The organism is Pseudomonas sp. NY15463 (assembly GCF_048068415.1).
GTDB classification, from domain to species: Bacteria; Pseudomonadota; Gammaproteobacteria; order Pseudomonadales; family Pseudomonadaceae; genus Aquipseudomonas; species Aquipseudomonas mosselii_C.
This window is the reverse complement of the sequence record NZ_JBLUQD010000002.1, coordinates 623,420-679,053: the sequence shown is the minus strand read 5'-3', so window position 1 is coordinate 679,053 and position 55,634 is coordinate 623,420. Positions and strand designations below refer to the sequence as shown.

The window sequence follows — 55,634 nt, the reverse complement described above, 5'->3', positions numbered from 1 at the left end:
CGTCGTCGCGGGTCATGTTGCCCAGCAGCTTGCCCAAGGCGCGGTAGGCCTGGGGGTTATGCGCCATCAGCAGGTACTTGTAGCGTGAGTGGAAACGGATCAGAGCGCCGCGACTCAGTCCCTGGCGCAGCAGTTGTTGCCAGTCGGCATAGGCGTACACGCGGTTGATGAAGTTCTCCCGCAGCACCGGATCGTGCAGGCGGCCTTCTTCTTCGACCGGCAGGTCCGGGCGGGCCCGGCAAAATGCCTCGGCATACACGCCGCGTGCGCCTTGACGCGCTGGGTAGCCATTTTCCTGGTACACCTTGACCCGTTCGAGGCCGCAGGAGGGCGATTTCTGCATGAAGACATACCCACAGATGTCGCCGAGCTCGCCGGCCATCTGTTCGCCGTAAGCGCGTAGCGGGCCCGAAAAGTCGGTGCTGCCGTTATGCGTGCCGGTCACCGCAGGACGTTCAGGATCGCCCACCAGGCGAATCGGTTCACGCGGTATGCCGAGGCCTATGGCGACTTCGGGGCACACCGGCACCCAGTCGAAGTGCTCGCCCAGCAGCTCATGGCACAGGTCGGAGTGCTTGTGCCCGGCGTTGTATCGCACGTCCATGCCTGTGAGGCAGGCGCTAATGGCTAGGCGTGGCTTGTGGCCGGCAGTGGAAGCGTTCATCACGATCTCCGAAATTGACTTGTACAGCTAGCAACCAATGTACAAGTCAATTTCAGCACAAAAATAAACTTATACAAATAGTGATTTGTGTATAAGTTCTCTGCCACTACTCCAAGTGTTCCAGCAGACGCCTTGCTGCTTCCTGGCCGCTGAGCCAGGCACCCTCCACTCGGCCCGACAGGCACCAGTCACCACAGGCGTAAAGGCCCAGGTCGGCATCGGCCAGTGCACCCCACTCGTGATTGCCTGCGGGGCGCGCGTACAGCCAGCGATGGGCGAGTGCGAAAGCCGGCGGTGGAACGACGCAGCCGACCAGTTCGGCGAACTCGCCGCGCAATAGCTCGATTACCTCTTCCTTGGGCAGGTCCAGGTGCTGCTTGCTCCAGTTGGAAGTGGCGTGCAGCACCCAGGTGTCGAGCTGTTCATCGCGGCCTGGCTTGCTGCGGTTGCGGGCCAGCCAGTCGAGCGGGTTGTCCTGCACGAAACAGCCCTGCATTGGGGTTTCCAAAGGCGGCTCGAAGCCCAGGGCAATCGCCCAGGTAGGTTCCATCTGCACGCCCGCGGCTACAGCGGCTAGCTTGGGCGCGGCCGCCAGCAGCGGTGTGGCCTGAGGGGCTGGCACGGCGATCACCACCCGGCTGAACGGTCCATGGCTGCAACCTTCGGTGTCTTGCAAGTGCCAATACTGCTTGCCACGGAACACTTCGGCGATGCGGCAGCCGAAATTCACCGTGACGTCCTTGAGCAGACCACGGGTGATGGCGCTCATGCGGGGTACGCCCACCCAGCGGATTTGTTCATCAGGGGAGGGGCTCAGGGCACCGTCGCGGTAGTTGTACAGCTGCGGCTTCCATTGCGCCGTCCAGCCGGCGGCCACCCACTGCTGCACCTGCTCGACGAAGCGTCGATCACGCGCGGTGAAGTACTGAGCCCCAAGATCAAGGGCGCCGGCGTCGCTGCGCTTGCTGGCCATGCGTCCGCCACTGCCGTGGCCTTTGTCGAACAGGTGGACGGAGTGCCCGGCCTTTTGCAAGGCCTGGGCGGCTGACAGGCCGGCGATTCCGGCCCCGATGATGGCAATAGGTACTGTCATGATGGCCTCTTCGAACCTTGCTGTGTGCAGCTTACGCTGCCAGGCAAACCTGTACAATGCAGAAAAACTGTATAAGTATATGCTGCTCTGTGGTGCAGGGTCGCCTATGGTTTATCCGAGAGCGTTCGGTCAAAAAAGTGCCTTGATCTTAAAAATAGACCACGGCCGCCAACTGTGAGGACACAGCCATGCATATCTTGCTGACCGGCGGTACGGGACTGATCGGCCGCCACCTGTGCCAGTTGTGGCGCGGACAGGGCCATCGCCTGACTGTCTGGAGCCGTACCCCTGAGGCCGTGCCGGCGGTGTGTGGCACGGGTGTGCGCGGCATCGCGCGCTTGAATGAAATTGACCCGGACGATCCGGTGGATGCCGTAGTCAATCTGGCCGGTGCACCGATCGCTGATCGTCATTGGACCGCCGCGCGCCGGTCCCTCTTGTGGACCAGCCGAATCACCCTCACTGAGCAGTTGCTGGCCTGGATCGGGCACCGTGAGCAGCGTCCTGAGGTGCTGATTTCGGGCTCGGCCGTGGGCTGGTACGGTGATGGTGGCGAGCGCGAGTTGACCGAGGCCTCGCCGCCGGTGAAAGAGGATTTTGCCAGCCAGCTGTGCATCGCCTGGGAAGAAACCGCCAGTCGTGGCCAGACATTGGGTATACGCGTGGCGCTGGTGCGCACCGGCTTGGTGTTGGCGCATGACGGCGGCTTTTTGTCGCGCCTGCGCGTGCCCTTCAAGCTCGGGCTGGGCGGGCCGTTGGGCGATGGTCGGCAATGGATGCCGTGGGTGCATATCGACGATCAGATCGCCCTGATTGATTTTCTCTTGCAGCACAAGGATGCCAGCGGTCCCTATAATGCGTGCGCACCGGAGCCGGTACGCAACCGCAACTTCGCCAAGGCCTTGGGGCGTGCGCTGCATCGCCCGGCTGTGCTGCCAGTGCCGGCGCTTTTGCTCAAGGCCGGGCTGGGTGAGCTTTCGACGCTGCTGCTCGGTGGGCAGCGTGCCCGCCCTGTCCGTTTGCTGGCGGCGGGTTTCACATTCCGCTACAACGATCTGCAATCGGCGCTGGACGAGCTGTCTGGTCGCCTCTGAACATAGGACGCTGCATGACCGATCACGCTTTGCTGCTGGTCAACCTGGGCTCGCCGGCCTCCACGAAGGTGGCCGACGTGCGCCGCTACCTCAACCAGTTCCTCATGGACCCTTACGTGATCGACCTGCCTTGGCCGGTGCGGCGCTTGCTGGTGTCGCTGATCCTGATCAAGCGCCCTGAGCAGTCGGCGCATGCGTATGCCTCGATCTGGTGGGATGAGGGGTCGCCCCTGGTCGTGCTGACCCGTCGCTTGCAAGAGGCTATCAAGGCCCATTGGCCCCACGGCCCGGTTGAGATTGCCATGCGCTATGGCCAGCCGGCGTTGCCCGAGGTACTGGAGCGTCTGGCCACCCAAGGGGTGCGCCAAGTGACCCTCGCGCCCCTGTATCCGCAATTCGCCGACAGCACCGTGACCACTGTTGTGGAGCTGGCCCGGCAGACCATCGCGGCACGCAACCTGCCTCTGCAAACCCGCGTGTTGCAGCCGTTCTATGACCAGCCTGCGTACATCGATGCCTTGGTCGCCAGTGCGCGGCCGTACCTGGATCAAGGCTACGATCATGTGTTGCTGAGTTTCCACGGTTTGCCGGAGCGGCATCTCACCAAGCTCGACCCGACCGGATCGCATTGCTTTAAGAGCGCGAACTGCTGCGAAACCGCGTGCAGCCAAGTACGCAAGGTGTGCTATCGCGCGCAGTGCCTGGCCAGCGCCGAGGCCTTTGCCAAGGCCGCGGGCATTGCGCCTGGCAACTGGTCAGCCGCATTCCAGTCGCGTTTGGGCCGGGCGAAGTGGATCGAGCCTTACACCGAGACGCGCCTGGATGAATTGGCTGCAGCCGGTGTGAAGAAATTGCTCGTGCTGTGCCCGGCATTCGTCGCCGACTGTATCGAGACGCTAGAGGAGATCGGCATGCGTGGTCGCGAGCAGTTCGTCGAGGCTGGTGGCCAGGAACTGGTGCTGGTGCCGTGCTTGAATGATCACCCTGAGTGGGTGAGGGTGTTGGCGGGGATGTGCGAGCAGGCTTGATCGTTGGCTGGCCTGGCGCGGGCCTGCCCGCTGGCACCGGTATCACCCAGGCCGTGAGGGCGGTGAGTACCGGTGCTGGCGGGCGGACCCGCGAAGCGCTCAGGCTAGGGGCGAATCAAGGCAACTGATCGTCCAGCTTCTTGTTCTTCCAGCCATCGTTGCCTGGTAGCAGCAGGTTCAAGGCGATGGCCACCACCGCACACAGCGCGATGCCCTTCAGGCCCCAGTCGTCCGGGCCGTCGCCGCTGCCGATCAGTACGCCGCCGATGCCGAACACCAGGGTCACCGAGACGATTACCAGGTTGCGCGCTTCAGACAGGTCGATCTTGTGACGGATCATGGTGTTCATGCCCACTGCGGCGATGGAGCCGAACAGCAGGCACAGAATGCCACCCATCACCGGGACCGGGATGCTCTGCAGCAGCGCGCCGAACTTGCCAATGAACGCCAGGGTGATGGCGAACACCGCTGCCCAGGTCATGATCTTCGGGTTGTAGTTTTTGGTCAGCATCACCGCACCGGTCACTTCGGCGTAGGTGGTGTTGGGCGGGCCGCCGAACAGGCCGGCGGCAGTGGTGGCCAGGCCGTCGCCGAACAGCGTGCGGTGCAGACCGGGCTTTTTCAGGTAGTCGCGGCCGGTCACGCTACCCACGGCGATCACGCCGCCAATGTGCTCGATCGCCGGGGCCAAGGCCACCGGAACGATGAACAGGATGGCCTGCCAGTTGAACTCAGGCGCGGTGAACTTCGGCAGTTCGAGCCATGGCGCGGCGGCGATCTTGGCGGTGTCGACCACACCAAAGGCGAACGATAGGGCAAAGCCCACCAGTACGCCGGCGATGATTGGCACCAGGCGGAAAATACCCTTGCCGAACACCGCGACCACCAGCGTGGTCAGCAAGGCCGGCATCGAAATCAGCATGGCGGTCTTGTAAGGCAGCAGCACGCTGCCATCGCCAGCCTTGCCCATGGCCATGTTGGCGGCGATCGGTGCCATGGCCAGGCCGATTGAGATGATCACCGGGCCGATCACGACCGGCGGCAGCATACGGTCGATGAACCCTGTGCCCTTGATTTTCACCATCAGGCCCATGAAGGTATACACGAACCCGGCGGCCATTACCCCACCCATGGTCGCTGCCAGGCCGAACTGGCCCTTGGCGAGGATGATCGGGGTGATGAAGGCAAAGCTCGAGGCGAGGAACACCGGCACCTGACGCCCTGTGACCAGCTGGAACAGCAGGGTGCCGAGGCCGGCGGTGAACAACGCCACGTTTGGGTCGAGGCCGGTGATCAGTGGCATCAGCACCAGCGCGCCGAATGCCACGAAAAGCATCTGTGCGCCCGAGACGACCTGGCGCCAAAGCGGGTCGTTGAAGCCGTCCTGCATGATCAGGCGTCCTTCTGCTTGGTGCCGAAGATCTTGTCGCCCGCATCGCCCAGGCCTGGGACGATGTAGCCGTGCTCGTTCAGGCGTTGGTCGATCGATGCGGTGTAGATCTGCACGTCGGGGTGGGCTTTTTCCACCACGGCGATACCCTCGGGTGCGGCGACCAGCACCATGGCGCGGATTTCCTTGCAGCCGGCTTTTTTCAGCAGGTCGATGGTGGCGACCATCGAGCCACCGGTGGCCAGCATCGGGTCGATGATCAGGGCCAGGCGCTGGTTGATGTCGGGGGCGAGCTTTTCAAGGTAGGTGTGCGCTTCGAGGGTTTCCTCGTTGCGGGCAACGCCCACAGCGCTGACCTTGGCGCCCGGAATCAGGCTGAGCACGCCATCGAGCATGCCGATACCGGCGCGTAGGATCGGCACCACGGTGATCTTCTTGCCGGCGATTTTCTCGACTTGAACCTTGCCGCACCAACCATCGATCTCGTAGGTTTCCAGGGGCAGGTCCTGGGTAGCTTCATAGGTCAGCAGCGCGCCGACTTCCTGGGCGAGTTCGCGAAAATTCTTGGTGCTGATGTCGGCGCGGCGCATCAGGCCGAGCTTGTGGCGGATCAGCGGATGGCGGATCTCACGAGTGGGCATAGGGGGGCTCCGGAAGGCGGGCAAAAAAACCGCGCTAGATTAATCTATTCAGTCCAGCCTGTCGTGCAGTCATTGTGCACGTTAGTCCATAAAGGCTTGATCTGGGGCGAGCGGATGCGTACCTTTGCCCGCTTTTCCAAATTGCCCCCCCTGGAGAGCGCCATGTCCGCCGATCTTGAGCACATCCGTCAAGTGATGCACGAGGCTGATTGCCTGTACAACGAAGCCCAGGTCGAGGCGGCCATCGCCGAGGTCGGCAAGCAGATCAGCAAGGATCTGCACGACAAGAACCCGGTGGTCTTCTGCGTGATGAACGGCGGCCTTATCTTCGCCGGCAAGTTGCTGACCCACTTGCAGTTCCCGCTGGAGGCCTCGTACCTGCACGCAACGCGCTACCGCAATCAGACCAGCGGCGGTGAGTTGTTCTGGAAAGCCAAGCCGGAAGTCTCGTTCATCGACCGTGATGTCCTGATCGTCGACGACATCCTCGACGAAGGCCATACCCTCAGCGCCATCATCGAGTTCTGCAAGCACGCTGGTGCGCGCTCGGTGCACACTGCCGTGCTGATCGACAAGCAACACGACCGCAAGGCCAGCCCTGACCTGAAAGCCAACTACGCGGGCCTGCCTTGCGTGGACCGCTACATCTTCGGCTACGGCATGGACTACAAAGGCTACTGGCGCAACGCCAACGGCATCTTTGCTGTCAAAGGCCTGTGAGCATGCGCCAGCCCGCGTTTCTCGACCAGTCGTTGTTCGCCGGGCTGGCCGCTCAAGCGGCGGCCAATCCCCGAGGCCGCCAGCACCATAACTTCCATACGATGGACGAGCCCTGCCATCGCATGGCCGTCGGATTGCAGCCGGATACCTACATCCCGCCTCATCGCCACTTGAGCGAAGACAAGGCCGAGGTGTTGATCGTGCTCAAGGGCCGGCTGGGCCTGCTGATCTTCGATGCACAGGGCCGTGTGCTGGATACGCGGGTGCTGCAAGCCGGTGGCGATTGCCTGGGCGTCGATCTGGCGCCAGGTACTTACCATGGCCTGGTGGTGCTGGAGCCCGACAGCATTCTGTTCGAGTGCAAGGCCGGCCCCTATCGGCCGATTGGCGAGGGCGAACTTGCCCCTTGGGCGCCCCGCGAGGGCGAGCCGGGTGTTGCCCAGTACCAGGCCTGGATGCGCGCGCAGTTCGACTGACCGCGATCAGGTCGGTGCCGGCAAATCGGGCGTGCTAGAGTGCCTGCTCTTGCCAAGGAGCCTCACATGCGCGCACTCATTCCCCTGCTGCTGGCCGTGAGCCTGCCGCTGTCTGCTGCACCGCTGCACAGCCAGTTCCTGCCGCCCGATGACCTTTCCCTGCGTCAGCAAGCGCCAAGCGCGCAGCAGTTGTTGCAGGTCACCGACTATTCGGTGGTGGTCGGCACCCAGCGTCAGTCAGACCAACAACCGATCCCGATTACCTCGTCGTTGCAGATGCGCTTGAAAGGCAAGCCCATGAACAAGGGCGCGAGCATCGCCCAGGTGCTGCTGACGTTCGATGGCGAGGGCGGCAAGAGCCTGAAGAAGCCGGTGTACGACGACAAGACCCGCACCCTTACGCTCAATTACCCGATGGCCGACTACCGGGTGATCATGGACCTGCTGCGCAACGAGACGCTCTACGTGCAGTTCCTCAGCTACCCCAACGGGCATGTCTGGGCCGACCTGCACACCGGCACCGTACGTACGCGTTGAGGCGCGAGGGGCCGGGGGTTACACTGCCGGCCTTCGAAATTCCGTGATGGCTTAGTTGGAGTCGGCGATGCGTAAAGACAAGAAACAGGTTATTGGTGACGAAATCAGCGATGACTACATCAAGACCTTCCTGCAGTTCGAGCCGGCCGATGGCCTGACCTCGCCCGCGCACCACAAGTTGATCAAGGCTTATCGTGGCCTGCGCGTCGATGATTTCGCGCGTTTCGTGGGTTTCTTCGTCGAGGCGGGCCTGGACCTGGACGGCAAGGACGAACACGGCAAGACCTTCGTCGAAGTGATCGCCGACCAGCGCAACGCGCCGGAGTACATCGAGATCATCGATAACGCCCGCGGCTGATCCGCTTCGCCTGATTTGCTCCCTGTAGGAGCGGCCTTGCGCCGCGAAAGGGGCGCGCAGCGGCCCCCGGAAATCGGCATGCTGCACAATCGCCGGGGCTGCTCGCAGTGCTTTGCGGCCCGTCCTACAGGGGTGGGCCTTGCTCAGCTACAGGCACAAAAAAACGCCCCGAGGGGTAATGCCCGTCAGTTAAGCCAATGGGGCCGCTTTGCGGCCCCAACTACTGCAACACAGGCTTAACTGACTGGCATTACCCCAAGGGGCGTTTTTTCGTTGCTGCCGGGTCAGGCGTAGTGCTTGGCCGGGCTGCTTTCCACTAGCTCCAGTGCCACGTCGTTGTCGGCGCTGATCTTGTGGTACAGCGCAGCGTCCGTCGCCAAGACCTTCTCACGCGCAGGGAAGATCTCCTTGAGCTTGGCGGCCCAGGCGCCTTTGGCTTGCTCCGGGAAGCAGCGTTCGATCAGCTCGAGCATGATCGACACGGTCACCGAAGCGCCAGGCGATGCGCCCAGCAGTGCAGCCAGGCTACCGTCCTGGGCCGAAACCAGCTCGGTGCCGAACTGCAGGATGCCGCCTTTCTTCGGATCTTTCTTGATGATCTGCACGCGCTGGCCGGCCACTTCCAGGCGCCAGTCTTCGGCCTTGGCTTCAGGGTAGAAGCGACGCAGCGATTCCAGGCGTTGCTCCATCGACTGCATCACTTCGCTGACCAGGTACTTGGTCAGGTCCATGTTGTCGCGCGCGACCGCCAGCATCGGGCCGATGTTGCCCATGCGCACCGACAGTGGCAGGTCGAGGAACGAGCCGTGTTTGAGGAACTTGGTGGTAAAGCCTGCGTAGGGTCCGAACAGCAGCGATTTCTTGCCATCGACCACGCGGGTGTCCAGGTGCGGCACCGACATGGGCGGTGCACCGACGGCCGCCTGGCTGTAGACCTTGGCCTGGTGCTGCTTGACGATTTCCGGGTTGTCGCAGCGCAGCCACTGGCCACTGACCGGGAAGCCGCCGAAGCCTTTGCTTTCTGGAATGCCAGAGGCTTGCAGTAGCGGCAGTGCCGCGCCGCCGGCACCGAGGAAGACGAAGCGGGCGTCCACTTCGCGGCTGCTGCCGCTGTTGATGTCCTTGATGCTCACGGTCCAGCCGCTGCCGTTACGGCGCAGGCCGACGACCTTCTTGCTGTACTTGACCTGGGCGTCCGGGCTGCTGCCCAGTTGCTTGAGCAGCTTGTTGGTCAGCGCGCCGAAGTTGACGTCGGTCCCCTTGAGCACGCGGGTGGCGGCGATGCGCTGGTCGGCCGGGCGGCCTGGCATCATCAGCGGCATCCACTCGTTCATCAGTGCCTTGTCGTCGGTGTACTCCATCTGCGCGAAGGCATGGTGCTGCTTGAGCAGCTCGAAGCGCTTCTTGAGGAAGTCGATACCTTTATCACCTTCGACGTAGCTCAGGTGCGGGACTGGGTTGATAAACGCACGTGGCGAGCCGAAGCTGCCTTTCTTGCTCAGGTAGGCCCAGAACTGGCGCGAAACCTCGAACTGGGTGTTGATGTGCACGGCCTTCTTGATGTCGATGCTGCCATCGGCGGCCTGCGGGGTGTAATTCAGCTCGCACAGGCCGGCATGGCCGGTACCGGCGTTGTTCCAAGGGTTGGAACTCTCCGCGGCCCCGGAGTCCATGGCCTCGATGACCTCAAGCTTCAAGGTCGGGTCGAGCTCCTTGAGCAGTACGGCCAGGGTGGCACTCATGATGCCCGCGCCTACCAGTACTACATCAACCGATTCGTTCTGCGCCATTTAACGCGTCTCCACAATCTACAGCACCTAATTGACAGCATAGGATCTCCGGGGTTGCCAGGATCGCCATGTCCGACTCTTCGCAGTTCTTTCAACTTCCGCGGATACCGCCAATCAGTCTCGGGTGTTCAGCTATTGAACGCCGTTTGCCGCCGGTGCGGCAATTCGACTTATGGTCAAGTGATCCGTCGTGCGTCATGGACCGGCCTCAGGCTCCTATCCAGCTGGAGCGCTTTTGCCGTCTGTTCAGGGCTGTTAGGGACACATCTGCCGCTTTTGCACATGCCAGACTGTTCATTTGCTCGCCACACTCTTGTGAAGTAGTGAAAAACCGTTTTTTCACGCTCTTTTGGAGACGTGAACCTCAAAAGTGGACTGCGCGATGGCAACCCGCAGGTTCATGCGAGGTGAAGGCCGGGAACAGCAGGCACGACAGCCAATGCAAGACCTGAGTGGAAGGCTCTCTGTGGGCGAAGCGTCGAGGGTGCCGGGGTCAATCGGCGAATGCGGGGCCCGATCAGGAGACGTCCTTATAATCGGGGGAAGATTATAACGAGGTCGCGGGCAGAAATGTCGTTCTTCTTGGTTTTTATTGCAGCGTTTGTCAGGCCGGCAGGATGCGTTGCTGCCAACGGCGCCTTGCGCGAGGGCAAACCCGAGCGTTGGCCGGCAGAGGTTGACCGAGCCAGCCCAGGTAGGCTTCGCTGACCTGGACCCAGCCAGCCCCGGCCGGTGGCTGGTTGCATTGCTTGAAGCCCAGGCAGATACCGTTGCCGTCAAGGCGGGCGTAGATGGCGGGGCGAGGGCGTTGCAGCAGCAGGTTCCAGAGCGAGGTCATGGCGGGGTGTCCTGTTCGGATCGGGCTGAGGCAAGAGTAAGCGCCAGGCCATGAAACCATTGTGACAACGGGCGGCGGCAAGCTTTGAGCGGCAAGCGGCAATTGATAGCAGAGCGCAGGTTGGGCGGCTTTTTCTTGTAGCTTGCCGCTTACAGCTTACCGCTGGGTATACTGTGGACCTTTGCCGCTTTTTCTGGAGAAACGCGCATGTTGCAACGTCTGTTGTTCGGTTTGTTCGCGGTGGCCAGCCTGAGCCTGGCCGGTTGTGCTCACAGCCCGCAACAACTCAGCCCGCAGCCCAAGCTCACCCAGCAACTGGCGCCGGTCGGTCATGGCCAGCCGGTGGTGGTCAAGGTGGTCGATGGCCGGGCTTCGCAGTCGCTGGGCACCCGCGGTGGCATGTACCCTGAAACCAGCACCATCACGGTCAATGGCAACGATGTCGTGCCCAAGCTGCAGGCCCAGGCCGAGGCGGCGGTGCGCTTGCTTGGCTTCACCCCGACGCCGAGCGCCTACAACGCTCCGCAACTGACCGTGACCCTGGCAGAACTCAAGTACCAGTCGCCCAAGGACAAGATGTACGTGACCGAGGCCACGATTGGCGCCACCTTCCGGGCCGATGTGTCCAACGCCAACCGCCGCTATAGCGGTCGCTACGGCGCGTCCCTGGACCAGCGCTTCGGCATGGCGCCTAATCAGGAAACCAACACCAAGCTGGTCAGCGACGTGCTGAGCGACGCCCTGACTCGCCTGTTCAAGGACCCGACCATCGGTCAGGTACTGGGCGAGTAAGCACTCAGCTGCAATGCAAGAGCCCGCTGCCTGGGTACCAGGCAGCGGGCTTTTTTGTGAACGTCTCGCAGGGCTGGCGCACGTCTTGGGTTCACGCGGCCTGGACGTGGAAATCCAGCAGGCTGATACCGGTCTGCGTGTCGACTTCGGGCAGGTCGTCGTGGCTGTGCCCGCCAAGGGCGCAGTACACCAGCCACTGGCGGTCCTGGACATTGATGGCGAAACCGTCGATCAGCGCCTGCTGTTCGTCGCTCTGGGCCACGAGGTAGAGGCGGTCCTGGTTTTCGGCGTGCAGCATGACAAGCTCCGGTTCGGTTGAAGGCCGACAGGGTGGCCTGTCTTGATGACGGGCGTGTGACAGATGAAATCGAGTGACACTTGGTCGGCAAAGCGCGGGGCTGAGCGCTTGGCTTAGGTAGAATGCCAGGCTTTGCTGAAGCGTAACCGAGGTCGTGTCGATGTCGTTGCAAGTGCTCATGGGCTTTTTGATCGCCCATCCCGCCAAGCTGATCAACCTGCTGGCCCTGCTGATCACCTGCCCGGGCGGGCTCTTGCTGCAAAGCGCCCGGCGCAGAGCTGCCATGGCTCGCGAGCGCTTGGCAGCGGATGAGGGCATGCTCGAGGCCTTCGACCTGCGGGTGCCTCGCTACTATTACATCCTCGGTTTTTCGTGCCTGGCGATGGCGCTGCTGCTGTCCTGGTTCAGTACCTGGATCTGAACGAACAGGGGCCGCTTTGCGGCCCCGACTGATCAGGCGACCGGCGCCTGCTGCTTGACCTGGTACTGGTTGCGTACCGGCGTCGCATACTGCTGCACCAGATACGGTCGATACTCCGCCGGGCAGGCGTCCAGGCGGCGCTGCCATTCTTCCCGGGCTTTTTGCAGCTCTTCGGACGGGAACACTTTCTCGGCGCTCGGCACCTCCAGTGCCTCGTCCTGCTCGGCCCACATCGCGTAAGCCAGATAGTGCACCGGGAACAGTCGGTAGCCGCCGAGAATCTGCCGGTCTATCGCCTGCGCCAGTTGCTTGGTGTCCTCGTGGTACTCGGTCACCGCTGGGGCGAAGTTGATGTGCACCCGGCCTTTGTAACCGGTGATGCCCTGGGCGATGCTGTTGTCGTCCTCGCCAGGTACCTTGGTGTAGCTGCCGGTGGTGGCGCGTATATAAAGCTCGCGGGCCTTGGCTTGGTCGCACGGGTCGTATTCGTAGCTGATCGACACCGGAATCAGGTTCAAACCCTGGATCACCGCACCGAACGGCTCGTCCTTGCGGCTCATGTGGAACATCTTGAGGATCGCCGAGTCGGTACGATCGTCTCCGTCCTTCGCGCGGCCCTCGGCCTGGGCGATCCAGATCGAGGCGCCGTCGTTGCGGATCGAATGATTGATGTAGGCCGACAGCAATTGGTAAGCGGCCAGTTTCTCGCGTCGGCCACTGATCGAGCGGTGCACGATGAAGCTCTTGTTCAGGCGCATCATGTCGCTGACGAACGGCTTTTGCAGCAGGTTGTCGCCAATGGCGATGCGCGGGGTGGGCAGGCCTGCGTGGTACACCGCATAGTTGACGAAGGCCGGGTCCATCACGATGTCGCGGTGGTTGGCCAGGAACAGGTAGGCAGTGCCCGCCTTGAGCTGCTCGACGCCGGTATAGGTGACGCCGTCGGTGGCGCGGTCGATGGTGCGATCGACGTAGTACTCGACCTTGTCCTGCAGGGTGGAGACGCAGGTGACGCCGGCGAACTCCTGGCGCAGGCGCCGGGCGATCAGCGGCTTGAGTAGCCAGCCGAACGCACCTGCCGCACGCGGGAAGCGGAAGTGGGTGAGGATATCGAGGAATGCCGGGTCGCTGAGCAGGCGTGCCAGAACGGCAGGCACTTCAGCGTCGTCGTACGGTCGGATGGCATCGAATTCGCCCATCATGCTCTCTTGTTGGAAACGGCTAGGGTAATAGGTAGGGACGGGGTCCGAAAAATGGCTCGGACACACTCGGGCCCTGTAATCAGACCGGCAATTATACGCACAAGTCACTGCGGAGGCCGCGATGCTGGAAACTGACTTCTACGACTGCCCGTATTGCGGTGAGCCTGTGGAGACTACCGTCGACATCTCCGGCGGGGACCAGGACTATATCGAAGACTGCCAGGTCTGTTGCCGGCCTGTCGTGATCAGGCTGCAGGTGCATGATGACGAATGGATGATTGAAGTGCGCCGCGAGGATGACGCCTGATGCAGCGAATCTACGAGCCGGAAAGCCTGCTGGAGGCGCAAATGCTGGTAGGCATGCTGGTCAGCGAGGGGATCGAAGTGCATCTGGTGGGCCGCGACCTGATGGGCGGCGTCGGGGAACTGCCGATGCAGGGACTGTTGGGGCTGGCGGTGCCTGACGAGCAAGCCGGTTACGCACGGCAGCTGATCGATGCGTACAATGCTGCCCAGCCCCTTGTCGGCGACGAACCGGACAGTTATCCGGGAACCCTGATCTGCTAGGTTTTGATTTCGCCCATGTGTGGACGCTACGCCCTTTTCCGCTGGTCCCAGGCCTTTGCTGGCTTGCCCGGCTTTCCCGCTGGCCAGCCAGCGCAATGGAACATCGCGCCCGGCGCCTCGGTGCTGATCCTGCGTCAGCTCGACGGCTTGCAGCAACTGGCCAGTGCACGCTGGGGGCTGACCCCCGCCTGGCTGACCGACCTCTCCCGCACACCCGCCCAGGCCCGCGCCGAAACCTTGGCCGAACAGCCGATGTTTCGTGAGGCCTTGCGCCATCGGCGTTGCCTGATGCCGGCCAACGGTTTCTACGAGTGGCGCGGCACGGTGCGCAAGCGGCCGTATTGGGTCACGCCGGGGGAGGGCGCTTCGCTGTTCTTTGCCGCCGTGTGGGAGGCGTATCCGGTGCAGGAGCATGTGTGGCTGAGCTGCGCGGTGGTCACCCAGGCGGCGATGAACCAGCGCCGCCCCCTGATACTGGATGAGGCCGAACAGGCCATTTGGCTAGACCCCGACACGCCCCTGGCGCGCCTGCACGAGCTGCTGGCCAAGCCGCCGGCGAGCTTGCGCGAACGGGCGCTGGCGCTGTTCGTCAACGATCCGAAGCTTGACGGGCCGGAGTGCCTGACGCCGGCCTGAGGCTGAGAGTTAGAGGCATGACGCTGAGCGCGTGTCGGAAAATGCCCTCGGGGCTCTGGCGGCGCCTGGCCTCAGCGCCTAGGATACGCGGCACGTAAATAGGGAGTGTTTTATGCGTAAGTCATTCGTTGTCAGCCTGCTGACTGCAAGCGTCCTACTCGCCGGCTGCCAGGCGGTCAATACCACCAGTGGTGGTGCCGTCGGCGTACAGCGCCAGCAGTACATGTTCAGCATGCTCTCGACCGATGAGGTCAACCAGATGTATGCCCAGTCGTACCAGCAGACGTTGAGCGAAGCGTCCAACAAGGGTGTGCTGGACAAGTCCAGTGCCGATGCCAAGCGCGTGCAAGCCATCGCTGACCGACTGATTGCCCAGGCTCCGCAGTTCCGGCCGGATGCCGCGCAGTGGAAGTGGGAAGTCAACGTGATCAAGAGCGACGAGCTTAACGCCAATTGCGGTCCTGGCGGCAAGATCATCGTCTACACCGGTCTGATCGATCAGCTCAAACTGACCGACGCTGAAATTGCTGCCGTGGTAGGCCACGAAATTGCCCATGCCTTGCGCGAGCACAGCCGCGAGGCGATGTCCAAGGCCTATGGCGTGGAAATGGCGCGCCAGGGGGCGGGGGCATTGTTCGGTTTGGGCCAGGACAGCATGGCGATGGCCGACACTGTGGTGAATTACGCGATGACATTGCCCAACAGCCGTGCCAACGAGAACGAAGCCGACCTGATCGGGCTTGAGCTTTCGGCCCGCGCCGGTTATGACCCGAACGCCGCGATCACCCTTTGGAACAAGATGAGCAAGGCGTCCGAAGGTGCACCGCCCGAGTTCATGAGTACCCACCCGGCTTCCAGCAGCCGCATTGCATCGCTGCAGGCAGCCATTCCCAAGGTGATGCCGCTGTATCAGGCGTCTAAGAAGTAAGCTTCAAGCTTCAAGCTTCAAGCTTCAAGCTGCAAGACGAAGCGAATCTGCTTTTTCTTGCAGCTTGAGGCAAGTCACTTGCAGCTCGCAGCCTTCAGCCGACCCAGCCACTGGTCTTCATGGCCGAGTACACGGCCACCACGGCCAGTACGAAGAACGCCGCAGCCGCCAGGCGACGGATCAAGGTCAGCGGCAGTTTCTCGGCAGCGAAGTTGCCTGCCAGCACCACCGGCACGTTGGCGATCAGCATGCCCAGGGTGGTGCCGATGATGACCATGATCAGGTGCGGGTACTGTGCAGCAAGCATCACCGTGGCGACCTGAGTTTTGTCACCAATCTCGGCTAGGAAGAACGCGATCAGCGTGGTCAGGAAAGGCCCGAAACGGCGCGCATTGCTGGTTTCGTCATCGTCCATCTTGTCTGGCACCAGGGTCCACAGTGCGGTGGCGGTGAAACTTGCGGCCAGGATCCAGTGCAGCACCGATTCGCTGAAGAAACCGCTGACCCAGGCGCCTACGGCACCTGCGGCGGCATGGTTGGCCAAGGTCGCGGCAACGATACCGGCGATGATCGGCCAGGGCTTTCTAAAGCGGGCTGCGAGAATGAGGGCAAGCAGTTGCGTCTTGTCGCCGATTTCAGCGAGGGCAACGATAGCGGTGGGGACGAGCAGCGATTCCAGCATCAGGATTCCTACGGGGGCGGGTCGACACGGCTATGACACGAACAGCCTCCCCGCCCCGGGTAAGGTGTGCGTGTCATAGGTCTTGTCAAACCCTGGATCCATCTACGTGGATCGTGGGTCGCACGCGCCATGGCCTGTGGGCCAAGTATGTTGACGCGTACCGGGCGAGCAGGACGCTCGCGGGAGACTACTCCCCTAGGACGGAGCGGATTCTGCCTACGCCCAGCGCATTAGGCAAGCGCTGTTTTTCAAGTGCGGGTGGCGCGATAGATTCGGAAACCGTGCGCGTCGGCGCGCACCTCGCAGTTGCCCAAGGCGCCCTCGATCAGCGGTTGGTAGCGCAGGAAACTGTTTGCGACAAGGCGTATTTCGCCCCCTTTTCGCAGATGTTGCCCCGATTTTTTCAGCAGATTTTCCGATGCCTGATAGTTGGTGTGCACCCCGGTGTGAAACGGCGGGTTGCTCAGGATCAGGTCCAGATCGGTCGGCGCTGCGTCGATACCGTCACCGCTGATCACCTCGCCTTCCAGGCCATTGGCTGCCAAGGTCATGCGGCTGGCCGCCACGGCGAAGGCGTCAACATCCAGCAGCGTGACCCGGCTCTGTGGATAACGGCGCTTGACCGTCGCCCCCAGCACCCCAGCGCCACACCCGAAGTCCAGCACATGGCCGTTCGGCAGCGCGTCGAGGTGTTCCAGCAGCAGTGCGCTGCCCTTATCCAGGCGCCCATGGCTGAACACACCGGGCAGGCTGATCACGTGCAGCGGGCCATCGGCGAGCGTCAGCTCGAAACGTTCAGCCAGGCTTTGTAGCGGTTTGGCCTCCGGCGCATTGTCCACCGTTACCTGCCACAGCTGGCAATGCCGCGCGCTGTCCAGCTTGCGCGGCTTGCCGAAGGCTTGCAGTTGTTTGGCGGCGCCCTCGATTCCGCCGCGTTTTTCGCCGACCAGGTACAGGCTACGGCCGGCCAGGCGCGAGGCCAGGGCGTTGAGCAGGTAGGCGGTCAGCTCGCGGGACTTGGGCAAGAACAGTACGGCGCTGTCGAAGGCCACATCGGGGACTTCGACGCCGTGGTGAACACGCGCTGTGAAACGGCTCTGCAACAGCGCTTGATCGCCGGCGTGCCAAGTCCAGCCCTGGGCTTGGGGCAGCTCGCCGAGCAAGCTGTCGGCGGCGAGGCCGGCGATCAGCAGCGAACCCTGGAACAGGTCCGCCTGGCGGAGCAACACTTCACTGCGCGGGTCCATGGACGACGCCTCCTGAAAAAGTGGCGCAGTGTAGCAGAGCCGCCCGTTGATCAGCCGACCACTCGCCGCGCGTCGCCGCAGAAGAAGGCCTGGGCGTTCTCGGCGAGTTGGCCGACGATGCGCTGGCGTGCTTCCACCGCCCCCCATGCGCTGTGCGGGGTGATGATCAGGCGTGGGATATCCGCTGCCAGCAACGGGTTGCCGTTGACCGGCGGCTCGACGCTCAGCACATCGGTAGCCGCACCACCCAGATGACCACGGCGCAGCGCATCGGCCAGGGCCTGCTCGTCGATCAGCCCGCCACGTGCGGTATTGACGACCAAGGCGTTGGGCTTGAGCAGCGCCAGTTCGCGGGCGCCAAGCATGTGCCGGGTTTGTGCGTTGAGGGGGCAGTGCAGGGTCAGCGCATCGACCTGCGGCAGCAACTCCTCCAGCGGCAAGCGGTCGGCACGCGGCGGCCGCCCCGGAATCTGCCCGCTGAGCACGCGCATGCCGAACGCCTCGGCAAGGCGCGCCACGGCCCCACCGAGTTCGCCATGGCCGAGCAGGCCCAAGGTCTTGCCTTGCAGTTCGACGATGGGGAAGTCCAACAGGCAGAACTGGCTGGCCTTGGCCCATTGACCGGCAGCCACGGCCTGGTTGTAGTCGCACAGGCGCGTGGCCAGTGCCAGCAGCAAGGCGATGGTGTGCTGGGCCACCGACGGCGTGCCGTAGCCCTGGCAATTGCACACGGTAATGCCCTGGGCGCGGGCGGCGGCCAGGTCGACATTGTTGGTGCCGGTGGCGGCCACCAGGATCAGCTTGAGCTGGGGGTTGGCGGCGAGGGTCGGCTGGTCGAGCATGACCTTGTTGCTGATCACCACGCTGGCGCCTTGCAGGCGTTCGGCGACCTGCTCGGGGGCAGTGGCGGCGAACAGTTCGAGGGCATCGAACTGCTGCTTGAGTGGCGACAGGTCGAGGTCCCCAAGGTCGAGGGAGTGGTGGTCGAGAAACACGGCGCGACGCAAGCTGGGCATGGTGCCCTCCAATGGCATGGCGGAACGAAAGTGGGGTGGCATTCGCTTCAAGCGGTTACGCGAGTGTCCGTTCCACAGGCGCCGCTCGTCAACGCCAGGGCCGCCAGTCATACCTTGGCGCGGCAAATCATTCCTTCGGCTGATTTGACCGGTGCGTCACCGATCTACAGTAACTGTCTGAAATGTCCGGCCTGTTTTCGAGAAAAGGGATATCTATGTTGCAGACGCGCATCATCAAGCCAGCCGAAGGCGCCTACCAATACCCGCTGCTGATCAAGCGCCTGCTGATGTCGGGCAGCCGCTATGAGAAAACCCGCGAGATCGTCTATCGCGACCAGGTCAGGCTGACATATCCACAGCTGGTCGAGCGTATCGCACGGCTGGCCAACGTACTGACCGCCGCCGGGGTAAAGGCCGGTGACACCGTGGCGGTGATGGACTGGGACAGCCATCGCTACCTGGAGTGCATGTTCGCCATCCCCATGATCGGGGCAGTGGTGCATACCATCAACGTGCGCCTCTCGCCCGAGCAGATCCTCTACACCATGAACCACGCCGAAGACCGCTTGGTGCTGGTCAACAGCGATTTTGTCGGTCTTTATCAGAGCATCGCCGGGCAGTTGACCACCGTCGACAAGACGCTGCTGCTGACTGACGCTGCGCAAAAGTCGGCCGATTTGCCCGATCTGGTGGGCGAATACGAGCAACTGCTGGCCGCCGCGAGCCCGCACTACGACTTCCCCGACTTCGACGAGCATTCCGTGGCCACCACCTTTTACACCACCGGCACCACCGGTAACCCCAAGGGTGTGTATTTCACCCATCGGCAATTGGTGCTGCACACCCTCGCCGAAACCTCGGTGACCGGGAGTATCGACAGCGTGCGCCTGCTGGGCAGCGATGATGTGTACATGCCCATCACGCCGATGTTCCACGTGCACGCCTGGGGTATCCCGTATGCCGCCACCATGTTGGGTATGAAGCAGGTCTATCCGGGGCGCTACGAGCCCGACATGCTGGTCAAGTTGTGGCGTGAAGAGCAGGTCACGTTCTCTCACTGCGTCCCCACCATCCTGCAAATGCTGCTCCACTGCCCTGCCTCGCAGGGACAGGATTTCGGCGGCTGGAAGATCATCATCGGTGGCAGTGCGCTCAACCGCGCCCTCTACGAAGCCGCCCTGGCACGTGGCATCCAGCTCACTGCGGCGTATGGCATGTCCGAAACCTGCCCGCTGATCAGCGCGGCGCACCTGAACGACGAACTGCAGGCCGGCAGCGAGGATGAGCGCGTCACGTATCGAATCAAGGCCGGCGTGCCGGTGCCGCTGGTGGAGGCCGCCATCGTCGATGGCAACGGCCAGTTCCTGCCGGCCGATGGTGAGACTCAGGGTGAGCTGGTGCTGCGCGCACCCTGGTTGACCATGGGCTACTTCAAGGAAGCCGAAAAGAGCGAGGAGCTGTGGCAGGGCGGCTGGCTGCATACCGGTGACGTCGCGACGCTCGACGGCATGGGCTTCATCGACATCCGCGATCGCATCAAGGATGTGATCAAGACCGGTGGCGAGTGGATCTCGTCGCTGGACCTCGAGGACCTGATCAGCCGCCACTCGGCGGTGCGCGAGGTGGCGGTGGTGGGGGTGCCTGACCCGCAGTGGGGCGAGCGCCCGTTTGCCCTGGTGGTGGTGCGCGAGGGGCACGCCCTCGATGCGCGCGTGTTGAAGGAGCACCTCAAACCGTTTGTCGAGCAGGGGCATATCAATAAATGGGCGATTCCCAGCCAGATTGCCGTTGTTACTGAAATTCCCAAGACCAGTGTCGGCAAACTCGATAAAAAGCGCATTCGCGTGGATATCAGCGATTGGCAGGCGAGCAACAGCGCATTTCTCTCGACCCTGTGATGCGGGTAAGGTCTGGGCCTATTCGGGCCCGGACCTTACGCTAGAGCGGCTGGCGCCTTGTCAAACGAGAAAAATGGTCCATGCTTGTGAGCGGTCAGCGCACAGGCGGGTCGCTGCGGTCACCTCGGAACACAAATCACACTTTAGAGGGATCATGCACCTGAGACCGCTGGCTATAGTCGGGTCAGGGGAATTTCAGGAATGGGGAAGGCGACACGCAACTCGCGTGGCGCCAAGCGCAGGAGCCGGTGTCACCGGGCGCTCGGGCCGTTTCTGAAGGGACTCACTGCCATAACAATAAAGTACATGGAGTAGCGTCGATGACATCTGCAAACCCGTTCTGGCGTCGGGCAAGACTGCCCTTGGCCGTCAGCCTCGCTTCCACGCTCGCAAGTCCTGCTTTCGCTGTCAGCTTCAATATCGGTGAAATCGAAGGCCAGTTCGACTCGTCGCTCTCCATTGGCGCCAGTTGGTCGACCGCCAGCCCCAACAAGAACCTCATTGGGGTCAACAACGGTGGCAAGGGCTTGTCGCAGACCTCCGACGACGGTCACCTGAACTTCAAGAAAGGTGAGACGTTCTCGAAGATCTTCAAAGGCATCCACGATCTCGAACTCAAGTACGGCGATACCGGCGTATTCGTGCGCGGCAAGTACTGGTATGACTTCGAACTCAAGGACGAACATCGTGAGTTCAAGGACATCAGCGACTCCAACCGCAAGGAAGGGGCCAAATCGTCGGGCGGGGAAATCCTCGACGCCTTCATCTATCACAACTATTCCATCGGTGACATGCCGGGCTCTGTGCGCTTCGGCAAGCAGGTGGTCAGTTGGGGGGAGAGTACCTTCATCGGCGGCGGCATCAACTCGATCAACCCGATCGACGTGTCCGCCTTCCGCCGTCCGGGCTCGGAGGTGAAGGAAGGCCTGATTCCGGTCAACATGTTCTACATCTCCCAGAGTCTGACCGATAACCTGTCGGCAGAAGCGTTCTACCAGATCGAATGGGACCAGACCGTCGTCGACAACTGCGGCACGTTCTTCTCGCAGCCAGACATCATCGCCGATGGTTGCACCAACAACCTGCGGGTACTGAACAGTGGCCGTGTGCTCGGTCAGTTGCCGGCCGGTGCCCAGGCCGCCTTGGCTGCCAGCGGCGTCGACTACAACGATGAAGGTGTGCTGGTGCGTCGCTCTGCCGATCGTGATGCGCGCGATGGCGGTCAGTTCGGTGTGGCGTTCCGCTACATGTTCGAACCGCTGGACACCGAGTTCGGTGCCTACTTCATGAACTACCACAGCCGGGCGCCGATCTTCAGTGCCACCGGCGCGCCACAGGCGCTGTTCGACATCGCCAACGGCGGCGGTTTCGGGCAATTGGCACCACTGGTCATCGCGGGTAATTCGAAGTACTTCGTCGAGTATCCAGAAGACATTCGCCTGTACGGCCTGAGCTTCTCCACCACCTTGCCCACGGGGACGGCCTGGAGCGGTGAACTCAGCTACCGTCCGAATGCGCCCGTACAACTGAACAGTACCGATATTCTCTTCGCTGGCGTCAAGCCGCTGGGCGGCCCGGTGTTCGGTAATGCTTCGCTGCTCGATGGCGTTCCAGGCCAGGACCTGCACGGGTATCGCCGTAAGGAAATCACCCAGTTCCAAACGACCTTCACCCACTTCTTCGATCAAGTGATGGGGGCCAGCAGGCTTACCGTCGTTGGCGAGGTCGGTGTGACGCATGTCGGAGGGCTGGAAAGCACCAGCAAGGTCCGCTACGGGCGTGACCCGGTCTACGGCCCGGGCGAGTTGCCCAATGGCACGTGCGTCGCACTCAACGGCAGCACCATCGGCGGCTCCGGCCTGGGCAGTTCGACGGCCAACCTGTCGCGCAACTGCAACAGCGACGGCTTCACCACCAGCACCTCCTGGGGCTACCGCGCTCGCGCCATCTGGGAGTACCCGGACTTCTTCGCAGGGGTCAACCTCAAGCCTAGCGTTGCCTGGTCCCACGACGTCGAGGGCTACTCGCCGGGCCCTGGCGGTAACTTCGAGGAGGGCCGCAAGGCCGTCAGCCTGGGTCTGGATGCCGAGTACCAGAACACCTACACGGCCAGCCTGTCCTACACCAACTTCTTCGATGGCAAGTACACCACCGTGGATGACCGCGATTTCATCGCCCTCAGCTTCGGCATGAACTTCTAATTCAGGACGACACAGAATGAATATGACCAAAGGTCTGCTGAAAGCCGGTGTACTGGGCCTGTCCCTGCTGGCGACCAGCGTCATGGCTGCGGTTTCTGCCGATGAAGCGGCCAAGTTGGGCAGCACGCTTACGCCGATGGGCGCCGAAAAAGCCGGCAACGCCGACGGCTCCATCGGTGCCTGGGAGCCGCTTTCCAAGTCGGCGGGTAGCGTCGATGCCAAGGGCTTCCTGTCCGACCCTTACGGCAGCGACAAACCGCTGTTCACCATCACCGCGCAGAACGCCGACCAGTACAAGGACAAGCTTTCGCCAGGCCAACTGGCGATGCTCAAGCGCTACCCGGATAGCTTCAAGATCCCGGTGTACAAGACCCACCGTGGCGCCACGGTCCCGGATGAGGTGTTTGCCGCCATCAAGGAAAACGCCACCAAGACCACCCTGGTCGAAGGCGGCAACGGCCTGAACAACTTCCGCACCGCCGTGCCGTTCCCGATTCCCAAGGACGGCCTGGAGGTGATCTGGAACCACATCACCCGCTACCGCGGTGGTAGCGTCACACGCCTGGTGACCCAGGCCACGCCGCAGCAGAACGGCTCCTACAGCCTGGTGTATTTCCAGGATCAGTTCGTCTTCCGTGACCGGATGAAGGACTACGACCCGGCCAACCCCGGCAACATCCTGTTCTACTTCAAGCAGGAAGTGACTGCACCGGCACGTCTGGCCGGTACTGTACTGCTGGTGCACGAGACCCTCGACCAGGTCAAGGAGCCGCGCAAGGCATGGATCTACAACGCCGGCCAGCGCCGCGTACGCCAGGCACCACAGGTGTCCTACGACGGTCCGGGTACTGCCGCCGACGGCCTGCGTACCTCCGACAACCTGGATATGTACAACGGTGCACCGGATCGTTACGACTGGAAACTCGAAGGCAAGAAGGAGATGTACATCGCCTCCAACGCCTTCAAGCTGGACGACCCGAAGCTCAAGTACTCCGACATCATCAAGGCTGGCCACATCAACCAGGATCTGGCCCGCTACGAGCTGCGTCGGGTGTGGCATGTGGTCGCGACCCTCAAACCAGGCCAGCGGCATATCTACGCCAAGCGTGACTTCTACATCGACGAAGACACCTGGCAAGCCGCGGTGATTGACCAGTACGACGGTCGCAATCAGCTGTGGCGCGTGTCCGAGGCCCATGCCCAGCCTTACTACAACGTACAGGTGCCGTGGTACACCCTCGAAGCCATCTACGACTTGCAGTCGGGTCGCTACCTGGCCTTGGGTATGAAGAACGAAGAGAAGAGCGCCTATAACTTCGGCTTCAGCGCCAGCAAGGCCGACTTCCAGCCAGCAGCGCTGCGCCAGGCGGGGGTGCGTTGACCTGACGCCTTGCGGCTCCTTGTAAACTCCCAGAACGCCCCGGCTTGCCGGGGCGTTTCTGTTTGCGCAGGCCGCTACCGGCCAGGGTTGGTTTATAGCGCATCATCGGCGCGGCTGATGCTGGCCGGCGTTGTTTCTTTTTGTCGTAGTCTTTTTGCGCAAATCGAGCCCATCGCCTTCAAATGGGTCGCGTTTGCGGCTAGTCTCGCAAAGATCCGTATTGCCGAAGTCTTTCCAATAGAACGAGCCGGCCATGACAGACCTGTCCCGTATGCATGGAGTCGCCAGCCAGGCCCTGGGCCTGTTGGACGGTCGTTTTTTCCGGCCACCGTTGCCAGAAGCCCATGTGCCCAGGCCGCGCTTGTGCCAGCGTCTCAACGGTGGGTTGGCCGGGCGGCTGTTACTGGTCAATGCGCCAGCGGGCTTCGGCAAGAGTTCACTGGCGATCGAGTTCTGTCAGGCGCTGCCCAGCCACTGGCGCAGCCTCTGGTTGGGATTGAGCCAGCGGGATGCCGATCCCGGGCGTTTTCTCGAGCGCCTGCTGGAGGGTTTGCAGCAATTCTGCCCGGCGTTGGGTGGCCAAGCATTGGGGCTGTTGAAGATGCGCCAGCGCCACCAACCGTTCGCCTTCGAGGAATGGCTCGACAGCCTGCTGGATGAGTTGGCGCAGTACCTGCACGCCGATACGCCGCTGCTGCTGGTGCTCGACGACTATCACCTGGCTCAAGGCCCGGTACTCGATCGCTGCTTGCAGTTCTTCCTCAATCACCTGCCCGCCGGGCTGGTCCTGTTGGTCACCAGTCGGCAGCGCCCGGACTGGCACTTGGCACGTCTGCGCCTGTCGCGCCAACTGGTCGAACTCAACGAGCAGGATTTGCGCTTGACCCCCGACGAGTCGCTGGCGGTAATTGGCCGCCAACCCACGGGCCTGCGCGGGCAGGCGTTGGACAATTTGATCCAGCGTAGCGACGGCTGGGTCGCGGGCTTGCGCTTCTGGCAACTGGCAGCCAGCGAGGCGGGCGATGACGGCGCCTTGCCCCAGGCCTTGCATGGCGGTGAAGGGCTGATCCGCGATTACTTGCTCGAAGAGGTGATCGAGATACTGCCAGCGCCGGTGCAGGCGTTCCTCTTCGACACCGCCTGCCAGGAGCGTTTCTGCGCCGAGCTGTGCGACGCCTTGCGCGAGCGTCATGATAGTGCCGATGTCCTGCGTTACTTGCAGGCCCATCAGGTCTTTCTGGTGCCGCTCGATGAGCATGGCCGTTGGTTCCGCTATCACCACTTGTTCTCTGACCTTTTGCGCAGTCGTCAGGCTAGCGAGCCATTGAATGACCTGCATCTGCGGGCCTGCCACTGGTTCGAGGGGCAGGGGCTGCTCGATGAGGCCGTGGAGCAGGCACTGCGAGCTGGCCACTTGGACGTAGCCGCCGACCTGGTGCAAAGCCTGTCCGAGGAGCAACTGCTGGCCGAACAGAACGTCGGCATGCTGTTACGCTGGAAAATGGACTTGCCCGACAGCTTGCTGATCAGCACGCCGCGGCTGATCGTGCTGTACAGCTGGGCGCTGGGGCTTGCTTGCCAGTTGGATGCGGCCGAAGAGCTTGCCGCCTACCTGAGCCGTTTCCTGCCGGCGCCGTCGGCCACCGCGCAGCGTTCGATGCTTGCCCAATGGTTGGCCTTGAGCGGGATCATCGCGCGTGGCCGTGGCGATCGTCAGCGCACCCTCGCGTACTGTGGCGAAGCCTTGCAGAGCTTGCCCGACAAGCGCTACGGGCAGCGTCTGGTGTGCCTGTCGACCTTGTCCAACCTGGCCATCGCCGATGGTGACTTCTGGCGAGCCCGGGGTTGGAATCGCGAAGCCCTGGAGCTGGCCCAGCGGGTCGGCAACCCGTTGTTTGAAGCCTTGGCCCACTATGATCGGGCTCGGGTGCTGCATGCGCGTGGCGAGGTGCTCAGGGCGCTCGATGAGGTTCGCCATGGCATGCAGCGGTTGCAAGGCCTGTCCGGGCAGCGGCTGTATGCCGTACGTGCCCGCTTGACGTTGTATGAAGGCTACCTGTTGGCCACCCGGTTGCAGCCGGCTCAGGCACGCGCTCGGCTGCGTGCCGGCCTGAGCGAGGCACGCGCCTGTCGCGATATCAGCGTGTTGATCGGCCATTGCGTGATCGCGTCGCTGGATGGACGTGAAGGGCGTTACGCCGAGGCGTTCTCGGAACTGGCCGAGGCCGAGCGGCTGATGCACATCTGGGATGTGCCGCCGATTTTCTACCTGGCCATGATCACCCTGGTGAAATGCGAGCTGTGGCTGGCCCAGGGGCGTACCGACCTCGCCGAATCCTGGCTGCTGCGCCTGGGCCAGACCTACGGTGGTGAGCAGCCGGCCGCAGCCCCCGAGTTCCACCCACTGTTGCCGCTGCACATCGAGTTGCAACAAGCCCTGCTCGAGCAGGTGCTTGAGCGCCCGAGCGACGCCGAGGCGCGGCTACAGGCTTTGATCGCCAGGGGGCGCGCCAGTGGCGGCATGATGCTGGTGGTCTGTGCGCTGTGCCAGTGCGTGGGGCTGCTCCTGGCGCAGAGACGTGAAGTCGAAGCCAGCAAGCTGTTCGCGCAAGCGCTTGAGGCGGCTCAGGGCGGAGGGTTGCAGGCTTTCCAGCGACTGATAGAAGAGCATCCGGCGTGGCTGCGTGAGCAACTCGCCAGCCGTATGCCATGCTCGATCCACGCCCAAGTGCTGGCCCGTCTGCCGGAGGTGCCCGACACCCTCGCAGGCCCCAGCGAACACTTGAGCGGGCGCGAGCTTGCAGTATTGGAGCTGATCGCCCAGGGATGCTCGAACCAGCAGATCAGCGAGCGCTTGTTCATCTCCCTGCACACCGTCAAGACTCACGCCAGCCATATCAACAGCAAGCTTGGCGTCGAGCGTCGCACACAGGCCGTGGCGCGGGCCAAGGCCTTGGGGTTGCTAGCCTAACGGTAGCGACCTGGCGCATTGCCCGTTAAGATGGCGGCCATAGGCCATCATTTGCGTTGCCTCTTGGGCTCATCTTTCCCGTAGCGTTGCCGATACCCCTTTCGGTGGCGTACGTCGCCATGCGCCATCTCTCCTTTTTCCACGACAGGTTGTCCTGATGCTGCAGTACGGGCAAAAAAGCTTTCTGATCGTCGACGACTTCACCGATTTCCGAACGTCGACCCGCTCCATGCTGCGCGAACTGGGCGTTCGCGACGTCGATACCGCTGACAGCGGTGAGCAGGCGTTGCGCATGTGTGGGCAGAAACGCTACGACTTCATCCTGCAGGATTTCCACCTCGGCGATGGCAAGAAGAATGGCCAGCAAGTGCTCGAAGACCTGCTCCTCGACAAGCTGATCAGCCATGAGTGCGTGTTCATCATGGTCACCGCCGAGAGCAGCCAGTCCATCGTCCTCAGCGCCATCGAGCATGAGCCCGATGCGTATCTGACCAAGCCCTTCAACCGTGTGGGCCTGGCCCAACGCCTGGAAAAACTGGAGCAGCGCAAGACGCTGCTCAAGCCGATCCTGCAAGCCCTCGACCGTGGCCAGCCGGCTCAGGTGCTGGCCGCATGCGCCGAGCTGTGCAAGAAGGACCCGCGCTTTGCGCCGTTGTGCCTGCGTTATCGGGCCGACGCCCTGCGCGATTTGAATCGCTTCGACGAGCTTGAGAAGTTTCTCAAGAGCATCCTCGCCAGCCGCCCGCAGCCATGGGTGTACGCGGCGCTCGGCAGCCTGCTGCACAAGCGCGGTCAGCATGCACAGGCCCAAGGCGTCTACGAGCAGGCGCTGAAGGCTTTCCCGATCATGCCCAGCCTGTACGACGGCATGGCCGAAGTGCTGGTGGCCCAAGGCGAGAGCCGCCGTGCCCAGCACATGCTTGAAGAAGCGGTGCGTCTTTCGCCGTTGGCGGTGCGACGGCAGGCGGCGCTGGGCAAGCTGGCGCTGGAGAACGCGGATTTCGAGACCGCTTCGAAGGCCTATCGGCACTCGGTCAACCAAGGGCAGAGTTCGCGCTACAAGGATGCCGAGAGCAACCTGGGCCTGGCCCAGGCCCTGATGAACAAGAACGCAGGTTTTGGTCTGGACGCGCGCACCCGCGTGGAGATCAATACTGTGCTCAGCGAAGTGGCCAAGGAGCACGTCGAGGACCAGGGTCTGCAAGTGCGCGCGCGCCTGATGAAGGCCGCCAGCCTGCAGCAGGCGGGCGATGCGGACACCGCCGCCAAGCTCACCGAACAGGCCATGCAGCGCCTGGAGAAGATGGATCAGTTCTTCTCGGTGGATGCGGCGCTAACCGTCGCCAAGCAATTGCAGCAACTGGGCCAGGAAGGGGCGGGCACCTCGATTCTCAAAGGGTGCGTGGAGACCTACGGCGACGACCCGAAGGTGATGCAAAGCGTCTCCAAACTGACCGATGACCCTACGGTACTTGGCGCGGTGACCGAAGCCGTCGATCTCAACCGCCAGGGCGTGCGCGCTTACCAGGGTGGGCAGCTCGCCGAAGCGTTGGGCATGTTCCGCAAGGCCCTGTCGTTACAGCCGAAGAACATCAGTATTGCCTTGAATACCGCGCAGGCCCTGTTGCGCATTGGTGGCGAGAATCCACCGCCCGAGTTGATGCAGGAGTGCCGCAGTTGCCTGACCTGTGTGGCTGGCATCCCGAGCAGCGACAGTCGTTTCGATCGCTACCGCAAGCTGCACGTGCGAGTATTCGGCGCATGAACCAGGACAATCAGGGGCTGGATTTTTCCACGGTGATCGCCTCCACCGTGCACGACTTGAAGAATTCCTTGTCGGCGCTGATCCAGGCCCACAACCAGTGGCTGGCACGCCTGCCCGAGGCGTTGCAGGGTGGCCCCGAGCAAGGGGTCATGGAGCATGAATTCAGCCACCTCAATGGCATGCTGGTGCAGCTGCTGGGGCTGTACAAACTGGGTGTCAACCAGTTGCCGGTGTGCCCTGACTACCACGAGCTGGACGACTTCATCGAGTCCCAGCTCGCCGCTCACCAGGAAGTGCTGCGCCACCGCGACATTCTCGCCACTTGGCGCATCGACACCGATAACCCGTTGGGTTTCTTCGACCGCGAGCTGGTCGCCTCGGTGGTAGCCAATGTGCTCAGCAACGCCATCCGCTACGCCGGTCACGCGTTGCTGATCAGCATCGAGGAGCAGGGCGAGCAATTGGTCATCTGCGTGAACGACGACGGCGCGGGTTATCCACAGCGTATGCTCGAGCGCCAGAGCGACTATGTGCAGGGCATCGATCAGCAGAGCGGCAGCACCGGGCTGGGGTTGTACTTCGCGGCGCGTATTGCCGCCTTGCACGAGCGCAACGGCGTGCAAGGGCGGATCGAGATCGCCAATGGTGGGCCGTTGGGTGGCGGGTTGTTCCGGCTGTATTTGCCCTGAATTCGCTGGCGCGCATCCGCCCAGGATGTCGCCCGGTGTTTCTTTCGTTACCCTGCTCCCCAAGCATGCCTGGAGACGTCCTTGGAGTCTCTTTGGCCGGACACTTTTTGATTGAGGGGCAGGGCTCATGGAAAACCCATCGGTATCGCTGATCCGCGAAACTTTTCCCGTCGGCCCGTTGCAGTGCAACTGCACGCTGATCGGCGACCCGCTGAGCAAGAAAGCCATCGTCGTCGACCCGGGCGGCGACGAGCAGAAGATCCTCGACCGCCTGCAACACCACGGGCTGACCTTGGTCAGCATCATTCACACCCACGCGCATTTCGATCACTTCCTCGCCTCCGGTCGGCTCAAGGCGTTGACGGGGGCCACGTTGCACCTGCACAAGGCCGACCAACCGCTGTGGGACAACCTCGAAATGCAGTGCCAGGCGTTCGGCGTGCCTTATACGCCTGTGCCCTCGCCGGACCGTTGGCTGGCCGACGACGAAGAATTGGCCTGCGGCTGCGGCGTGGCGTTGCACACCCCGGGGCACACGCCTGGCTCGATGAGTTTCTGGTTCGCCGAGCACAAGCTGCTGATCGCCGGCGACACGCTGTTCCGGCGTGGTATCGGACGTACTGATTTGTGGGGTGGCGATCAGCGGTCTATCGTTCGTTCCATCAAGGAGCGACTGTACCGCTTGGATGAACAGGCCGTCGTGGTGACCGGTCATGGCCCGGATACCCGCCTCGGCGAAGAGATGCGTGAGAACCCTTTCGTACGGGCCTGAAGTTTCATGGAATTTTTTCGCCTCGCCAGGATCCAAGGCCGGCACAGATCCGTACGTGATCCGCTGCACTTATGAATTCAGTAGGAGCTTGTCCATGATGCGTCGTCTGATTATCGTCGCTACCGCCGCCGCCGTTTTGTCCGGTTGTGCAGGCCAGAATCCTTATGATGGCCAGAGCCAGGGCGATGCGCAGGGCTCCACGGGCATGAGCAAGACCGCCAAGTACGGTGGCTTGGGCGCGCTGGCCGGTGCAATCGCCGGCGCTGCCATCGACCACAACAACCGTGGCAAGGGCGCGCTGATCGGTGCAGCGGCCGTGGGCGCCGCCGCAGCCGGTTACGGCTACTACGCCGACAAGCAAGAAGCCGAGCTGCGCGCGAAAATGGCCAACACCGGTGTCGAGGTGCAGCGCCAGGGCGATCAGATCAAGCTGATCATGCCGGGCAACATCACCTTCGCCACCGACTCGGCGAACATCTCCCCGAGTTTCTATGCGCCGCTGAACAACCTGGCCGGTTCGTTCAAGCAGTTCAACCAGAACACCATTGAAGTGGTCGGCTTCACCGACAGCACCGGCAGCCGCCAGCACAACATGGACCTGTCCCAGCGCCGTGCCCAGGCTGTCAGCACCTACCTGACCTCGCAAGGTGTCGACCCTTCGCGGGTGAGTGTGCGTGGCATGGGCCCGGACCAGCCGGTCGCTAGCAACGACGACGCCAATGGCCGTGCGCAGAACCGCCGCGTAGAGGTCAACCTCAAGCCTATTCCAGGCCAGCAGTACGACCAGCAGGGCACTGTGCAGCAGTACCCATAAGCTATCGGGCCTGCGCCGCTCGCGGGGCAATCGCGCGCCCTACGCCTTTGGTGGCGTTGGACGTGGGGTTGCCCCGCGTTGCGTTTCAGCGCACGTGGCTGGCCTGAATCGCCGTCAGTGCGATGGTGTGCACGATGTCGTCGACCTGCGCCCCACGGGGCAGGTCGTTCACCGGCTTGCGCAACCCTTGCAGCATCGGCCCGAGGCTTACGCAGTCGGCGCTGCGCTGCACGGCCTTGTGGGTGGTGTTGCCGGTGTTCAGGTCGGGGAATACGAACACCGTCGCGCGCCCAGCCACGGGGCTCGAAGGTGCGAGCTGGCGGGCGATGTCCGGGTTGGCAGCGGCATCGTACTGCAGCGGGCCGTCGATCAGCAGGCTGCGTTCGGCCTGTTGGGCCAGGCGTGTGGCGGCGCGCACTTTTTCCACTTCTTCGTCACTGGCAGCCGAGTCGCTGGAGTAGCTGAGCATTGCCACCCTTGGCGCGATACCGAACGAATCGGCTGACTCGGCGCTCTGACGAGCGATTTCGGCCAGTTCCTCGGCGCTGGGGTGCGGATTCATCACGCAGTCGCCATAGACCAGCACCTGGTCGGGGAACAGCATGAAGAACACCGACGACACCAGGCTGCTGCCCGGCGCGGTCTTGATCAGTTGCAACGCCGGACGAATGGTATTCGCGGTGGAGTGCACAAGGCCCGACACCAGCCCGTCCACTTCGCCCAGGGCAAGCATCATGGTGCCGATCACCACGGGGTCTTCCAGTTGCTGCTCGGCCATCGGGGCGTTGAGGTTCTTGCTCTTACGCAGTTCCACCATCGGCTCGACATAGCGTCCACGAATTAGCTCGGGGTCGAGCACTTCGAGGTCCGCTGGCAGGTTGATGCCTTGGGCGCGCGCAACGGCGGCGACGTCCTCGGGCTTGGCCAGCAACACGCAGCGGGCGATGCCGCGTGCTTGGCACAGCGCGGCGGCCTGCACCAGCAGTGGTTCGGCGCCTTCTGGCAGGACGATGCGCTTGTTGGCTTGCTGGGCGCGCTGGATCAGTTGATAGCGGAACACCGCAGGCGACAGGCGCAGCTCACGCGGGGTGCCGCAGCGCTGGTGCAGCCAGGCAGCGTCCAGGTGAGTGGCGACGAAGTCGGTGATGAATTCGGCGCGCTCGCGGTCGTCTACCGGGATCTCGCGGTTCAGTGAGTTGAGCTGGTTGGCGGTGTCATACGAGCCAGTGCTCACCGACAGGATCGGCAGCCCGGCTTGCAACGCGCCACGGCACAGTTCGAGGATGCGTGGGTCGGGCTTGCTGTCGCTGGTCAGCAGCAGGCCGGCGAGCGGCACGCCATTGATCGCCGCCAGGCTGACCGCAAGAATGATGTCGTCGCGGTCGCCTGGGGTCACCACCAAGGTGCCGGAGGTGAGCAGTGGCACGGTATTGGCCACGGTACGCGCGCAGATGATGATCTTGTTCATGCGCCGTTGCTCATAGTCGCCGGCGTTGAGCACTTGGGCACCGAGCAGTTCAGCCACATCGCGGGTGCGTGGTGCGTTCAGCTCCGCTTGCCAGGGAATACAGCCGAGCAAGCGGAAATCGTTGCCGCGCAGCAGCGGCGAATGCTCGCGCAGGCGCGTGGCGAAGTCGGCCATGCTCTCGTCGGTGCGTACCTTGTTGAGAATCACACCGAGCACTTTCGGGTCGCGTGGGCCACCGTACAGTTGGGCTTGCAGTTCGACCCGCCCGGACAGTTCGCTGAGCACTTCGTTTTCGGGCGCCGACACCAGGATCACCTCGGCATCCAGGCTCTTGGCCAGGTGCAGGTTGACCCGCGCGGCGTAGCTGGCGTGGCGGGTGGGCACCATGCCCTCGACCACGACCACATCCTTGCCGACGCAGGCTTGCTGGTACAGGCGGATGATCTCTTCGAGCAACTCGTCCAATTGGCCGTCGCCGAGCATGCGCTCGACATGGCCCAGGCTCAGCGGCGTGGGGGGCTTGATACCGTGGGTGCGCGCGACCAGCTCGCTGGAGCGCTCAGGCCCGGTGTCGCCGGGGTGCGGTTGGGCGATTGGCTTGAAGAACCCGACCTTCAATCCTGCGCGCTCCAGGGTGCGCACCAGGCCAAGGCTGATGGAGGTCAGGCCGACCCCGAAGTCGGTCGGGGCAATGAAAAATGTCTGCATGCGTGCTTCTCGAAATAAGCGGTGCAAAAGAATCAACGGCCAAGGGTATCGCTAACCGCCCCTTGGGCGCACCAGCCGCAGTTGAAGGCTTGGCCAATGCGCTGCTGGCGCTGCTCGGCGTCGAGCACCCAGGGACGGGCTTGCCAGGGGGGCTGATGGCGCAGGTGCTGGGTGTGCCCGCAGGACAGTGCGACCACCCAATGGCCGTCTTCGTCCTGGCTGAAGCCTGTGATCAGACTGACGGGCGCCCCTTCGTCCATGGTCGGTTCGCAATCGGGCGGTGCCTTGGTTACACTTCCCCGTTCTACATTCTTTTGCAAAAGGTCTTGCCCCCATGCTGATCGCCGCCAACAAGGCTGTCTCCATCGACTATACCCTGACCAACGACGCTGGTGAGGTCATCGACAGCTCCTCCGGCGGTGCGCCGCTGGTCTACCTGCACGGTGCTGCCAACATCATTCCGGGCCTGGAAAAGGCCCTCGAAGGCAAGCAGGCCGGTGATGAGCTGGACGTTGCCATCGAGCCGGAAGAAGCCTACGGCGAATACCTGGCCGAGCTGGTCAGCACCCTGAACCGTAGCCTGTTCGAGGGCGTCGACCAACTGGAAGTCGGCATGCAGTTCCACGCCTCGGCGCCGGATGGCCAGATGCAGATCGTCACTATCCGCGACATCGATGGCGACGACATCACCGTCGACGGCAACCACCCACTGGCCGGTCAGCGCCTGAACTTCAAAGTGAAGGTGGTCAACGTGCGTGATGCCAGCGACGAAGAAGTCGCTCACCGCCACATCCACGGTGAAGGTGGCCACCACCACTGATTTTCTGCGCTACGCTCAGAGAGTCGCCAGGCGCTCGGGCAAGCCGTACTTGCCCTCCTAGGGAGGGTGAACGGTTTGGCCGCGCGCCTTTTTAGTGGGCGTGATTCGCCCCAGCGACCATTGGGAACCTGAGAGGGGATTCATCATGAGTGCATTTCACGACCTGACATTGAAGGCGCTGAACGGCGAGGACCTGCCCCTCGCACCGTTCAAGGGCCAGGTAGTGCTGGTGGTCAATGTCGCCTCCAAGTGTGGCCTGACGCCGCAATACGCCTCGCTGGAAAAACTTCACCAGCAGTTCAAGGGCAAAGGGTTCAATGTGCTGGGCCTGCCGTGCAACCAGTTCGCTGGACAAGAACCCGGCAGTGAAAAGGACATCCAGGAGTTCTGCCGCCTCACCTACGGGGTGAGCTTCCCGCTGGGCGCCAAGCTTGAAGTCAACGGCCCGCACCGGCATTCCCTGTACCGCCTGCTGGCGGGCGAGGGCGCGGAGTTTCCTGGCGACATCAGCTGGAATTTCGAGAAGTTCCTGGTGGGCAAGGATGGGCGCGTACTGGCCCGCTTCGCCCCACGTACCGCGCCGGACGATCCAAGCGTGGTGCAGGCGATCGAGAAAGCCTTGGCCTGATTGGTGTGCCAGTGAGGGCGCGGGCGTGTCCCGCGCTCATCCGCGATACCGGACAATCACCCCAATCAATGATGCTGTGCCCACCTTCCTGCGCCGCCTAAGCTCTGGCGATTCCTCAGCCATGCCGGGAGCGCCGCATGTCCAGCAACCCCCTGTTCCAGCCTTTCACCCTCGGCTCGCTCGAGCTGCCGACCCGCGTGGTAATGGCGCCGATGACCCGCACCTTCTGCCCTGGCGGCGTGCCCCACGACGGCGTGGTCGAGTACTACCGTCGCCGCGCTGAGGCCGGGGTTGGCCTGATCGTCACCGAGGGCACCACGGTCGCGCACCGCGCTGCCAACGGTTACCCGAATGTGCCGCGTTTTCATGGCGACGATGCCTTGGCGGGGTGGAAGCGTGTGGTGGATGCGGTGCATGCAGAAGGTGGGCGCATCGTGCCGCAGCTGTGGCATGTGGGTAGCGTGCGTCGCCTGGGCACCGAGCCGGACGGCGATGTGCCGGCCTACGGCCCGAGCGGCAAGCAGAAGGACGGCAAGGTGCTGGTGCACGAGATGACCCAGGATGACATTGACGAGGTCATTGCCGCCTTCGCCCAGGCGGCCCGCGACGCCCAGGCCATTGGCATGGACGGTGTGGAAATCCATGGCGCCCACGGCTACCTGATCGACCAGTTCTTCTGGGACGCCAGCAACCGTCGTACCGATGGCTACGGTGGCGATCTGGCTGGTCGCTCGCGATTTGCCATCGAGTTGATTCGCGCAGTACGCGCCGCAGTGGGGCCGGACTTCCCGATCATCTTGCGCTTCTCGCAGTGGAAGCAGCAGGACTACACCGCGCGCCTGGTGCACACCCCAGAGGCACTGGGCGCGTTCCTGGCGCCGTTGTCCGAGGCGGGTGTGGATATCTTCCACTGTTCCACACGTCGCTTCTGGGAGCCTGAGTTCGACGGCAGCGACCTCAACCTGGCCGGCTGGACCCGTAAGCTCACCGGCAAGCCGACCATCACCGTGGGCAGCGTGGGGTTGGATGGGGAGTTCCTGCAGTTCATGGTCGACACCGACAAGGTGGCCAAGCCGGCCAGCCTGGAAGGCCTGCTGCGCCGCCTTGAAGACCAGGAGTTCGACCTGGTGGCGGTGGGCCGCGCCTTGCTGGTCGATGCCCAGTGGGCGCAGAAGGTTCGCGATGGGCGGGAGGCCGATGTGCTGCCGTTCAGCCGTCAGGCGCTGGCGAGCCTGGCTTGATCGGCAGCCCGGTAGACGCGATCTGGCCTGTCGAGGCGACTGCGCCGCGACAGGCGCTGTACAGATACCCCTCGAACTGCTCGACGATCGCTGGCCAGCCTTGGCGGCTGGCGTGCTGACGGGCGTTCAGGCGTACCCGGCGCAAGGTTTCGCGCTCTTCGAGCAGCCAGCATGCGGCGTCGATGAACGCGGCTTGGTCGCCCGGCATCGCCAGGGCACCGCTGTGACCATGGCAGATGTGCTGGGCGGCGGCGGCCTCATCGTAGGCAACCACCGCCAGCCCCGAGGCCAAGGCTTCGAGCACCACGTTGCCGAACGTCTCGGTGAGGCTGGGGAACAGGAACAGGTCGGCGCTGGCATAGTGCTCGGCTAGCGCCTCGCCACGCTGCGCGCCGCAGAACAGCGCGTCGGGCAACTGCTGTTGAAGGCGTGCGCTGAGTGGGCCATCGCCGACCAGGATCAGGCGTAGGCGTCGCTGTGGATAACTGCGCTGCAAGGCCTCCAGGCACGGGCGCAGCAGCGCCAGGTTCTTTTCCGCCGCCAGGCGCCCGACGTAGAGTACGCCGATGTCGTCTGCGCCCAGCCCCCATTGCGCGCGCAAGGCGTCGTTGCGCCGGGCCGGGTTGAACAGGTAGGCGTCGACGCCTCGTGCCATCAGCCCAAGCCGCTCGAACCCACGACGTTCCAGCTCCAGGCGCTGGCTGGCGCTGGGAACCAGGGTGATCGCGGTCCGTCGATGGAACCAGCGCAGGTAGTGGGTGAGCATGCGTGCCAGCAGGCCCAGGCCGTACTGCCCGGAGTATTGCGGGAAGTTGGTGTGGAAACCACTGACCACTGCAATTCCCAGGCGTCGCGCGGCGCGCAGGGCACTCAGGCCCAGCGGCCCTTCGGTGGCGATGTACAGCACATCTGGACGCTGCCTGCGCCAGCGGCGCAGCAGTTTGTGCATCGACACTTCACCCCATTGCAGCCCGGGGTAGCCCGGTAGCGGCCAGCCCCGGCACAACAGCAGATCGGCAGGCGCGACCGAGTGTGCGTCGGCGAGTTGGCGCGGGCGGATCAGTTCTACCTGATGGCCACGCAGGCGCAGGCCATCGCAGAGGCGCCCAAGGGTATTGGCCACGCCATTGATCTCGGGTGGGAAGGTTTCGCTGACCAGGGTGATGTGCAGGGGCGGTGTGTTCATGGAAAAAAGTCTCCGCTGCCCCAATTGCGGTCATGTGACGGTTGTGTGACGGCTAGATGACGCCTGGTTTCCGGCGTTTTCAGCCGGCTGAATATTTCCTTGTCGGTTGCTCAAGAACCCCGCCCTGTTGGCCGATGCAGAAGCATTCGAATTTGGGTATGCGCTCTGGGACCGTTGATGTTCAACAGCAAATTGAAGCAAGAAGTTCAGCAACTGCGTGAGGAGCTACTGTCCGTCGAGCAGGTCAAGAACAGCCTCGACAGCGAAATGCTGGTGTTGCAGCTAGACCCACAGGGGCGCATCGAGTCGGTCAATTCCAACTTCGAGGCCGAAATGGGTTACCGCGCCGAGCAATTGATCGGCCGCAACATCGAAGAGATCGTCCCGGCCCATGTGAAAAAGCTCGATTTTTACCAGCGCATGAAGACCGCCATCGCTCGTGGCGAACATCTCAATGGCGCCTTCCGCTTGCTCCGCGGCAATGGTGAAGAGGCCTGGCTGCGTTCGATCCTGCAACCGGTCAAGGACAGCAGCGGGCGCATTCGGCATTTTTCGTTGCACTCCAGCGACCTGACCCGCACCATCGAAGCTTCCCGCGAGCATGAAAGCCTGATCAAGGCGCTGATGCGTTCTACTGCGGTGATCGAGTTCGATCTTGAGGGCCAGGTCCTTACCGCCAACGATCGTTTCCTGCAGAGCATGGGCTACAGCCTGGAGCAGGTGCGTGGCAAGCATCATCGGATGTTCTGCGAGCCGCAAACGTCGGCTTCGGCCGAGTACAAGACATTCTGGGAAAAGCTGCGCCGTGGCGAGTACATTGCCGACCGCTTCAAGCGCATTGACGCCCATGGCCGTACGGTGTGGCTGGAAGCTTCGTACAACCCGATCATCGACGCCCACGATGTACTCTACAAAGTGGTCAAGTTCGCCACTGTCATCACCGATCAGGTCAACCAGGAACAGGCCGTGGCCCAGGCGGCGGATATCGCCTACACCACGTCGATCGAAACCGACGGCTGCGCGCGCAAGGCTACCGATGTGGTGACCCAGACCGTGGAAGTGATGCGCGGCCTGGAGGGGTCGATGCAGCAGGCCGCCGAGGGTATCCAGGCGCTGGATACGCAGTCGAAGGTGATTGGCGCGATCATCAAGACCATCAGCGACATCGCCGGCCAGACCAACCTGCTGGCGCTCAACGCCGCCATCGAGGCCGCGCGCGCCGGCGAGCAAGGCCGTGGCTTTGCCGTGGTGGCCGACGAGGTACGCCAACTGGCCTCACGCACCAGCAGCGCCACTGAGGAAATCGCCAAGGTGGTGCAACAAAACGAGCAGCTCGCCCAGGCAGCGGTGGACATCATCGACACCAGCAAGCGCCAGGCCGAGCAAGGCCTGGCCTTGGCCGCCGATACCGGCGGGGTGATCGTGGAGATCCAGGAAGGGGCGAAGAAGGTCGTGGATGCGGTGGGGCAGTTTTCCAGCCAGTTGTCTGCCTGAGTGTTCCGGCAGGTGCGAGCGGCCCTTTACTTGGGCCACTCCCACCGCCTGTGGCGCTCAGCCTGATCAGTTGCGCTCACGCACCCAGAACAACGTCGCCCCGGCCACTGCCGCGGGCATCATCAGCACGTTGACCAGCGGTATCATCAGCGCCAGGTAGGTGATCCCGCCAAAGCCCATCGATTGCCAGCGCTTGCTGCGCAGCCAGGCGAGCATGTCCTGCCAGCTCATCTTGTTGTTGTCGGCCGGGTAGTCGATGTACTGGATGGCCATCATCCAGATACCGAACACCAGCCACAGCGGCGCGGCGATCACGTTGACCACCGGAATAAACGACAAGATGAACAGGCCGATGGCGCGGGGCAGGAAGTAGCCGAGTTTGCGCATCTCGCGGCTGAACGTGCGCGGCACCATGGCTACCAGCTCACTCCAGCTGAACGGCGGGAAGGTGTCCTGGCCGCGTACCACGACCTCGACCTTTTCCGCCAGGAAGCCGTTGAACGGCGCGGCGATCACGTTTGCCAGCAGGGTGAAGCTGAAGAACACCATCAGCAGCACCAGGGCGACGAACAGCGGCCAGAGGATGTAGCTCAGGAAGCTCAGCCAGTCGGGCAAGGTGGGCATCAGGTGGTCGACCCACATGCTAAATTGATGGCCGGCGAACCAGATCAGACCGCCGAACAGCAGCAGGTTGACCGCCAGGGGCAGCAGCACGAACAGGCGCAGACCTGGGCTGAGCACCAGTTTCAGGCCTTCGCGCAGGTACTGTGGGCCGGAAAGGACGGGGGTTTGCATCGGCATGCTCCGCAGAAGGAAAACGCGCTGACCATACCGAGTTTGCCGTTTCGACGAAAGGTGAACAGGGTTGGGGAAACGGGGTGTAACAAAGCGTTTAGGATTTTGCTATCGGCGTGTTCTGCACATAGAGACTGTCTATAAGGTGGATTGTCGAAGGATATTTCCTTAATCTCTGCGGCCTCGCTACAGTGCGCTCACTTTCTCGTTTCAGGGCCGACGCGTTGTAGCCTTCCCCAAGTGCTGCGTAGGCCCTTTTTAATTCCAGCTGGCGCAACCGCCACCTTGACGGTGCGGCCCGCTCGACAGGAGTTCGTCATGTCCGAAGTACGTCATTCGCGTGTCATCATTCTCGGTTCCGGCCCTGCCGGCTACAGCGCTGCGGTGTATGCTGCGCGCGCCAACCTCAAGCCGCTGCTAATCACCGGCATGCAGGCAGGCGGCCAGTTGACCACCACCACCGAAGTCGACAACTGGCCGGGCGATCCCCACGGCCTGACCGGCCCGGCCCTGATGCAGCGCATGCAGGAACACGCCGAGCGTTTCGAGACCGAGATCGTCTTCGACCACATCAACGCTGTCGATCTGGCCAACAAGCCGTTCACCCTGCGCGGTGACAGCGGCACCTACACCTGTGATGCCCTGATCGTCGCCACCGGTGCCAGCGCCCGTTACCTGGGCCTGCCGTCGGAAGAAACCTTCATGGGCAAGGGCGTTTCGGCCTGCGCGACCTGCGACGGTTTCTTCTACCGCAACAAGCCAGTGGCCGTGGTCGGTGGTGGCAACACCGCCGTTGAAGAGGCGCTGTACCTGGCCAATATCGCCAGCAAGGTGACCCTGGTGCACCGCCGCGATACGTTCCGCGCCGAGAAGATCCTGATCGACAAGCTGCACGCCCGCGTGGCTGAAGGCAAGATCGAGCTGAAGCTCAACGCCACCCTGGACGAAGTGCTGGGTGACAACATGGGCGTGACCGGTGCGCGCCTGAAGAACAACGACGGCAGCAGCGACGAAATCAAGGTCGACGGCGTGTTCATCGCCATTGGCCACACCCCGAACACCTCGCTGTTCGAAGGCCAGTTGACCCTCAAGGACGGCTACCTGGTGGTCAATGGCGGCCGTGAAGGCAACGCCACCGCCACCAACGTCGAAGGCGTGTTCGCCGCAGGCGACGTGGCCGACCACGTGTATCGCCAGGCGATCACCTCGGCCGGTGCTGGCTGCATGGCCGCACTGGACGTCGAGCGTTACCTGGACGGCCTGGCCAACGCCTCGTTCTGACCGAGCCATCGTGGGCCCGCCGCCCAATTCGCGCGGGCCTCACGATAAAACCGGCCATCTGGCCGGTTTTTTTGTGTCTGAGCAATACCTCAGAGACTCAGGCGCATCGACAGGTCCACAGCCTTGACGTCTTTGGTCATGGCACCGATGGAAATGTAGTCCACGCCGGTTTCTGCGATTACCCGCAGGGTGGTCTCATTGACGCCGCCACTGGCTTCGAGCTTGGCCTTGCCGGCGGTGATGCGCACCGCTTCGCGCATTTCATCCAGGCTCAGCTCGTCTAGCATGACGATATCGGCCCCGGCGGCCAGCGCCTCGTGCAGCTCATCCAGGCTTTCCACTTCGATCTCCACCGGCTTGCCCGGAGCGATGCGGTGCGCTGCCGCTACGGCCTGGGCCACACCGCCACTGGCTGCAATGTGGTTTTCCTTGATCAGGAAGGCATCGTAAAGGCCGATGCGGTGGTTGTGACAGCCGCCGCAGGTGACTGCGTACTTCTGCGCCAGGCGCAGCCCCGGCAAGGTCTTGCGGGTGTCCAGCAGGCGCACCTGGGTGCCTTCGACCAAGTCGGCCAGGAACCTTGCACGGGTGGCTACGCCCGAGAGCAGTTGCAGGAAGTTCAGCGCCGAACGCTCGCCGCTGAGCAGCGAGCGCGCCGGGCCTTCGAGGTGGAACAACACTTGGTTGGCCGATGCCCGTTCGCCATCGGCCACCTGCCAGTGCACCGCCACCCTTGGGTCGAGCTGGCGGAATACCGCATCGACCCACGCAGTACCGGCGATCACGCAGTCCTCGCGGGTGATGATGGTTGCCTTGGCCAGGCGCTCGGCCGGAATCAGCTGGGCGGTAATGTCGCCGCCACCGATATCCTCTAGCAACGCGCGGCGCACGTTAGCTTCGATTTCGGCGGTCAAGTCGGCGAGGCGTAGGTTCGGCATGGTCGGCTCCACAAGCTAGATGGCGGCGATTATAGGGCAGGGGGGCGAGCTGTACAGCCATGGCGCAGATGACCTTTGGTCAGGCCAGGTGAGCAATCCGACAAATGCACTGTCTTTAGCCGCGTGAGAAACGCGAGCTAGCGGGAGTAAGATTTTTCGCTGATAATGGCGTCTAGTATTTGGCGTCATAGCTTTGACGATCTTTAAGCCCGTTGAACAGTGCAACATCCAGCAAGGAGTCCCGGATGCGTAAAGAAGGCAAGGTGGTGCCCCTGGCGGGGGCCATCGAACGAGGCGCGCCAGCGCTCTCGCCCTGCCTTCCCGTGTTGTTGCTGCAAGTGCGTGACAAGGCCGCACTGCAACTGCGCCAGGGCTTGCAAGCGCTGTTCGACAATGCTGACGACACCCTCTTCGAGATGGCCGACAAGGCCACGGGGCGTCGTGATCAAAACCTCTATTTCGAAGCCATGCGCGACCTGCGCCTTAAGCGCAAGAGCATCGAACGGGGTTTTCTCGATACCTTCTACGAAGCGTTCGCACGCATCGGCCAGGTCGATGCCTTCGAGTTGCCCGGCATGGTGCCGTTGGCTGCGGGCAATGGCCCGTTGGCGCGCGTGGTGGCGGTGCAAGGCATGGTCGACCGCGTGCTCTCGCGTGATAGCTTGGTGCTTGAACAGTTGACCGTGCGTCTGGCTGCGCTGCTCGAACAGGATCTGGACGTGCCCCGTAATCCGCTCGGGCCCGCTAATCTGTGCCGGTACTTCCTCGCTGCCGGGCGCAACCTGGGTGTGGGCATCAACGTCAAGCTGGTGTTGCTCAAGCTGTTCGAGCGCTATGTGCTGCGTGATCTGGACCTGCTTTACGCAGACGCCAACCAGTTGTTGGCCAGCGCCCAGGTGCTGCCCGAGCTGTTGCCCGCGCCACGGCGCCGCGCCGATGACCGGCGCCACGCCTCAACGCACGCCACCGCCAGCGTGGATCTGGCCGACAACGGCGGGACCGACAGCGCAGGCGAAGCCTTCATCGCCTCGCTGGGTGAACTGTTGGCCCCGGCCCGTGGCCAACTTGCCCCACGCCTGGGCGCAGGCACGGCGCACGCCATCAGCACCGGCGACTTGCTGCGTCTGCTCACCCACCTGCAACATTACGTGCCTTCGCCTGGCGAGCCCGACGACTTCAACCTTGCCCAGCAGCTTGAGCAACTGCTGCTACGCGTCAGTGTGCGCAGTGGTACACGCCGCCGCATCGCCCCTGGCGACGAGGACATGATCAACCTGGTCGGTTTGCTGTTCGACTACATCCAGGCCGACGACAACCTGCCCGCCAGCCTGCGTGCGCTGATCGTACGTCTGCATATCCCTCTGCTGAAGGTGGCGCTGATCGACAAGGCGCTGTTCAGCCGTGCCAGCCATCCGGCGCGCCGCCTGGTCAATGAGATCGCGGCCGTGGCGATCGGTTGGGAGGCCGATGGCGAAGGCCTGCGCGACAGCTTGCACCTGCGCGTCGAGCGTGTGGTACAGCGCCTGCTCAACGATTTCTCCGATGATTGCGGCCTGTTCAACGAGCTACTTGACGAATTTCTGGCCTTCAGCCAGGACGAGCGTCGGCGCAACGAACTGCTTGAGCAGCGCACTCGCGACGCCGAGGAGGGCCGTGCGCGCACGCTCCAGGCGCGCCTGCGGGTGCAGGAAGTGCTCAACCAGCGCCTGCGAGGTCGGGTCCTGCCGTTGGTAGTGGTGCAGATGCTCGAACATGCCTGGAGCCAAGTGCTATTGCTGGCCTGGCTCAAGCAGGGCGAGGACTCGCCGGCGTGGACCGAGGCCCTGGCGACGGTCGATGCACTGCTCGCCAGTATCGCCCCGCACGCGCATCCTGGGCAGTTGCTGGAGCGCTTGCCAGGGCTGCTCAAGGCGCTGCGTGAAGGCCTGGCCGGGGTGGCGCTGGACTCGGCCGCCACCCGCGATTTCTTCCAGCAGCTCGAACGTCTACACCTGCGTGCCTGTGGCGCAACCCAGGTCGATGACAGCGCGTTGCCCGATGTCTGGGTGCAGTCGGATATCGTGCTGGCCATCGCCGATGAGTCGGCCTGCGCACCTAATCTTGTGGCCGATCAGCAAGAGCCGGCCTTGCGTCAGGTCGAGCGCCTGCGCTTGGGGACCTGGGTCGAAGTGATGGACGATGAAGAGCCGCTGCGCTGCAAGCTGGTGGCACGGATCGACAGCAGCGATCGCTACGTGTTCGCCAACCGCACGGGGATGAAAGTACGCGAATGGAATCGCGCCGGGCTGGCCATGGCCCTGCGCCGCGGCGAAGTACGCCCGCTCGACGATGGGTTGTTGTTCGAGCGCGCACTTGAGGGCGTGCTGGATCAGTTACGCGGCCAACAGGCCCGTTGAGCCCGCCCTCGAACCTTGTGCGACACACAGGCATACTGATGGCCTGTCCCAGGCATTCTTCAGGATCTGCTTCATGCAATTGGACCGTGCCACTGGCTGGTTCAGCGGCGTCACCCGCTGCCCTTCGCCGAACTTCAATACCCGCCCCGAAGGTGAGGCCATCTCGCTGCTGGTGATTCACAACATCAGCTTGCCCCCGGCTTGTTTCGGCACCGGCAAGGTGCAGCAGTTCTTCCAGAACCGCCTGGACCCGTCCGAACATCCATACTTCGAGGGCATCAGCCAGCTGACCGTTTCGGCGCACCTGTTCGTCGAGCGCGACGGCGCGGTCACCCAGTTCGTTTCGCTGCTCGATCGTGCCTGGCATGCGGGCGTGTCGCGCTTCGAGGGGCGCGAGGGCTGCAATGATTTCTCGATTGGGATCGAGCTGGAAGGCACCGATGAGTTGCCCTACACCGATGCCCAGTACGCGACCCTGGCGCACCTGACCGGGCAGATTCGACAGGCCTGGCCGGCTATCGACCTGGCACGTATCCAAGGACACAGCGACATCGCCCCTGGCCGCAAGACCGATCCGGGTCCGGCCTTCGACTGGCCGCGCTACCGCGCTGCGGTGCAAAGCAATGAGGACTACGCATGAGTTTTCTGGTGTTGGTACTGGTGCTGTGGATCGAAAAGTTCTCGGCGCTGCGCCAGCGCGTTCAGCGCGACGGTTTTTTCCTGGGCGAGCTGACGCGCCTGGAGCGCACTGGCAAGACGCAACCCGCGTGGGCATTGGCGCTGCTGGTACTCGCTCCGGTGGCACTGTTGGTATTGCTGCTGCATGTGCTGGAGCCGGTCGCCTACGGCCTGCTGGCGCTGCCGCTGCACCTGCTGGTGCTGCTTTACAGCCTCGGTCGGGGCGATGTGAAAGCCGCACTTGGGCCGTTTCGCGATGCCTGGCGCCGTGGCGATGACCAGGCTGCGCTGCATGTTGCCGAGCGTGACCTGGGGCTGGCCGCCGATGACTCTGAGGGCTTGATCAAACGGGTTCAGGGGCACTTGCTGTGGCAGGCCTACCAAAGCTTTTTCGCCGTGATCTTCTGGTACTTCCTGCTGGGGCCGGGTGCAGCGCTGGCCTACCGGCTACTTGCCTTGAGCGCTGACAACAGCCGCCAGCCGGGGCTGCAAGGGCTGGCCGGGCAACTGCGTCACGCCCTTGACTGGCTGCCGGTGCGGGTGGTGGCATTGAGCTTCGCGTTGGTCGGTAATTTCGTGGCTGTCACCCGCGTGATGCTGCATGCGCTGCTCGATTGGCAGGCCAGCGCCGCGCAGCTGGTCGCCCAAGTGGGCCGGGTGGCCGACGATATCCCGGAGCAGGAGAGCCGTCAGCAGGGCCTGGAGCACCTGGACAGCTTGTGGGAGCTGCTGCTGCGGTGTGCGGTGCTGTGGTACGCGTGCTTTGCGCTATGGACGGTACTGGTCTGATCGACGCTCTGCGCCACAGGCGGATGCTTTAACCTTAAGTTACAAACCTTGAATTCAATCTGCGTTATACAAAGGCCCACGGCATAGATGGCCTTGTGCTACGCCGCAGAACAACAAGAATTCAAGGAGGTGACCTGTGAAGCGTCTGCTCTATCCGGCCATCGCACTGATGAATCGGCTGAGCTTTGGCATGAAGTTCAGCCTGATCAGTGTCCTGTTCTTCCTGCCCATGGCGATCACCAGCTTCTATCTGGTGCGCGACGCCTACAACCAGTTCCACGCGACCCGAGCCGAGTTGCAGGGCTTGGCTCCGCTGGCTGAAAGCCTGGTGCTGCGCGGCGATCTGGAGAGCCTCGGTAACCTGTTGCAGATCAACGCCGTGCTTGGCCAGTCGGGCCAGGCCGGTGACGTGGAAGCGCGCATCAGCGCGCTGCAGGACAAGGTCCAGGCCCGGTTGGAGGCGCTTGAGGGCGGCGATCCGGCGATCGAGGCCAAGCGCGCGGAACTGGCCCAGGCCTTCGCCAGCGCGCGCGGCGAAACCTCACTGCAGAACAAGGCGGCGCTGTTCGACAAGCTGCTGACCCAGGCCCAGCTGTTGAGCAAGCTGATTGCCAGCCAGTCGGGCTTGAATCAGGACAGTCAGGCCTCGGTTCGTCAGTTAGGTGAGGTGCTTGGCACCGCCACCGCACAAGTGACCCAGACGCTCGGCGAGGGCCGGGCGATGGGCGCGGTGGCGCTGGGCCGTGGTTTCATGGATTCGGCCGGCAGCGCGCGCTTCGAAGATCTGCTGCAACGCCTGGAGCGGCTGGCGGCCGATTATGCGATCCGCCTCGACGACGCGCTGTCCCTCGATCCAGGCGCCAACAGCGCACTGGCAAGCAGCGCCCAGGCCAGCCGGGCAAGCGTGCGCCAGGCCGCGACCTTGTTCGAAGACCAAGTGGTGGTGGCTGAAACCTTGGATGCGCCGTGGACCGGCTTCTACCAGCAGACCAGCGAGCTGATGGCCCAGACCTATCGGCTCAACGACGCCGTACTGGGCTATGTGCAAGGCCAGTTGGAGGTTCGCCTGGAGCAGCACCGCCTGCGTATGTTTGCCCTGGTGGCGGCATTGGGCATGGTGTTCGCGCTGATAATCTATCTGTACAGCGGTTTCTATGTCTCCACCCGCAAGACCTTGCGCAACCTGGGCAGCGCCATGGACAAGGTGGCTGCCGGCGACATGACGGTGAGCTTTCAGGCCCAGAGCCAGGATGAACTGGGCGAGCTGGGCCGTGGTTTCAGCGAAACCGTGCGGCGTATTCGCGGGCTGATCGAGCAGGTTGGGCAGACCGTGACCACGGTCGAGGAGCAGGCCGGGCAGGTGTTGTCGGTCTCGGCCCGCAGCAACCAGGCGGTCAGTGGTCAGCGCGAGCAGATCGAGCAGGTCGCCACGGCGATGAACCAGATGAGCGCCACCGCCCTGGAGGTGGCCCGCAGCGCTGCGTTGGCCGCAGAAGGTGCCGAGCGGGTCAACCATGAGAGCGCCTCGGGGCGCGACTTGGTCGAAAGCCAGCAGGGCAGCATCGCCCGACTGGCGGGCGAGATCGACCAGAGTGTGGTGGCGGTCAACCAGTTGGCCGACGATAGCTTGGCCATCGGCAGGGTACTGGAGGTGATCCGCAGTATCGCCGAGCAGACCAACCTGCTGGCGCTCAATGCCGCCATCGAGGCGGCGCGGGCGGGCGAACAGGGCAGGGGCTTCGCGGTGGTCGCCGACGAGGTTCGGACCCTGGCCAAGCGCACCCAGGACTCGACCGCCGAAATTGCGCAAATGATCCAGCGTCTGCAAGAGGGCGTGGCGGCGGCGGTACGGGTGATGGGCAGCAGCCACCAGATGGCCGCAGGAACGGTGGAGGAGGCGCATCAGGTACAACAGGCGCTGGGCAATATCCTCGGGGCGGTAGGCGGCATCGTCGAGCAGAACCAGCAGATTGCCGCCGCTGTTGAGCAACAGACGGCGGTGGCGCATGACATCGACCAGAACATCGTGGCGATCAACCGCGCGGCGCAGGACACCACTGACGGCGCCTGCCAGACCGAAGATGCCAGCCGCGCGCTGTCGGCGCAGGTGCTGGAACTCAAACGCATGATTGGAGCATTCAGGGTTTAGTGCCGCGACTTGTGCAGGCGTGCCGGAATACTGGAGCACCGTGAAGCAAACGACGCGGTGGATGGCGACGGCTACATCGGTGTTCGCGGCTAAAGCCGCTAGCCCAGGTCACTGGCTCGATATAGCCGCGCTACCAACCAAACAGCTCATCGGCATTGCGACTACTGACCTCGGCCAGCTGCTCGACATCGATCCCGATCACCTGTGCCAACGCCTCGGCGATGGCCGGCAGGTGCTCGGGGCTGTTGCGCACACCGGGAAACATCGCAGGCGGCATGTCTGGCGAATCGGTCTCCAGCACCACGCTTTCGAGCGGCAGGCGGGTGATTGTCTTGCGCAGGCGCAGCGCTTGGGGCCAGGTGGCGGCGCCACCGAGCCCGAGTTTGAAGCCCAGCTTGATGTACTCGCGCGCCTCTTCGTAACTGCCGGCGAAGGCATGGATGATGCCTGCGCGCACAGGTTTGTAGCGTTTGAGCGTGGCGATCACCTGGGCGTGGCTGCGGCGCACATGCAGCAGCGCAGGGAGGGCGAAATCACAGGCTATCTGTAGCTGCGCCTCGAACAGCGACTGCTGGCGAGTCGGGTCGAGTGCCGGCAGGTAGTAATCCAGGCCAAACTCGCCCACCGCGCACAAGCGCGGGTCGCCGTGCAGGCGCCCGAGCCACTGGCGCAGGGTGTCCAGGTGTTCGGGGCGGTGCTGCTCCAGGTAGACCGGGTGCAGGCCCAACGCTGCACGCACGCAGGTCTCGCTGCAGGCCAGGTCCCAGACCCGCTGGAAATTGTCCTGATGCACGCCCAGCACAACCATGCGCTCGACACCGCGCGTTGCGGCATTGGCCAAAAGCTTCGAGCGGTCGGCGTCGAAGTCGGCAAAGTCCAGGTGGGTGTGGGTGTCGATCAGGCGCATGCTCAGACGGTCGGGATTCGCTGCTTGAAGGTACGGGCGATGGCGTGCACGCCGGGCGCGTAGCGTTTGTCTTCGATAGCGGCCACTGCCAGTTCCAGCGCGGTGGCCGCGATCAGGCCGTGCTGTTGCGCCATCGCGTTGACCGGCAGCGGCAGGAAGTCCAGCAATTGATTGTCGCCAAAGGTGCCCAGTTGCAAGTGCCGTGAGCCTGCCGGACGCACTTGCAGGGCATCGAACACCCCTTGCAGCAGCACGTAGGAGGTCGTCACCAGCGCGTCAGGCAGGCCGCCGTGCTCATCGATCAGCTGCTGCATCAGGCGCTGGCCGCATGCGCGGCTGAACGCCTCGCCTTGGTAACGACGCACTTGGCCGGCATAGCTTTGCAGCGCCTGCTCGAACCCCTCGGCGCGGGCTTGGCTTACCGACAGTTCGGGGCGTGCGCCGAGCAGGGCGATGCTCTGTGGGCGGTTGGCCAGCAGGCTGCCCGCCAGCTGGCGGCTGGCATCGCGGTCGTCGCTGATAACCGAGCAGAAGTGTGCCGGGTCCAGGCTCCGGTCGATGGCGATTACCGGCACGCCTTTGTCCTGAAGGGCGCGGTAGCTGTCGTCTTGCGGCGGCAAGCAACTGGCCACGAACAGTGCGTCGCAGCGGCGGGCGCGGAACAACTGCTGCAACTGATGTTCGCTGTCGGGCTGGTCATCGCTACTGGCGATCAGCAACTGATAGCCGCGCGCGCGCGCGCCCTGTTCGAGCTGCTTGGCGATGCGTGCGTAACTGGGGTTTTCCAGGTCCGGCAGAATGAACCCCAGGGTGCGTGTGTGCCGACTGCGCAGGCCGGCGGCCTGTGGGTTGGGCGTGAAGCCGTGGGCCTCGACCACTGCGCGCACGCGCTCGACCGTACCGTTGCTGATGCGCTGCTGTTCCGCCTTGCCGTTGATGACGTAGCTGGCCGTGGTCACTGACACTCCGGCCAGACGGGCGATATCGCTGAGTTTCACCGAATTTTCCTTGTTATTTCCGGGGCTGGCTGCTTGCCTGACGGGATAGTTTCACTCATAGGCAGGCTTGCGCGCAGGCGACCATTGTCGCAATTGTCCGACAGGATGGGGCTTTTTCGCCGGCAGATTATCGAGTAACGTGGCCGCTTAGTCAGATTAAACGTTTCAGCCAGGCGAATTTTCCTGCCCCGAAAGCATACTTCGCCCAGGTGTCGAAGGCTTGTCTACCTTCGTCATCGAATTTCACAACAATACCTCGGCCGCCAGCACGGCGCCGCAAAGGAGAAGGTCATGCTCGAGCTTGCCGTGGAGCAGATTGCCATGGGCCAGAAGGCCGCCGATAAAAACCAGGCGCTGCACTTGCTGGCTTCGCACCTGGTAGCCGACGGTCTGGTTGCCGAGGGCTATCTCGATGGCCTGCGCGCCCGTGAGGCGCAAGGTTCGACGTTCCTCGGCCAGGGTATCGCCATTCCCCACGGCACCCCGCAGACCCGCGAGCTGGTGTTCAGCACCGGCGTGCGCCTGATGCAGTTTCCCGAAGGGGTGGACTGGGGCGACGGACAGATCGTCTACCTGGCCATTGCCATCGCCGCGCGCTCCGACGAGCACCTGCGCCTGTTGCAATTGCTCACCCGCGCCTTGGGCGAAACCGACCTGGCCGAGGCCCTGCGCCGCGCCAGCTCCGCCGAGGCGCTGCTCAAGTTGTTGCAGGGGGCGCCGCAGGCGCTGGCACTGGATGCGCAACTGGTGGGCTTGAACCTGCCCGCCGAAGATTTCGACGAATTGGCCTGGCGCGGTGCGCGCTTGCTGCAACGTGCCGGGTGCGTTGATGCGGGTTTCGCCGCCGTGCTGCAACAGGCCGAACCACTGCCGCTGGGCGAAGGCTTGTGGTGGCTGCACAGCGAGCGCCAGGTGCGCCAGCCAGGCCTGGCCTTCATCACCCCGCAGCAGCCTTTGCGCTATCGCGACCAGCCGCTCAATGGCCTGTTCTGCCTGGCCAGCCTTGGCGCTGCGCACCAGGCGCTGCTTGAGCGCCTGTGCGAAGTGCTGATCGAAGGGCGCGGCCAGATGCTCTATCAGGCCACCAGCAGCCGCGCCGTGCTCGAAGTGCTGGGCGGCGAAGTCCCTGCCGACTGGCCCAGCACGCAGGTGATGTTGGCCAACCCGCATGGTTTGCATGCGCGCCCGGCTAAGGAACTGGCGCAGTTGGCCAAGGGCTTCGATGGTGAGATTCGCCTGCGCGTGCTCGAGAGTGCCGAACCTGCGGTGTCGGCCAAGAGCCTGAGTCAATTGCTGAGCCTGGGCGCCCGGCGTGGTCAGACCCTCGAACTGATCGCCGAGCCTGCGATTGCAGCCGACGCGTTGCCTGCGTTGCGGGCGGCCATCGAACAAGGCTTGGGTGAAGACGTGGAACCGTTGCCGCACGCCGCACCTGTGGAGGCTCAAGCCCCAGCGCCGGTGCTGGCGGCGCCTGCCGCTGGTAGCAGCCTGCAAGGGGTGGCGGCTGCGCCGGGCATCGCCAGCGGCCCGGCGCATGTGTGTGTGGAGCGCGAGATCGACTATCCGCTGCGGGGTGAGTCGCCTGCCCTGGAGCGCCAGAAGCTGCGTGCGGCCCTTGAGGCGGTACACGCTGACCTCGACGCCCTGATCAAGCGCAGCGACAAAGCCATCGGCGAGATTTTCCTCACCCACCAGGAAATGCTCGGCGACCCGGCATTGACTGACGACGTGGAGTCGCGCCTGGCTCAAGGGGAGAGCGCCGCCGCCGCCTGGATGGCAGTGGTTGACGCTGCCGCGCGCCGCCAGGAGGCCCTGCAGGACACCCTGCTGGCCGAGCGCGCAGCCGACCTGCGCGACATTGGCCGGCGCGTGCTGGCGCAACTGTGTGGCGTGCAGCAAAGCGCCGAACCCGAGCAACCCTACGTACTGGTGATGGCCGAAGTCGGGCCGTCCGATGTCGCGCGCCTGGATCCCGCGCGCGTCGCTGGCATCGTCACCGCCCACGGCGGCGCCACCGCGCACAGCGCCATTGTCGCCCGCGCCCTTGGCATTCCAGCGGTGGTCGGTGCTGGCGAGTCGATCCTGCTGCTGGCCAGTGGCACGCCGCTGCTGCTCGATGGCCAGCGTGGCCGGGTGACCATCGCGCCGCCTGCCGACGAGCTGCAAGGCGCGCTGGCCGAGCGTGATGCCCGTGAGCAGCGCTTGCAGGCCGCCTGGGCCAAGCGTCATGAACCGGCGCAGACGCGTGACGGCCATGCTGTGGAGGTGTTCGCCAACATCGGTGACAGCAGTAGCCTCGACAAGGTGGTGGAGCAGGGCGCCGAGGGCGTTGGCCTGCTGCGTACCGAGCTGATTTTCATGGCGCATTCCCAGGCGCCGGATGTCGCCACCCAGGAGGCTGAATACCGCCGCGTGCTCGATGGCCTGGCCGGTCGCCCTCTGGTGGTACGGACCCTCGATGTGGGCGGTGACAAGCCGCTGCCGTACTGGCCGATCGCGGCGGAAGAAAACCCGTTCCTCGGTGTGCGTGGCGTACGCCTGACCTTGCAGCGTCCGCAGATCATGGAAGACCAGTTGCGCGCCTTGCTGCGCGCCGCCGATGACCGGCCGCTGCGGATCATGTTCCCGATGGTCGGGCAGGTCCATGAGTGGCGGGCGGCCAAGGCCATGGTTGAGCGCCTGCGTATCGAGATCCCAGTGCGCGACCTGCAAGTCGGGATCATGGTCGAGGTGCCGTCGGCCGCGTTGTTGGCCGGGCAGCTCGCGCGCGAGGTGGATTTCTTCAGCATCGGCACCAACGACCTGACTCAGTACACCCTGGCCATCGACCGTGGCCATCCGAGCCTGTCGGCCCAGGCTGATGGCCTGCACCCGGCCGTGCTGCAACTGATCGACATGACCGTGCGCGCCGCGCATGCCCAGGGCAAGTGGGTCGGCGTGTGCGGCGAGCTTGCCGCTGACCCACAGGCCGTGGCACTGCTGCTGGGGCTGGAGGTGGACGAACTGAGCGTGTCGGCCCGCAGCATCCCTGAAGTCAAGGCCCTGGTGCGCCAGGCTGACCTTTCGACGGCCCGCGCCCTGGCGCGCGAGGCCCTGCAACAAGACAGCGCCGAAGCGGTTCGGGCGTTGGTGGAGCGTTACTGAAATGGCCAAGATCCTCACCCTTACTCTCAACCCGGCGCTGGACCTGACCGTCAGCCTCGACCAACTGCGCCCAGGCGCGGTCAATCGTAGCCAGGACCAGCACACTCATGCGGCTGGCAAGGGGCTGAACGTTGCCCAGGTATTGGCTGACCTTGGCCATCGCGTCAGCGTCGGCGGCTTTCTCGGTCAGGACAACCTGCAACCGTTCGAGCACCTGATCCAGTGGCGCGGTTTTGCGGATGCGTTCGTGCGTGTGCCGGGCGAGACGCGCAGCAACATCAAGCTGGTCGAGGCCGATGGCCGGGTCACCGATATCAATGGCCTGGGGCCACAGGTGGATGAGGCGGCGCGCAGCGCGCTGCTGCATCGCCTGGAACAGTTTGCGCCGGGGCATGACGCGGTGGTGGTGGCTGGCAGCTTGCCGCGTGGCGTCAGCCCGCAGTGGCTGCGCGAATTGCTCGAACGCCTCAAGGCGCTTGGCCTGAAGGTGGCCTTGGACAGCAGCGGCGAAGCCCTGCGTGCGGGTTTGCAGGCCGCGCCCTGGCTGGTCAAGCCCAACACCGAAGAACTTGGAGAGGTGCTCGGGGTGGCGGTCGAATCCGTGGCAGAGCAACGTGCAGCTGCCGAGCGCCTGCTGGCCAGCGGGGTCGAACATGTGGTGGTGTCCCAAGGCGAGCAGGGCGTGCGTTGGTTCGCTAAAGGCGTGGCGCTGCATGCGCAGCCACCGCAGGTACGCATCGCCAGCACCGTCGGTGCGGGTGACTCGCTGGTAGCGGGCATGCTGCATGGCCTGCTGCTGAGCGAAGCGCCCACGGCGACGCTACGCCGCGCCACTGCCATCGCGGCCCAGGCGGTCACGCAAGTGGGCTTCGGCATACGCGACCACGCGCAACTGGCGCAACTGGAAGCTGGCGTGCAACTAACAGAACAACAACAAGAGGGCCGCTGATGAACATTGCCATTGTCACCGCCTGCCCCAACGGCCAGGTTTCCAGCGTGCTCAGCGCGCGTTTGCTGGCGGCGGCTGCACAGCGCCGGGGCTGGAGCACCAGTGTCGAGGTGCAGGACACCGAGCATCCCGAGCGCCGCCTGAGTGCAGCGCAGATCGCCGAGGCCGACTGGGTGCTGGTGGTCAGCACAGGTCCAGTCGATCTGGCCCGTTTCGCGGGTAAACGCCTGTACCAGAGCTCGCCCGCCCAAGCCTTGGCCGACCGCGAGGGTTTTCTCGACGAAGCCGCCGCCAATGCCCAGGTACTGGCCGAGACAGCACCGCTTGCCGTGCCGGGGGCTGCGGCCAAGATTGTCGCGGTCACAGCCTGCCCTACGGGCGTCGCCCACACGTTCATGGCCGCCGAAGCGTTGCAGCAAGCCGCGACGGCCCTGGGCTACCAGCTCACGGTAGAGACTCAGGGCTCGGTGGGGGCACGTAATCCATTGTCGGCCGAGGCCATTGCTGAGGCCGACGTGGTGCTATTGGCCGCCGATATCGAAGTGCCTACCGCGCGCTTTGCGGGTAAGCGTATCTACCGCTGCGGTACTGGCATCGCCCTCAAGCAGGCCCGTGCCACGCTGGACAAGGCCCTGTTCGAAGGCAAGCTGGAAAGTGCCGCCGAGGCCACCGGCGCTGCGCCCAAGGCCGAAAAGAGCGGGGTCTACAAGCACCTGTTGACCGGTGTGTCGTTCATGCTGCCGATGGTGGTGGCCGGTGGACTGCTGATTGCCCTGTCGTTCGTGTTTGGCATCGAAGCCTACAAAGAGGCTGGCAGTTTGCCGGCTGCGCTGATGCAGATCGGTGGCGAGGCGGCCTTCAAACTGATGGTACCGCTGCTGGCCGGCTACATCGCCTGGTCGATCGCCGATCGCCCAGGCCTCGCTCCAGGGATGATCGGCGGTTTGCTTGCCAGTACCTTGGGTGCGGGTTTCATTGGTGGCATCGTCGCGGGCTTTCTGGCCGGCTACAGCGCCAAGGCCATTGCCCGCTGGGTGCGCCTGCCCAGCAGTCTTGATGCGCTCAAGCCGATCCTGATCATCCCACTGGTGGCCAGCCTGTTCACGGGGGTGGTGATGATCTACGTGGTCGGCCAGCCGGTGGCGGCGATGCTGGTGGGGCTGACCCATTTCCTCGACAGCATGGGCACCACCAACGCCATTCTGCTTGGGCTGTTGCTCGGCGGGATGATGTGCGTCGATCTGGGCGGACCGATCAACAAGGCGGCGTATGCGTTCTCGGTAGGGCTGTTGGCGTCGTCGAGCTATGCGCCAATGGCCGCCACGATGGCCGCCGGCATGGTGCCGCCGATTGGCTTGGGCATCGCCACCTTGATCGCCCGGCGCAAGTTCGCACAGAGCGAGCGCGAGGCCGGCAAGGCGGCGTTGGCGCTGGGCTTGTGCTTCATCTCCGAAGGCGCGATTCCATTTGCTGCCAAGGACCCGCTACGGGTGATTCCGGCGAGTATCGCCGGTGGCGCCCTGACCGGGGCGCTATCGATGTATTTCGGCTGCAAACTCATGGCCCCGCATGGCGGACTGTTCGTGCTGCTGATCCCCAACGCGATCAACCATGCGTTGCTGTACTTGCTGGCGATCCTCGCCGGTAGCCTGGTGACGGCGGTGGTGTACGCGGTCATCAAGAAGGGCGAGCAGTTTGAGTTGGCAGTGACGCCGGTGAAGGGCTGACCCGCCAAGCAGCAAACCCTGTAGGAGATTACCCAGCCCTTTGGGCTGCGTTGTCGCGTAGAAAACTGATTTCGCAAGCGCGCCGCGTACCCTGTGGGAGCGGGTTTACCCGCGAACACCGGCGAAGCCGGTGCCATACACCGAGTCGCCTGTTTCGCGGGTAAACCCGCTCCCACAGGTCCCCGCTAAATCAACAAGTTATGTGCAGTTCTATAGGAGATCACCCAGCCCTTTGGGCTGCGCTGTCGCGCAGAGAACTGATTTCGCAAGCGCTCCGCGTACCCTGTGGGAGCGGCGGTTCGGCGCCCCGACTTGCCCGCTAAGCAGGCGACTCGGTGTATGGCACCGGCTTTGCCGGTGTTCGCGGGCAAGCCCGCTCCCACAGATTCCTTCTAAATCAACAAGTTATGTGTAGTTCTATGAGAGCGG

At 63.5% G+C, this 55,634-nt stretch carries 50 protein-coding genes, 1 pseudogene and 1 riboswitch (1 of these 52 cut by a window edge); of the genes and pseudogenes, 33 read left to right on the top strand and 18 right to left on the bottom strand.

The window, feature by feature from the left end:
* Together ACNFIC_RS07265 and ACNFIC_RS07260 are read right to left on the bottom strand one after the other, a co-directional pair.
* Positions 1-664: the 5' portion of a DUF523 and DUF1722 domain-containing protein gene (locus ACNFIC_RS07265; protein WP_416780545.1), read on the bottom strand. Its footprint begins 305 nt before the window's first position; the window shows 664 of its 969 coding nt (coding positions 1-664); the start codon lies at positions 662-664; its stop codon lies beyond the left edge, outside the window.
* Positions 665-770: 106 nt separating this feature from the next.
* Positions 771-1,757, bottom strand: coding sequence for an NAD(P)/FAD-dependent oxidoreductase (locus ACNFIC_RS07260; protein WP_138218998.1), 987 nt, complete (start codon positions 1,755-1,757; stop codon positions 771-773).
* Positions 1,758-1,945: 188 nt separating this feature from the next.
* Between ACNFIC_RS07260 and ACNFIC_RS07255 the strand changes: the two genes are divergently transcribed.
* Together ACNFIC_RS07255 and hemH are read left to right on the top strand one after the other, a co-directional pair.
* The gene (locus ACNFIC_RS07255) at positions 1,946-2,851 is read left to right on the top strand and encodes a TIGR01777 family oxidoreductase (protein WP_138218997.1); all 906 of its coding nucleotides are present in this window, start codon (positions 1,946-1,948) and stop codon (positions 2,849-2,851) included.
* Positions 2,852-2,865: 14 nt separating this feature from the next.
* Positions 2,866-3,879, top strand: a complete 1,014-nt coding sequence (gene hemH, locus ACNFIC_RS07250; RefSeq protein WP_416780542.1) for a ferrochelatase — start codon at positions 2,866-2,868, stop codon at positions 3,877-3,879.
* Positions 3,880-3,994: 115 nt separating this feature from the next.
* Here the strand turns inward: hemH and ACNFIC_RS07245 are convergent, their stop codons facing one another.
* Together ACNFIC_RS07245 and upp are read right to left on the bottom strand one after the other, a co-directional pair.
* Positions 3,995-5,269 carry a uracil-xanthine permease family protein gene (locus ACNFIC_RS07245; protein ID WP_138218995.1) on the bottom strand — a complete coding sequence of 425 codons (1,275 nt, stop codon included), beginning with the start codon at positions 5,267-5,269 and terminating at the stop codon, positions 3,995-3,997.
* A 2-nt stretch (positions 5,270-5,271) separates the two neighbouring features.
* Complete coding sequence (gene upp / locus ACNFIC_RS07240) at positions 5,272-5,910, bottom strand: uracil phosphoribosyltransferase (RefSeq protein ID WP_110638424.1); 639 nt, start codon at positions 5,908-5,910, stop codon at positions 5,272-5,274.
* A 162-nt stretch (positions 5,911-6,072) separates the two neighbouring features.
* On the opposite strand from upp, the gene ACNFIC_RS07235 reads away from it, so the two are divergent.
* From ACNFIC_RS07235 to ACNFIC_RS07220, 4 genes are all read left to right on the top strand, one after another.
* Positions 6,073-6,630: a hypoxanthine-guanine phosphoribosyltransferase gene (locus ACNFIC_RS07235; RefSeq protein WP_138218994.1), complete on the top strand. Its 558-nt coding sequence runs from the start codon at positions 6,073-6,075 to the stop codon at positions 6,628-6,630.
* A gap of 2 nt (positions 6,631-6,632) precedes the next feature.
* Entirely contained in the window at positions 6,633-7,106 is a 474-nt protein-coding gene (locus tag ACNFIC_RS07230) for a WbuC family cupin fold metalloprotein (RefSeq protein ID WP_416780540.1), read from the top strand.
* Positions 7,107-7,172: 66 nt separating this feature from the next.
* Positions 7,173-7,643 (top strand): hypothetical protein, encoded by a 471-nt coding sequence (locus ACNFIC_RS07225; RefSeq protein WP_138218992.1) that lies wholly within the window; start codon positions 7,173-7,175, stop codon positions 7,641-7,643.
* Positions 7,644-7,710: 67 nt separating this feature from the next.
* Complete coding sequence (locus ACNFIC_RS07220) at positions 7,711-8,001, top strand: PA4642 family protein (protein ID WP_138218991.1); 291 nt, start codon at positions 7,711-7,713, stop codon at positions 7,999-8,001.
* Positions 8,002-8,285: 284 nt separating this feature from the next.
* Here ACNFIC_RS07220 and mqo read toward each other — a convergent pair whose 3' ends face one another.
* Positions 8,286-9,791: a malate dehydrogenase (quinone) gene (mqo, locus tag ACNFIC_RS07215; RefSeq protein ID WP_416780538.1), complete on the bottom strand. Its 1,506-nt coding sequence runs from the start codon at positions 9,789-9,791 to the stop codon at positions 8,286-8,288.
* A gap of 604 nt (positions 9,792-10,395) precedes the next feature.
* Positions 10,396-10,629, bottom strand: a complete 234-nt coding sequence (locus ACNFIC_RS07210; protein WP_416780536.1) for a hypothetical protein — start codon at positions 10,627-10,629, stop codon at positions 10,396-10,398.
* Between the two features lie 207 nt (positions 10,630-10,836).
* Between ACNFIC_RS07210 and ACNFIC_RS07205 the strand changes: the two genes are divergently transcribed.
* A complete protein-coding gene (locus ACNFIC_RS07205; protein WP_138218988.1) occupies positions 10,837-11,421 on the top strand; it encodes a YajG family lipoprotein in 585 nt (194 codons plus the stop codon).
* Between the two features lie 91 nt (positions 11,422-11,512).
* Here ACNFIC_RS07205 and ACNFIC_RS07200 read toward each other — a convergent pair whose 3' ends face one another.
* Positions 11,513-11,719, bottom strand: a complete 207-nt coding sequence (locus ACNFIC_RS07200) for a hypothetical protein (RefSeq protein WP_138218987.1) — start codon at positions 11,717-11,719, stop codon at positions 11,513-11,515.
* A 160-nt stretch (positions 11,720-11,879) separates the two neighbouring features.
* Between ACNFIC_RS07200 and ACNFIC_RS07195 the strand changes: the two genes are divergently transcribed.
* A complete protein-coding gene (locus tag ACNFIC_RS07195) occupies positions 11,880-12,140 on the top strand; it encodes a hypothetical protein (protein ID WP_138218986.1) in 261 nt (86 codons plus the stop codon).
* 32 nt (positions 12,141-12,172) lie between these two features.
* On the opposite strand, the gene ACNFIC_RS07190 is transcribed toward ACNFIC_RS07195, so the two are convergent.
* Positions 12,173-13,339 (bottom strand): 1-acyl-sn-glycerol-3-phosphate acyltransferase, encoded by a 1,167-nt coding sequence (locus tag ACNFIC_RS07190; protein WP_416780533.1) that lies wholly within the window; start codon positions 13,337-13,339, stop codon positions 12,173-12,175.
* Between the two features lie 124 nt (positions 13,340-13,463).
* Here ACNFIC_RS07190 and ACNFIC_RS07185 point away from each other — a divergent pair, with 124 nt between their 5' ends.
* The 4 genes from ACNFIC_RS07185 to ACNFIC_RS07170 all read left to right on the top strand — a co-directional run bounded on the left by ACNFIC_RS07185 (position 13,464) and on the right by ACNFIC_RS07170 (position 15,473).
* The gene (locus ACNFIC_RS07185) at positions 13,464-13,649 is read left to right on the top strand and encodes a CPXCG motif-containing cysteine-rich protein (RefSeq protein ID WP_138218984.1); all 186 of its coding nucleotides are present in this window, start codon (positions 13,464-13,466) and stop codon (positions 13,647-13,649) included.
* Positions 13,649-13,909: a putative signal transducing protein gene (locus tag ACNFIC_RS07180; protein ID WP_138218983.1), complete on the top strand. Its 261-nt coding sequence runs from the start codon at positions 13,649-13,651 to the stop codon at positions 13,907-13,909. The genes ACNFIC_RS07185 and ACNFIC_RS07180 overlap by 1 nt, the downstream gene beginning before the upstream one ends.
* Positions 13,910-13,924: 15 nt before the next feature.
* The gene (locus ACNFIC_RS07175; protein WP_416780530.1) at positions 13,925-14,545 is read left to right on the top strand and encodes an SOS response-associated peptidase; all 621 of its coding nucleotides are present in this window, start codon (positions 13,925-13,927) and stop codon (positions 14,543-14,545) included.
* 112 nt (positions 14,546-14,657) lie between these two features.
* Positions 14,658-15,473 carry a M48 family metallopeptidase gene (locus ACNFIC_RS07170; protein WP_138218981.1) on the top strand — a complete coding sequence of 272 codons (816 nt, stop codon included), beginning with the start codon at positions 14,658-14,660 and terminating at the stop codon, positions 15,471-15,473.
* 94 nt (positions 15,474-15,567) lie between these two features.
* On the opposite strand, the gene ACNFIC_RS07165 is transcribed toward ACNFIC_RS07170, so the two are convergent.
* The 3 genes from ACNFIC_RS07165 to ACNFIC_RS07155 all read right to left on the bottom strand — a co-directional run bounded on the left by ACNFIC_RS07165 (position 15,568) and on the right by ACNFIC_RS07155 (position 18,418).
* Positions 15,568-16,155 (bottom strand): TMEM165/GDT1 family protein, encoded by a 588-nt coding sequence (locus ACNFIC_RS07165; RefSeq protein ID WP_138218980.1) that lies wholly within the window; start codon positions 16,153-16,155, stop codon positions 15,568-15,570.
* A gap of 88 nt (positions 16,156-16,243) precedes the next feature.
* Positions 16,244-16,363, bottom strand: a riboswitch (yybP-ykoY riboswitch).
* Positions 16,364-16,403: 40 nt separating this feature from the next.
* A complete protein-coding gene (locus ACNFIC_RS07160) occupies positions 16,404-17,402 on the bottom strand; it encodes a methyltransferase (protein WP_416780527.1) in 999 nt (332 codons plus the stop codon).
* Between the two features lie 50 nt (positions 17,403-17,452).
* A complete protein-coding gene (locus ACNFIC_RS07155) occupies positions 17,453-18,418 on the bottom strand; it encodes a 2-hydroxyacid dehydrogenase (RefSeq protein WP_138218978.1) in 966 nt (321 codons plus the stop codon).
* 215 nt (positions 18,419-18,633) lie between these two features.
* Here ACNFIC_RS07155 and ACNFIC_RS07150 point away from each other — a divergent pair, with 215 nt between their 5' ends.
* From ACNFIC_RS07150 to ACNFIC_RS07115, 8 genes are all read left to right on the top strand, one after another.
* Positions 18,634-20,316 carry a fatty acid--CoA ligase gene (locus ACNFIC_RS07150; RefSeq protein WP_416780525.1) on the top strand — a complete coding sequence of 561 codons (1,683 nt, stop codon included), beginning with the start codon at positions 18,634-18,636 and terminating at the stop codon, positions 20,314-20,316.
* A gap of 320 nt (positions 20,317-20,636) precedes the next feature.
* Positions 20,637-22,517: a DUF1302 domain-containing protein gene (locus tag ACNFIC_RS07145; protein ID WP_138218976.1), complete on the top strand. Its 1,881-nt coding sequence runs from the start codon at positions 20,637-20,639 to the stop codon at positions 22,515-22,517.
* 16 nt (positions 22,518-22,533) lie between these two features.
* Positions 22,534-23,898 carry a DUF1329 domain-containing protein gene (locus ACNFIC_RS07140; RefSeq protein ID WP_138218975.1) on the top strand — a complete coding sequence of 455 codons (1,365 nt, stop codon included), beginning with the start codon at positions 22,534-22,536 and terminating at the stop codon, positions 23,896-23,898.
* Positions 23,899-24,151: 253 nt separating this feature from the next.
* Positions 24,152-26,869 carry a LuxR C-terminal-related transcriptional regulator gene (locus tag ACNFIC_RS07135; protein ID WP_416780522.1) on the top strand — a complete coding sequence of 906 codons (2,718 nt, stop codon included), beginning with the start codon at positions 24,152-24,154 and terminating at the stop codon, positions 26,867-26,869.
* A gap of 157 nt (positions 26,870-27,026) precedes the next feature.
* A complete protein-coding gene (locus ACNFIC_RS07130; RefSeq protein ID WP_138218973.1) occupies positions 27,027-28,634 on the top strand; it encodes a tetratricopeptide repeat-containing response regulator in 1,608 nt (535 codons plus the stop codon).
* Positions 28,631-29,323 carry a sensor histidine kinase gene (locus ACNFIC_RS07125; protein WP_138218972.1) on the top strand — a complete coding sequence of 231 codons (693 nt, stop codon included), beginning with the start codon at positions 28,631-28,633 and terminating at the stop codon, positions 29,321-29,323. Before ACNFIC_RS07130 ends, ACNFIC_RS07125 begins: the two co-directional genes overlap by 4 nt.
* Positions 29,324-29,450: 127 nt before the next feature.
* Complete coding sequence (locus ACNFIC_RS07120) at positions 29,451-30,095, top strand: MBL fold metallo-hydrolase (RefSeq protein ID WP_138218971.1); 645 nt, start codon at positions 29,451-29,453, stop codon at positions 30,093-30,095.
* A 94-nt stretch (positions 30,096-30,189) separates the two neighbouring features.
* Positions 30,190-30,909: an OmpA family protein gene (locus ACNFIC_RS07115; protein WP_171030920.1), complete on the top strand. Its 720-nt coding sequence runs from the start codon at positions 30,190-30,192 to the stop codon at positions 30,907-30,909.
* An 85-nt stretch (positions 30,910-30,994) separates the two neighbouring features.
* Here ACNFIC_RS07115 and pta read toward each other — a convergent pair whose 3' ends face one another.
* Both pta and ACNFIC_RS07105 read right to left on the bottom strand, forming a co-directional pair.
* Complete coding sequence (gene pta, locus ACNFIC_RS07110) at positions 30,995-33,085, bottom strand: phosphate acetyltransferase (RefSeq protein ID WP_138218969.1); 2,091 nt, start codon at positions 33,083-33,085, stop codon at positions 30,995-30,997.
* A 32-nt stretch (positions 33,086-33,117) separates the two neighbouring features.
* Positions 33,118-33,405 (bottom strand): DUF3565 domain-containing protein, encoded by a 288-nt coding sequence (locus tag ACNFIC_RS07105; protein WP_346763672.1) that lies wholly within the window; start codon positions 33,403-33,405, stop codon positions 33,118-33,120.
* 14 nt (positions 33,406-33,419) lie between these two features.
* On the opposite strand from ACNFIC_RS07105, the gene ACNFIC_RS07100 reads away from it, so the two are divergent.
* From ACNFIC_RS07100 to ACNFIC_RS07090, 3 genes are all read left to right on the top strand, one after another.
* Positions 33,420-33,905 carry an FKBP-type peptidyl-prolyl cis-trans isomerase gene (locus ACNFIC_RS07100; RefSeq protein ID WP_138218967.1) on the top strand — a complete coding sequence of 162 codons (486 nt, stop codon included), beginning with the start codon at positions 33,420-33,422 and terminating at the stop codon, positions 33,903-33,905.
* Between the two features lie 145 nt (positions 33,906-34,050).
* A complete protein-coding gene (locus ACNFIC_RS07095) occupies positions 34,051-34,533 on the top strand; it encodes a glutathione peroxidase (protein WP_138218966.1) in 483 nt (160 codons plus the stop codon).
* Between the two features lie 137 nt (positions 34,534-34,670).
* Positions 34,671-35,774, top strand: coding sequence for an NADH:flavin oxidoreductase (locus ACNFIC_RS07090; RefSeq protein WP_416780517.1), 1,104 nt, complete (start codon positions 34,671-34,673; stop codon positions 35,772-35,774).
* Here ACNFIC_RS07090 and ACNFIC_RS07085 read toward each other — a convergent pair.
* Positions 35,743-36,960 (bottom strand): glycosyltransferase family 4 protein, encoded by a 1,218-nt coding sequence (locus ACNFIC_RS07085; protein WP_416780515.1) that lies wholly within the window; start codon positions 36,958-36,960, stop codon positions 35,743-35,745. The two genes, ACNFIC_RS07090 and ACNFIC_RS07085, sit on opposite strands and share 32 nt — an antisense overlap.
* Positions 36,961-37,137: 177 nt before the next feature.
* On the opposite strand from ACNFIC_RS07085, the gene ACNFIC_RS07080 reads away from it, so the two are divergent.
* Entirely contained in the window at positions 37,138-38,454 is a 1,317-nt protein-coding gene (locus ACNFIC_RS07080) for a methyl-accepting chemotaxis protein (protein ID WP_416780513.1), read from the top strand.
* 66 nt (positions 38,455-38,520) lie between these two features.
* Here ACNFIC_RS07080 and cysZ read toward each other — a convergent pair whose 3' ends face one another.
* Entirely contained in the window at positions 38,521-39,249 is a 729-nt protein-coding gene (gene cysZ, locus ACNFIC_RS07075; RefSeq protein ID WP_138218962.1) for a sulfate transporter CysZ, read from the bottom strand.
* Between the two features lie 318 nt (positions 39,250-39,567).
* Here cysZ and trxB point away from each other — a divergent pair, with 318 nt between their 5' ends.
* The gene (gene trxB / locus ACNFIC_RS07070) at positions 39,568-40,530 is read left to right on the top strand and encodes a thioredoxin-disulfide reductase (RefSeq protein WP_138218961.1); all 963 of its coding nucleotides are present in this window, start codon (positions 39,568-39,570) and stop codon (positions 40,528-40,530) included.
* A gap of 89 nt (positions 40,531-40,619) precedes the next feature.
* Here the strand turns inward: trxB and nadC are convergent, their stop codons facing one another.
* Positions 40,620-41,468, bottom strand: a complete 849-nt coding sequence (nadC, locus tag ACNFIC_RS07065; RefSeq protein WP_138218960.1) for a carboxylating nicotinate-nucleotide diphosphorylase — start codon at positions 41,466-41,468, stop codon at positions 40,620-40,622.
* Positions 41,469-41,713: 245 nt separating this feature from the next.
* Between nadC and ACNFIC_RS07060 the strand changes: the two genes are divergently transcribed.
* The 5 genes and pseudogenes from ACNFIC_RS07060 (at position 41,714) to ACNFIC_RS07040 (ending at position 47,480) form a co-directional block, all read left to right on the top strand.
* Entirely contained in the window at positions 41,714-43,864 is a 2,151-nt protein-coding gene (locus ACNFIC_RS07060; RefSeq protein ID WP_138218959.1) for a DUF1631 domain-containing protein, read from the top strand.
* A gap of 73 nt (positions 43,865-43,937) precedes the next feature.
* Positions 43,938-44,504, top strand: a complete 567-nt coding sequence (gene ampD / locus ACNFIC_RS07055; RefSeq protein ID WP_138218958.1) for a 1,6-anhydro-N-acetylmuramyl-L-alanine amidase AmpD — start codon at positions 43,938-43,940, stop codon at positions 44,502-44,504.
* Complete coding sequence (gene ampE / locus ACNFIC_RS07050; protein WP_138218957.1) at positions 44,501-45,331, top strand: regulatory signaling modulator protein AmpE; 831 nt, start codon at positions 44,501-44,503, stop codon at positions 45,329-45,331. The genes ampD and ampE overlap by 4 nt, the downstream gene beginning before the upstream one ends.
* A 169-nt stretch (positions 45,332-45,500) precedes the next feature.
* Positions 45,501-46,622: pseudogene (locus tag ACNFIC_RS07045) on the top strand (HAMP domain-containing protein); the annotation flags it as partial.
* Positions 46,623-46,766: 144 nt separating this feature from the next.
* Positions 46,767-47,480, top strand: a complete 714-nt coding sequence (locus ACNFIC_RS07040; protein ID WP_416780639.1) for a methyl-accepting chemotaxis protein — start codon at positions 46,767-46,769, stop codon at positions 47,478-47,480.
* Between the two features lie 130 nt (positions 47,481-47,610).
* Here ACNFIC_RS07040 and ACNFIC_RS07035 read toward each other — a convergent pair whose 3' ends face one another.
* The gene (locus ACNFIC_RS07035; RefSeq protein ID WP_138218955.1) at positions 47,611-48,387 is read right to left on the bottom strand and encodes a TatD family hydrolase; all 777 of its coding nucleotides are present in this window, start codon (positions 48,385-48,387) and stop codon (positions 47,611-47,613) included.
* 2 nt (positions 48,388-48,389) lie between these two features.
* Entirely contained in the window at positions 48,390-49,385 is a 996-nt protein-coding gene (cra, locus tag ACNFIC_RS07030; RefSeq protein ID WP_416780509.1) for a catabolite repressor/activator, read from the bottom strand.
* Positions 49,386-49,676: 291 nt separating this feature from the next.
* On the opposite strand from cra, the gene ptsP reads away from it, so the two are divergent.
* Genes ptsP through ACNFIC_RS07015 form a run of 3 tightly spaced genes read left to right on the top strand, consistent with a single transcriptional unit; the run spans position 49,677 to position 55,205 of the window.
* Positions 49,677-52,529: a phosphoenolpyruvate--protein phosphotransferase gene (ptsP, locus tag ACNFIC_RS07025; RefSeq protein ID WP_416780508.1), complete on the top strand. Its 2,853-nt coding sequence runs from the start codon at positions 49,677-49,679 to the stop codon at positions 52,527-52,529.
* Between the two features lies 1 nt (position 52,530).
* Entirely contained in the window at positions 52,531-53,478 is a 948-nt protein-coding gene (gene pfkB / locus ACNFIC_RS07020) for a 1-phosphofructokinase (RefSeq protein WP_138218952.1), read from the top strand.
* Positions 53,478-55,205: a PTS fructose-like transporter subunit IIB gene (locus tag ACNFIC_RS07015; RefSeq protein ID WP_416780505.1), complete on the top strand. Its 1,728-nt coding sequence runs from the start codon at positions 53,478-53,480 to the stop codon at positions 55,203-55,205. Before pfkB ends, ACNFIC_RS07015 begins: the two co-directional genes overlap by 1 nt.
* The last annotated feature ends 429 nt before the right edge of the window (positions 55,206-55,634 follow it).

Excerpts from the sequence above, each read along its gene's own strand:
- ACNFIC_RS07185 (WP_138218984.1), top strand. The coding sequence starts at position 13,464 with ATGCTGGAAACTGACTTCTACGACTGCCCGTATTGCGGTGAGCCTGTG.
- upp (WP_110638424.1), bottom strand. The coding sequence starts at position 5,910 with ATGCCCACTCGTGAGATCCGCCATCCGCTGATCCGCCACAAGCTCGGC.
- trxB (WP_138218961.1), top strand. The coding sequence starts at position 39,568 with ATGTCCGAAGTACGTCATTCGCGTGTCATCATTCTCGGTTCCGGCCCT.
- ACNFIC_RS07040 (WP_416780639.1), top strand. The coding sequence starts at position 46,767 with ATGAACCAGATGAGCGCCACCGCCCTGGAGGTGGCCCGCAGCGCTGCG.
- ACNFIC_RS07260 (WP_138218998.1), bottom strand. The coding sequence starts at position 1,757 with ATGACAGTACCTATTGCCATCATCGGGGCCGGAATCGCCGGCCTGTCA.
- ACNFIC_RS07080 (WP_416780513.1), top strand. The coding sequence starts at position 37,138 with ATGTTCAACAGCAAATTGAAGCAAGAAGTTCAGCAACTGCGTGAGGAG.
- cysZ (WP_138218962.1), bottom strand. The coding sequence starts at position 39,249 with ATGCAAACCCCCGTCCTTTCCGGCCCACAGTACCTGCGCGAAGGCCTG.
- ACNFIC_RS07245 (WP_138218995.1), bottom strand. The coding sequence starts at position 5,269 with ATGCAGGACGGCTTCAACGACCCGCTTTGGCGCCAGGTCGTCTCGGGC.
- ACNFIC_RS07210 (WP_416780536.1), bottom strand. The coding sequence starts at position 10,629 with ATGACCTCGCTCTGGAACCTGCTGCTGCAACGCCCTCGCCCCGCCATC.
- ampE (WP_138218957.1), top strand. The coding sequence starts at position 44,501 with ATGAGTTTTCTGGTGTTGGTACTGGTGCTGTGGATCGAAAAGTTCTCG.
- ACNFIC_RS07205 (WP_138218988.1), top strand. The coding sequence starts at position 10,837 with ATGTTGCAACGTCTGTTGTTCGGTTTGTTCGCGGTGGCCAGCCTGAGC.
- ACNFIC_RS07235 (WP_138218994.1), top strand. The coding sequence starts at position 6,073 with ATGTCCGCCGATCTTGAGCACATCCGTCAAGTGATGCACGAGGCTGAT.
- mqo (WP_416780538.1), bottom strand. The coding sequence starts at position 9,791 with ATGGCGCAGAACGAATCGGTTGATGTAGTACTGGTAGGCGCGGGCATC.
- ACNFIC_RS07170 (WP_138218981.1), top strand. The coding sequence starts at position 14,658 with ATGCGTAAGTCATTCGTTGTCAGCCTGCTGACTGCAAGCGTCCTACTC.
- ACNFIC_RS07230 (WP_416780540.1), top strand. The coding sequence starts at position 6,633 with ATGCGCCAGCCCGCGTTTCTCGACCAGTCGTTGTTCGCCGGGCTGGCC.
- ACNFIC_RS07085 (WP_416780515.1), bottom strand. The coding sequence starts at position 36,960 with ATGAACACACCGCCCCTGCACATCACCCTGGTCAGCGAAACCTTCCCA.
- ACNFIC_RS07160 (WP_416780527.1), bottom strand. The coding sequence starts at position 17,402 with ATGGACCCGCGCAGTGAAGTGTTGCTCCGCCAGGCGGACCTGTTCCAG.
- ACNFIC_RS07165 (WP_138218980.1), bottom strand. The coding sequence starts at position 16,155 with ATGCTGGAATCGCTGCTCGTCCCCACCGCTATCGTTGCCCTCGCTGAA.
- ACNFIC_RS07130 (WP_138218973.1), top strand. The coding sequence starts at position 27,027 with ATGCTGCAGTACGGGCAAAAAAGCTTTCTGATCGTCGACGACTTCACC.
- ptsP (WP_416780508.1), top strand. The coding sequence starts at position 49,677 with ATGCTCGAGCTTGCCGTGGAGCAGATTGCCATGGGCCAGAAGGCCGCC.
- ACNFIC_RS07125 (WP_138218972.1), top strand. The coding sequence starts at position 28,631 with ATGAACCAGGACAATCAGGGGCTGGATTTTTCCACGGTGATCGCCTCC.
- pta (WP_138218969.1), bottom strand. The coding sequence starts at position 33,085 with ATGCAGACATTTTTCATTGCCCCGACCGACTTCGGGGTCGGCCTGACC.
- ACNFIC_RS07150 (WP_416780525.1), top strand. The coding sequence starts at position 18,634 with ATGTTGCAGACGCGCATCATCAAGCCAGCCGAAGGCGCCTACCAATAC.
- ACNFIC_RS07220 (WP_138218991.1), top strand. The coding sequence starts at position 7,711 with ATGCGTAAAGACAAGAAACAGGTTATTGGTGACGAAATCAGCGATGAC.
- ACNFIC_RS07090 (WP_416780517.1), top strand. The coding sequence starts at position 34,671 with ATGTCCAGCAACCCCCTGTTCCAGCCTTTCACCCTCGGCTCGCTCGAG.
- ACNFIC_RS07135 (WP_416780522.1), top strand. The coding sequence starts at position 24,152 with ATGACAGACCTGTCCCGTATGCATGGAGTCGCCAGCCAGGCCCTGGGC.
- ACNFIC_RS07035 (WP_138218955.1), bottom strand. The coding sequence starts at position 48,387 with ATGCGCCTGATCGACACCCACACCCACCTGGACTTTGCCGACTTCGAC.
- ACNFIC_RS07095 (WP_138218966.1), top strand. The coding sequence starts at position 34,051 with ATGAGTGCATTTCACGACCTGACATTGAAGGCGCTGAACGGCGAGGAC.
- hemH (WP_416780542.1), top strand. The coding sequence starts at position 2,866 with ATGACCGATCACGCTTTGCTGCTGGTCAACCTGGGCTCGCCGGCCTCC.
- nadC (WP_138218960.1), bottom strand. The coding sequence starts at position 41,468 with ATGCCGAACCTACGCCTCGCCGACTTGACCGCCGAAATCGAAGCTAAC.
- ACNFIC_RS07060 (WP_138218959.1), top strand. The coding sequence starts at position 41,714 with ATGCGTAAAGAAGGCAAGGTGGTGCCCCTGGCGGGGGCCATCGAACGA.
- ACNFIC_RS07225 (WP_138218992.1), top strand. The coding sequence starts at position 7,173 with ATGCGCGCACTCATTCCCCTGCTGCTGGCCGTGAGCCTGCCGCTGTCT.
- ACNFIC_RS07115 (WP_171030920.1), top strand. The coding sequence starts at position 30,190 with ATGATGCGTCGTCTGATTATCGTCGCTACCGCCGCCGCCGTTTTGTCC.
- ACNFIC_RS07140 (WP_138218975.1), top strand. The coding sequence starts at position 22,534 with ATGAATATGACCAAAGGTCTGCTGAAAGCCGGTGTACTGGGCCTGTCC.
- ACNFIC_RS07180 (WP_138218983.1), top strand. The coding sequence starts at position 13,649 with ATGCAGCGAATCTACGAGCCGGAAAGCCTGCTGGAGGCGCAAATGCTG.
- pfkB (WP_138218952.1), top strand. The coding sequence starts at position 52,531 with ATGGCCAAGATCCTCACCCTTACTCTCAACCCGGCGCTGGACCTGACC.
- ACNFIC_RS07120 (WP_138218971.1), top strand. The coding sequence starts at position 29,451 with ATGGAAAACCCATCGGTATCGCTGATCCGCGAAACTTTTCCCGTCGGC.
- ACNFIC_RS07190 (WP_416780533.1), bottom strand. The coding sequence starts at position 13,339 with ATGGGCGAATTCGATGCCATCCGACCGTACGACGACGCTGAAGTGCCT.
- ACNFIC_RS07175 (WP_416780530.1), top strand. The coding sequence starts at position 13,925 with ATGTGTGGACGCTACGCCCTTTTCCGCTGGTCCCAGGCCTTTGCTGGC.
- ACNFIC_RS07100 (WP_138218967.1), top strand. The coding sequence starts at position 33,420 with ATGCTGATCGCCGCCAACAAGGCTGTCTCCATCGACTATACCCTGACC.
- ACNFIC_RS07255 (WP_138218997.1), top strand. The coding sequence starts at position 1,946 with ATGCATATCTTGCTGACCGGCGGTACGGGACTGATCGGCCGCCACCTG.
- ACNFIC_RS07155 (WP_138218978.1), bottom strand. The coding sequence starts at position 18,418 with ATGCCCAGCTTGCGTCGCGCCGTGTTTCTCGACCACCACTCCCTCGAC.
- ampD (WP_138218958.1), top strand. The coding sequence starts at position 43,938 with ATGCAATTGGACCGTGCCACTGGCTGGTTCAGCGGCGTCACCCGCTGC.
- ACNFIC_RS07145 (WP_138218976.1), top strand. The coding sequence starts at position 20,637 with ATGACATCTGCAAACCCGTTCTGGCGTCGGGCAAGACTGCCCTTGGCC.
- ACNFIC_RS07200 (WP_138218987.1), bottom strand. The coding sequence starts at position 11,719 with ATGCTGCACGCCGAAAACCAGGACCGCCTCTACCTCGTGGCCCAGAGC.
- ACNFIC_RS07195 (WP_138218986.1), top strand. The coding sequence starts at position 11,880 with ATGTCGTTGCAAGTGCTCATGGGCTTTTTGATCGCCCATCCCGCCAAG.
- ACNFIC_RS07015 (WP_416780505.1), top strand. The coding sequence starts at position 53,478 with ATGAACATTGCCATTGTCACCGCCTGCCCCAACGGCCAGGTTTCCAGC.